The 49,541-nt window shown below is 61.7% G+C and carries 42 protein-coding genes and 1 pseudogene (1 of these 43 cut by a window edge); 24 read left to right on the top strand and 19 right to left on the bottom strand.

Annotated elements, in window-relative coordinates; translation table 11 throughout:
* From PQR08_RS10155 to PQR08_RS10170, 4 genes are all read right to left on the bottom strand, one after another.
* Positions 1 to 84 carry the start of a hypothetical protein gene (locus PQR08_RS10155; protein WP_238211834.1) on the bottom strand. 177 nt of this gene lie to the left of the window's left edge, so 84 of the gene's 261 nt are visible here — the first part of the coding sequence; its start codon is at positions 82 to 84; the stop codon falls past the left edge of the window.
* A 408-nt stretch (positions 85 to 492) separates the two neighbouring features.
* Entirely contained in the window at positions 493 to 732 is a 240-nt protein-coding gene (locus PQR08_RS10160) for a hypothetical protein (RefSeq protein ID WP_250487409.1), read from the bottom strand.
* A gap of 145 nt (positions 733 to 877) precedes the next feature.
* Positions 878 to 1,522, bottom strand: coding sequence for a response regulator (locus PQR08_RS10165; protein ID WP_250487410.1), 645 nt, complete (start codon positions 1,520 to 1,522; stop codon positions 878 to 880).
* Entirely contained in the window at positions 1,512 to 2,819 is a 1,308-nt protein-coding gene (locus tag PQR08_RS10170; RefSeq protein ID WP_250487411.1) for an MEDS domain-containing protein, read from the bottom strand. The genes PQR08_RS10165 and PQR08_RS10170 overlap by 11 nt, the downstream gene beginning before the upstream one ends.
* Before the next feature lie 232 nt (positions 2,820 to 3,051).
* On the opposite strand from PQR08_RS10170, the gene hpnI reads away from it, so the two are divergent.
* Positions 3,052 to 4,233 carry a bacteriohopanetetrol glucosamine biosynthesis glycosyltransferase HpnI gene (hpnI, locus tag PQR08_RS10175; protein WP_238289597.1) on the top strand — a complete coding sequence of 394 codons (1,182 nt, stop codon included), beginning with the start codon at positions 3,052 to 3,054 and terminating at the stop codon, positions 4,231 to 4,233.
* A 46-nt stretch (positions 4,234 to 4,279) separates the two neighbouring features.
* Positions 4,280 to 5,290 (top strand): lysylphosphatidylglycerol synthase domain-containing protein, encoded by a 1,011-nt coding sequence (locus tag PQR08_RS10180; RefSeq protein ID WP_250487412.1) that lies wholly within the window; start codon positions 4,280 to 4,282, stop codon positions 5,288 to 5,290.
* 61 nt (positions 5,291 to 5,351) lie between these two features.
* Here PQR08_RS10180 and PQR08_RS10185 read toward each other — a convergent pair whose 3' ends face one another.
* Positions 5,352 to 5,693, bottom strand: a complete 342-nt coding sequence (locus tag PQR08_RS10185; protein ID WP_408161271.1) for a hypothetical protein — start codon at positions 5,691 to 5,693, stop codon at positions 5,352 to 5,354.
* Between the two features lie 408 nt (positions 5,694 to 6,101).
* On the opposite strand from PQR08_RS10185, the gene hpnJ reads away from it, so the two are divergent.
* On the top strand, positions 6,102 to 7,523 hold the full coding sequence (hpnJ, locus tag PQR08_RS10190; RefSeq protein ID WP_250487414.1) for a hopanoid biosynthesis associated radical SAM protein HpnJ: 1,422 nt from the start codon (positions 6,102 to 6,104) through the stop codon (positions 7,521 to 7,523).
* A 99-nt stretch (positions 7,524 to 7,622) separates the two neighbouring features.
* Here hpnJ and PQR08_RS10195 read toward each other — a convergent pair whose 3' ends face one another.
* Positions 7,623 to 7,886, bottom strand: coding sequence for a carbonic anhydrase (locus PQR08_RS10195; protein ID WP_250487416.1), 264 nt, complete (start codon positions 7,884 to 7,886; stop codon positions 7,623 to 7,625).
* A 331-nt stretch (positions 7,887 to 8,217) separates the two neighbouring features.
* Here PQR08_RS10195 and PQR08_RS10200 point away from each other — a divergent pair, with 331 nt between their 5' ends.
* Complete coding sequence (locus PQR08_RS10200) at positions 8,218 to 9,207, top strand: DUF535 family protein (RefSeq protein WP_284509237.1); 990 nt, start codon at positions 8,218 to 8,220, stop codon at positions 9,205 to 9,207.
* A 236-nt stretch (positions 9,208 to 9,443) separates the two neighbouring features.
* A pseudogene (locus PQR08_RS10205) lies at positions 9,444 to 11,199 on the top strand (molybdopterin-dependent oxidoreductase).
* 142 nt (positions 11,200 to 11,341) lie between these two features.
* Here the strand turns inward: PQR08_RS10205 and PQR08_RS10210 are convergent.
* From PQR08_RS10210 to PQR08_RS10225, 4 genes are read right to left on the bottom strand one after another with little or no spacing between them, the layout of a single operon-like run.
* Positions 11,342 to 12,073 carry a maleate cis-trans isomerase family protein gene (locus tag PQR08_RS10210; RefSeq protein ID WP_250486531.1) on the bottom strand — a complete coding sequence of 244 codons (732 nt, stop codon included), beginning with the start codon at positions 12,071 to 12,073 and terminating at the stop codon, positions 11,342 to 11,344.
* 12 nt (positions 12,074 to 12,085) lie between these two features.
* On the bottom strand, positions 12,086 to 13,465 hold the full coding sequence (locus PQR08_RS10215) for an isoxanthopterin deaminase (RefSeq protein ID WP_494410624.1): 1,380 nt from the start codon (positions 13,463 to 13,465) through the stop codon (positions 12,086 to 12,088).
* Between the two features lie 30 nt (positions 13,466 to 13,495).
* Entirely contained in the window at positions 13,496 to 14,836 is a 1,341-nt protein-coding gene (locus PQR08_RS10220; RefSeq protein ID WP_238211846.1) for a nucleobase:cation symporter-2 family protein, read from the bottom strand.
* A 36-nt stretch (positions 14,837 to 14,872) separates the two neighbouring features.
* On the bottom strand, positions 14,873 to 15,019 hold the full coding sequence (locus PQR08_RS10225; RefSeq protein WP_250486532.1) for a hypothetical protein: 147 nt from the start codon (positions 15,017 to 15,019) through the stop codon (positions 14,873 to 14,875).
* 150 nt (positions 15,020 to 15,169) lie between these two features.
* Here PQR08_RS10225 and PQR08_RS10230 point away from each other — a divergent pair, with 150 nt between their 5' ends.
* On the top strand, positions 15,170 to 16,063 hold the full coding sequence (locus tag PQR08_RS10230; protein WP_408161272.1) for a LysR substrate-binding domain-containing protein: 894 nt from the start codon (positions 15,170 to 15,172) through the stop codon (positions 16,061 to 16,063).
* On the opposite strand, the gene PQR08_RS10235 is transcribed toward PQR08_RS10230, so the two are convergent.
* The gene (locus tag PQR08_RS10235; RefSeq protein ID WP_250486533.1) at positions 16,041 to 16,946 is read right to left on the bottom strand and encodes a LysR substrate-binding domain-containing protein; all 906 of its coding nucleotides are present in this window, start codon (positions 16,944 to 16,946) and stop codon (positions 16,041 to 16,043) included. The two genes, PQR08_RS10230 and PQR08_RS10235, sit on opposite strands and share 23 nt — an antisense overlap.
* Positions 16,947 to 17,052: 106 nt before the next feature.
* Between PQR08_RS10235 and PQR08_RS10240 the strand changes: the two genes are divergently transcribed.
* Together PQR08_RS10240 and PQR08_RS10245 are read left to right on the top strand one after the other, a co-directional pair.
* Positions 17,053 to 17,508, top strand: a complete 456-nt coding sequence (locus PQR08_RS10240; RefSeq protein ID WP_250486534.1) for a (2Fe-2S)-binding protein — start codon at positions 17,053 to 17,055, stop codon at positions 17,506 to 17,508.
* The gene (locus PQR08_RS10245; RefSeq protein ID WP_250486535.1) at positions 17,509 to 19,719 is read left to right on the top strand and encodes a xanthine dehydrogenase family protein molybdopterin-binding subunit; all 2,211 of its coding nucleotides are present in this window, start codon (positions 17,509 to 17,511) and stop codon (positions 19,717 to 19,719) included. It begins immediately after the preceding gene.
* A gap of 109 nt (positions 19,720 to 19,828) precedes the next feature.
* Here the strand turns inward: PQR08_RS10245 and PQR08_RS10250 are convergent, their stop codons facing one another.
* The 7 genes from PQR08_RS10250 to PQR08_RS10280 all read right to left on the bottom strand — a co-directional run bounded on the left by PQR08_RS10250 (position 19,829) and on the right by PQR08_RS10280 (position 27,489).
* The gene (locus PQR08_RS10250; protein ID WP_250486536.1) at positions 19,829 to 20,926 is read right to left on the bottom strand and encodes a porin; all 1,098 of its coding nucleotides are present in this window, start codon (positions 20,924 to 20,926) and stop codon (positions 19,829 to 19,831) included.
* A gap of 183 nt (positions 20,927 to 21,109) precedes the next feature.
* A complete protein-coding gene (locus PQR08_RS10255) occupies positions 21,110 to 22,240 on the bottom strand; it encodes a CobW family GTP-binding protein (RefSeq protein WP_250486537.1) in 1,131 nt (376 codons plus the stop codon).
* 38 nt (positions 22,241 to 22,278) lie between these two features.
* Entirely contained in the window at positions 22,279 to 22,869 is a 591-nt protein-coding gene (locus tag PQR08_RS10260) for a UbiX family flavin prenyltransferase (protein WP_035498137.1), read from the bottom strand.
* Positions 22,866 to 24,290, bottom strand: coding sequence for a UbiD family decarboxylase (locus PQR08_RS10265; RefSeq protein ID WP_250486538.1), 1,425 nt, complete (start codon positions 24,288 to 24,290; stop codon positions 22,866 to 22,868). Before PQR08_RS10265 ends, PQR08_RS10260 begins: the two co-directional genes overlap by 4 nt.
* A 123-nt stretch (positions 24,291 to 24,413) precedes the next feature.
* Positions 24,414 to 25,340, bottom strand: coding sequence for an amidohydrolase family protein (locus PQR08_RS10270; protein ID WP_035498139.1), 927 nt, complete (start codon positions 25,338 to 25,340; stop codon positions 24,414 to 24,416).
* A 44-nt stretch (positions 25,341 to 25,384) separates the two neighbouring features.
* Positions 25,385 to 26,287, bottom strand: a complete 903-nt coding sequence (locus PQR08_RS10275; RefSeq protein ID WP_187603439.1) for an amidohydrolase family protein — start codon at positions 26,285 to 26,287, stop codon at positions 25,385 to 25,387.
* A 302-nt stretch (positions 26,288 to 26,589) separates the two neighbouring features.
* Positions 26,590 to 27,489 (bottom strand): LysR substrate-binding domain-containing protein, encoded by a 900-nt coding sequence (locus tag PQR08_RS10280; RefSeq protein WP_250486539.1) that lies wholly within the window; start codon positions 27,487 to 27,489, stop codon positions 26,590 to 26,592.
* A gap of 158 nt (positions 27,490 to 27,647) precedes the next feature.
* On the opposite strand from PQR08_RS10280, the gene PQR08_RS10285 reads away from it, so the two are divergent.
* The 6 genes from PQR08_RS10285 (at position 27,648) to PQR08_RS10310 (ending at position 34,454) form a co-directional block, all read left to right on the top strand.
* On the top strand, positions 27,648 to 28,121 hold the full coding sequence (locus tag PQR08_RS10285; RefSeq protein ID WP_250486540.1) for a (2Fe-2S)-binding protein: 474 nt from the start codon (positions 27,648 to 27,650) through the stop codon (positions 28,119 to 28,121).
* Positions 28,118 to 30,154 (top strand): xanthine dehydrogenase family protein molybdopterin-binding subunit, encoded by a 2,037-nt coding sequence (locus PQR08_RS10290; protein ID WP_408161273.1) that lies wholly within the window; start codon positions 28,118 to 28,120, stop codon positions 30,152 to 30,154. The genes PQR08_RS10285 and PQR08_RS10290 overlap by 4 nt, the downstream gene beginning before the upstream one ends.
* Positions 30,070 to 30,393: a molybdopterin cofactor-binding domain-containing protein gene (locus PQR08_RS10295; protein WP_408161275.1), complete on the top strand. Its 324-nt coding sequence runs from the start codon at positions 30,070 to 30,072 to the stop codon at positions 30,391 to 30,393. The genes PQR08_RS10290 and PQR08_RS10295 overlap by 85 nt, the downstream gene beginning before the upstream one ends.
* A gap of 54 nt (positions 30,394 to 30,447) precedes the next feature.
* A complete protein-coding gene (locus PQR08_RS10300; protein WP_250486542.1) occupies positions 30,448 to 31,824 on the top strand; it encodes a nucleobase:cation symporter-2 family protein in 1,377 nt (458 codons plus the stop codon).
* A 194-nt stretch (positions 31,825 to 32,018) separates the two neighbouring features.
* Entirely contained in the window at positions 32,019 to 32,849 is an 831-nt protein-coding gene (locus PQR08_RS10305; protein WP_250486543.1) for a hypothetical protein, read from the top strand.
* A gap of 159 nt (positions 32,850 to 33,008) precedes the next feature.
* Positions 33,009 to 34,454: a DEAD/DEAH box helicase gene (locus tag PQR08_RS10310; protein WP_408161274.1), complete on the top strand. Its 1,446-nt coding sequence runs from the start codon at positions 33,009 to 33,011 to the stop codon at positions 34,452 to 34,454.
* An 813-nt stretch (positions 34,455 to 35,267) separates the two neighbouring features.
* On the opposite strand, the gene PQR08_RS10315 is transcribed toward PQR08_RS10310, so the two are convergent.
* A complete protein-coding gene (locus PQR08_RS10315; protein WP_250486545.1) occupies positions 35,268 to 36,449 on the bottom strand; it encodes a porin in 1,182 nt (393 codons plus the stop codon).
* 574 nt (positions 36,450 to 37,023) lie between these two features.
* Between PQR08_RS10315 and PQR08_RS10320 the strand changes: the two genes are divergently transcribed.
* From PQR08_RS10320 to PQR08_RS10365, 10 genes are all read left to right on the top strand, one after another.
* A complete protein-coding gene (locus tag PQR08_RS10320; RefSeq protein ID WP_250486546.1) occupies positions 37,024 to 38,241 on the top strand; it encodes a GGDEF domain-containing protein in 1,218 nt (405 codons plus the stop codon).
* A gap of 229 nt (positions 38,242 to 38,470) precedes the next feature.
* A complete protein-coding gene (locus PQR08_RS10325; protein WP_238289077.1) occupies positions 38,471 to 39,160 on the top strand; it encodes a TetR/AcrR family transcriptional regulator in 690 nt (229 codons plus the stop codon).
* A 649-nt stretch (positions 39,161 to 39,809) separates the two neighbouring features.
* The gene (locus PQR08_RS10330; protein WP_187603429.1) at positions 39,810 to 41,873 is read left to right on the top strand and encodes a hydantoinase/oxoprolinase family protein; all 2,064 of its coding nucleotides are present in this window, start codon (positions 39,810 to 39,812) and stop codon (positions 41,871 to 41,873) included.
* 9 nt (positions 41,874 to 41,882) lie between these two features.
* The gene (locus tag PQR08_RS10335; RefSeq protein WP_250486548.1) at positions 41,883 to 43,670 is read left to right on the top strand and encodes a hydantoinase B/oxoprolinase family protein; all 1,788 of its coding nucleotides are present in this window, start codon (positions 41,883 to 41,885) and stop codon (positions 43,668 to 43,670) included.
* The gene (locus tag PQR08_RS10340; RefSeq protein ID WP_187603427.1) at positions 43,663 to 45,423 is read left to right on the top strand and encodes a hydantoinase B/oxoprolinase family protein; all 1,761 of its coding nucleotides are present in this window, start codon (positions 43,663 to 43,665) and stop codon (positions 45,421 to 45,423) included. The genes PQR08_RS10335 and PQR08_RS10340 overlap by 8 nt, the downstream gene beginning before the upstream one ends.
* A gap of 146 nt (positions 45,424 to 45,569) precedes the next feature.
* Positions 45,570 to 45,932, top strand: coding sequence for a RidA family protein (locus tag PQR08_RS10345; protein ID WP_238211870.1), 363 nt, complete (start codon positions 45,570 to 45,572; stop codon positions 45,930 to 45,932).
* A complete protein-coding gene (locus PQR08_RS10350) occupies positions 45,929 to 46,774 on the top strand; it encodes an alpha/beta fold hydrolase (RefSeq protein ID WP_250486549.1) in 846 nt (281 codons plus the stop codon). Before PQR08_RS10345 ends, PQR08_RS10350 begins: the two co-directional genes overlap by 4 nt.
* Before the next feature lie 43 nt (positions 46,775 to 46,817).
* The gene (locus tag PQR08_RS10355; RefSeq protein WP_250486550.1) at positions 46,818 to 47,777 is read left to right on the top strand and encodes a PDR/VanB family oxidoreductase; all 960 of its coding nucleotides are present in this window, start codon (positions 46,818 to 46,820) and stop codon (positions 47,775 to 47,777) included.
* A 12-nt stretch (positions 47,778 to 47,789) separates the two neighbouring features.
* Positions 47,790 to 48,845, top strand: coding sequence for a Rieske 2Fe-2S domain-containing protein (locus PQR08_RS10360; RefSeq protein WP_250486551.1), 1,056 nt, complete (start codon positions 47,790 to 47,792; stop codon positions 48,843 to 48,845).
* Between the two features lie 50 nt (positions 48,846 to 48,895).
* Positions 48,896 to 49,429: a DUF1097 domain-containing protein gene (locus PQR08_RS10365; RefSeq protein WP_238289065.1), complete on the top strand. Its 534-nt coding sequence runs from the start codon at positions 48,896 to 48,898 to the stop codon at positions 49,427 to 49,429.
* Positions 49,430 to 49,541: the final 112 nt, after the last annotated feature.

The raw sequence follows: 49,541 nt of genomic DNA on the forward strand, positions 1-49,541 counted from the left end.
ATATTCATCGGCCATGCGCTCGAGCTCCAGAATCATGGCCCGGATGTGCGCCAATTCCTGCTCCTCACGATAGTCGCGTGACATAAGCGTCTCTCGTCCGTGTCTGTGATGGTCAAACCGCGTCTCGGCTATGCCCGCAACGTCCGATTCGGGAACCGTGGCTCCGCGCCCGAGAGCGCCCTCGAGCGGAGCGATCGTACCGTGCCACTTCTAATGGCGGTGGTGCGATTCACGACATCGCCATGTCTCTTGAAAGGGCTCTTGCCACTTTCTCATATCATGCCGCCGACGCTGCTCCCGCCGATAATGCTGGGCGATCAAGACTGTCGCGACCAGCATCACCGCAATGCCGATGACGATCGGTATCCATGACTCGCTCATTGGAATCTCCGAATGCGCAATTGAGATTGTCACGATTGCCCTGGAGCGCGCAGTTAGATTGTCGCTTAACTGGATGACGCTCCCGAAGCATGTGCATGCGCGTACCGTTGTTCACTCTGACCGCGCAACTCTGCACGAGGCAACCGGCCAAACCATGCCGAGCCGTCTCGCCAGCGCATGGCCGGTTGCGGTAACACGTGCCTGACCTGATTTCTGCGCGATCGTATCGATGCATGCGAGGCCACGCTGGGCCAGTGCCCGAAAATCCAGCGAATCGATCTGGACTTGGGCAGGTGATCGAATAAGGCGAATCAGCGTCGCGAGTTCGTGAGGCGTCAGCGTCTGGTCCATGTCGCGGGATCTAGCGTCCAAAGCGCTACCGAGCTGAAATAAGATGAACCAGTATGACGTTCGTGCCCCGCGCGCACAGGCAAGAAAGCAATACACGTTGTGTAGGGGAATCAATACAAAATCAGCGGGCCTTCAATTTAGCCGCTCAAACGAGCAAGCCGTACTCGAGCGCGTAGCGCGCCAATTGTGCATTGCTCCTCAAGCCGATCTTTTGGCAGATTCGCGCTCGATACGTCGTGACGGTATTGGGACTCAGGTGCAGTGTGGTCGCGATATTGGCGAGGCTTTCGCCGCCCGCGATCAACTTCAATACTTCCAGTTCGCGGTCGGACAGCGTTTCGTGTGCCGGTCCCAGTGCCTCGCCGACATGCTGGGCGAAGCGTTCCGCGAGAGAGGCCGTGATGTATTTGCCGCCTGAGTGAACCTTGCGCACGGCGGCGATGAGGGTTTCGGCAGACACACTCTTCGTGAGATAACCCGCCGCTCCATGCTTGATTGCGCGCAACGCATACACCTCTTCGGCGTAGATGCTGAGCATGAGCACCGCCAGCGTGGGTTGTTGCGCCCGCAACGGCCTCACCAGTTCGAGCCCGTTGCGGTCGGGCAGCGCGACATCCACAAGTGCGACGTCGAAAGACTGAGTCCTGGCGAGCAGCAGGGCATCGGAGGCAGTCTGTGCTTCTCCGGCAACCTCGATGTCGTCGCTGGTTCCGAGCATCAGGCGAACGCCGTTGCGAACGACCGCATGATCGTCGACCAACAATACTCTGATAACGGATTCAGCCGTCATACAACGTCTCGAGAGGTAATCGCAGGCTCACCGTGGTGCCCATGCCGGGCGCGCCCGCAATGGTAAGCGCGCCGCCGAAGTGTCGCGCACGCTCGTGCATTCCGGCAATGCCCCAGGAGTGTTGGCCGAGCAGTCGCACGGCATCGATGCCCTTGCCGTCGTCGCAGACCTCGAAGACGGCGAAGGCCTCGTCGCATTGCGCCCGCACGACCATCGATTTTGCCTGCGCATGCCGGACCGCATTCGTCAGCGCTTCCTGGATGATGCGAAAGAGCACAGTGCCGAGTTCAGGACCGACCTCGGATGCGCTCAGCCTCGGATCGATCGTCAGCGAGCACGGCAATCCAGTCTGTTTTTCGATCTGTTCGATATACCATTCGAGCGCCACCCAGATACCGAGGTCGTCCAGCACAGTCGGACGCAATTCGGTGATCACACGGCGGACGGTGTCGAGTGCGTCATCGGCCAACCGTGCGGCATCGACCAGTTGAGGATCGGGCGCGCTGCCTTCGCGTCGCGCGCGATCGACTGCTACCGAGACATATGCCTTGATGCCGGTTAAAACGCTACCCAGTTCGTCATGAATCTCGCGGGCGATCCTCTTGCGCTCGTTCTCCCGGATTCGGTGCTGGTGAGCGCTGAGCTCGCTGAGTGCACGCTGAATGTCTGCTCGACGCGCGATCTCCAGTTCGAGTGCCTTCGTCTTGTGCTGCCACGCCGCGACAGCCAGCTGATAGGGCACGGCGTCATCGGCCGTCGCAACGAAGGCTTCGGGCGGCAAAACGGAGTCATGGGCTGAGCAAATTGCGTGAAACGCGCGCGCCTCTTCGCTGCCTTTGAATACGCGTGTGGGATAGGCGCACAGAAGCGAGAATGCATGTTTGCGTGCGAGATCGTTCCACAGTTGCTCCAGACGCAGCGCCGCCCCGGACTCTCCGCGGGCGCACAGGATGGCGACCATCTCGCCGAATGCGCGGACGGGAACCTTGCCGTTCCCGGAGAGCGTGTCGATCAGCGTGCCCAGGACAGACTCGCAGCGAGTGGCGTTCGGCCATCCTTCGATCAGCAATGTGTCCAGCGTAGCTTCGGCATCGAGCCAGACGACGTCAGCCGGACTCGTGGAGAGCGATGCGAGATCCCTGGATTTGCCGAGCACCCGCTCGATCTCCTCGCGGTGCGCACGGGTGACGATGACGAGAGTCGGTTCGCCAGCCTGGGCAGCCTCATGGATAAAGTTGGCGACGCGTTCACACAGAAACCAGTCGTTCTCGTAAAACTGCACGGCATGATTGCACATCGAATGGTCCTCGCCGCTTTGCACCTGGACGTTCGCCGTCGGTATCGGCGATGCGACCGATCTTACCATTCGTGTACGTGACCGAAAACGTGCCGCTTCGCGTGTAGCTCGGCCTCGTCCATGACAGCTTCGAGTCGAATCCGGATACGCAATAGAAATACCATCCTTAAGCTTGTCATAAGCAACCGTCACGCAGGCTTGGCATCCCGACGGCGCTATGGACCTGAAGCATATGGCTCAACTGCATGTTGTCCACCTGCTCTTTGCCTGTGCCGCCGCGTTATCCGCACTGTGCTCCGGCATCGGTATCGTGTACACCGTGTCGGCGGGCTTCGTTATGCGACGTTTCTTTTCGCGTCCAATAAGTGCGGCCGTTTGCTTCCCGGCGGTTACCATCATCAAGCCGTTGCATGGCGCCGAGTGGCAGCTATTCGAGAACTTGACGAGCTTCGTGGAGCAAGACTATCCGGGAGCGGTTCAATATGTCTTCGGCGTCCATGACGAAGGTGATGCCGCGTTAAAAAGCCTCGACATATTGCGGGCGCGTTTTCCTGAGAAAGATATAACGGTCGTTGTAGACGGCAGGGTGTACGGGCCCAACCGGAAAATTGCCAATCTTACGAACATGCTGGATCGTGCCGAGCACGATCTGCTCTGCTTTGCCGACAGCGACGTACGTGTAAGACCCAGCTTCCTGCGCGATGTCGTCGGTGCGCTACAACAACCCGGCGTCGGTCTGGTCACATGCGCCTATCGTGGAATGTGTGCGCCCGGGTTCTGGCCTCGGGTCAGCGGCGCCATGACCGACTATCATTTCTTGCCCGGCGTAGTGACTGGTCTTTCGATCGAACGCGCGCGACCTTGCTTCGGCCAGACGATTGTCATTACGAGCGCAACACTGCAGCGCATCGGTGGTCTCGCGCAGTTTGGGCATCATCTCGCGGAGGACCACGCGATTGGCGAAGCAGTCCGCAGCAGCGGTTTTGCAGTCGCAATTCCGTCTTTTATCGTGCGTCACGCCTGCGTGGAAACGACGTTCTCCCAACTGTTCGCGCACGAGTTGCGATGGAGCCGCACGATTCGCGCTGCGGACAGGATGGGGCATCTCGGTGCTATCGTGATGCATCCGTTTCCGCTTGCATTGATCGCCATGTTCTTTTCTTTTGGCAATCTGCTGGCCTGCGGGTTGGTCGCGCTGACACTCATCGTTCGCGCACTGTTGGTGTGGCAAACGGATCGCTCGACGGGAGAGCGCTGCGGCAACTTCGCATGGTTACCGCTCTGGGACGTCCTTCAATTCACGATCTACCTGTCGAGTTTCCTCTCGTGTCGCGTGTTATGGCGTGGACAACGCTTCGATGTCGACGAAGACGGTTTGATGTCGTGTGTTCAACCTGACCCAGGGCTGGAATGATCATCGATTCGACATCTAACGTTCGTCCTGGACAGGACGTTCTCAAATGAAATTTTTCGGGTCCTTTGCCGCGTTGCTCGGCCTGGTGATCGCAGGGTGGCTCATCTGGCGCGATGACCCTGTAGCGATCCTGCATTTGCTGGAATCGGGCGGCGCAGGGTTGCTGCTAGCCGCGCTCGTACATAGCATTCCGATGCTACCGAACGCCTGGGATTGGCGCCTGCTGATCCGCGATGCGGAGCGGCCCTCCTTCGGGACCATGCTCAAGCTCGTCTGGATTCGCGAGTCGATCAACGGACTACTGCCCGTAGCGCGAATCGGCGGAGAGATCGTTTCATTTCGCCTGCTCGGCCGTGTCGGTGTGCGTCCGGCAACAGCCGTGGCGAGTCTCGTCGTCGACATGCAACTCACGTTGATCAGCCAGGTCGTCTTTGCACTCGTAGCCATCGGCTATGTGTTGGGGCAGACATCATCGGATGCCGTGCGTCTCGCGGGAAAGTTCGCGTGGGGGCTTGCCGGACTCATGCCAGTGCTCTTGCTATTCGTGCTCGTGCAGCATGCACGGCCGTTTGAACGTGCCGCGCGAACCCTCAACAAGGTCACCAGTGGAAAGGTCTACACGCTGGTCGGGAAGTCAACGCGAATCGATCAGTCCATCAGATTGATCTGGCGGCAGACCGGCATAGTCGTGCGTTATTTGTTCATCTGGCAAACGCTGCAGTGCCTCGGCCTGGCGCTGGAGATTTGGGTAGCATTGCGCGTGCTTGGCTCGAATGCAAGCTTCGCGACAGCGTTCGTGTTAGAGGCGCTGATTCAACTCGTAAGCAGTGTGGCCTTTGTCGTGCCGGGTAACATCGGTGTGCAGGAGGGCGGCTTCGTTCTGATCGGCGGCATGTTGGGTATTGATGCCCCCACGTGTCTCGCACTCGCAGGTGCCCGACGCGTGCGCGATCTTCTGTTCTTTGTGCCAGGACTTGTTTTCTGGCAGGCGGCCGAGCGTTCGTTCGGCGCTCGGCGCTCAATGGCTGCGAAGCAGGGCAACGCGAACGCGAAGTAGTCCCGTAACGGCGAATTTCACGTCGTTCGTCGCGACGCAGTACATTCATTAGCAGCAGCTTTCATGCGCTAGCATCCATGATTACGCCAGCGCTACGAATCACTTGCAGATAGGTGGCCGTATCGCCGACAGCAGCCGTGGCTTGCTCTGCAAGTCGCCACATACGTGAAGACTTTTCGGCATTCGCCATCATCGTTTCAAGTGCATTTGAATCGACGAACCCGCGAGCAGTTGCTACCTCCAGAACAGTAGTCAAAACGCGGCGGGCCGCCGCTCGAGCATCGGCCGACGCCAAAGGGGCGCGATATACAAGAAAGCCGGCCATCAATAGAAATTCGGCTGGGCTGATATGCCGACCGTTGCCAACGGGCACACCGTCCGTGTCGTCTCGAGTTCGCCTCATCCGTCGTCTCCCGATTCAATACACTGAGCGAGTGAAGTCACGCGCGTTAGCGTCGATCTGCTTTTCGCCGTCGTTGCTGCTTTATCGGATCAACTGACGCCTCCTGCCAGTATGAGACAAATCATGTGAGCAGTCGAACTTCTCGACACGCGAAAGCGTTCTCGTTTCGGTCGAGCCGATGCTTGGCATAACTTTATGTTCGAGCGTTTGCAATTTATAAGGCGGGAGTCGTAGTATTCTTTAGCGTCCCGCCACATTCCAATGTTCTCACCGGCGAGCGTGGCGTCCACTAGCCACTGTCCGGCACAGTTTTGTGAAAGCCTGAAGCAATACGAACATCACCAGAACCCGGCGAGTCTGTCTGGGTGACCGATCCCTGCAAGCGGACTGTTATCTTTGAGGGCATCAATGAAAACACTGTTTCTACAGGCACCTTCCTTCGATGGCTTCGATGGCGGAGCAGGCTCACGTTTCCAGACGAGACGCGAGATTCGGTCATTCTGGTATCCGACGTGGCTCGTCCAGCCTGCAGCACTGGTTCCGGATAGCCGCGTTGTGGACGCTCCCGCAGATGGCCTGTCTTTGGATGCGACACTGGATATCGCTCAGGAATACGACCTGGTCATCATTCATACGAGCTCGCCGTCGTTCTCAAGCGATGCGCATTTCGCGGAGCATCTGAAACAACGCAAACGCAGCATCCTGATCGGAATGATCGGGGCAAAGGTAGCCGTCGATCCTCATGGCTCGCTTGCTGCGAGCGATGCGATCGATTTCGTATGTCGGGAAGAATTCGACTTCACGTGCCGCGACATCGCGCAAGGCGTTCCGTTCGAGTCGATTCTCGGTCTGAGTTATCGGTTGCCCGACGGTGGAATCATGCACAACGAGGCCCGACCGATTCTTGAGGACATGGATCAACTGCCGTTCGTCGCTCCCATCTATAAGCGCGACCTCAAGACTGAGAACTACTTCAGCGGATACCTCAAGCATCCCTATGTTTCCCTATACACAGGCCGGGGCTGCAAGTCGCGGTGCACATTTTGCCTCTGGCCGCATACGGTCGGGGGGCATCGCTATCGCACCCGCTCGGTGGATAACGTCCTCGAAGAAGTGAAATGGATCAGAGACAACATGCCCGAAGTGAAGGAGATCATGTTCGATGACGACACCTTCACCGATCTCAGGCCGAGGGCCGAGGAGATCGCTCGCGGCCTTGGCAAGCTAGGGGTGACGTGGTCCTGTAACGCGAAAGCGAACGTGCCGTATTCAACCCTCAAGGTGATGAAGGAGAACGGGCTGCGGCTTTTGCTAGTGGGCTACGAATCGGGTGACGACCAGATTCTGGTCAATGTCAAAAAGGGGCTGCGGACCGATATGGCACGCCGCTTCAGTGATGATTGCCGGAAGCTCGGCATCAAGATCCACGGCACATTCATTCTTGGGCTTCCGGGAGAAACACAAGAGACGATACAAAAAACGATCCAGTATGCGAAAGAGATCAATCCGCACACGATCCAGGTATCGCTCGCCGCGCCGTATCCGGGGACGGTTCTTCATAAGCAAGCTGTCGAGAACGGGTGGCTGGAGAAAAGCAAAGTTATCACGCTTGTCAATTCCGCCGGCACTCAGCAATCGGCTATCGGTTATCCGCACCTGTCGCGCGAAGAGATTTTTCTTGGCGTCGAGGAGTTTTACAAGCGCTTCTATTTCAGACCCACAAAGATCTGGGAAATCGTGCGCGAGATGCTTGTGAGTTGGGAGATGATGAGACGACGCCTGCAGGAAGGGGTGGAGTTCTTCAGATTCCTCCGCGACCATAGGGCGTGAAGCGCGGTACTCCGGCGCGTGTTCTTGGAGCGCGACAGGTTGACGCCGCCGCACTCCTCGCAGGGCCGTCGCTTACGAAGACGCGCGGCGGGAATCGGGTCAAGTCGACCGTACCTGATGCACGTCATGTCGCAGCACTGTGGCTGGGACAACTGTCTCTACAAGGCCGGTTTTGACGTCATAGACGAGACCCGTCACCGTGATCCCGTCCGGCAGATTCGGGTTGGCTTCGAGTGCCGCCACGTCGATCGCGATCGCCTTGTACGGATCGGTGATCGCGAGATCGTCGATCTTGTCGTCGGCGACGCAACTTCGACGCGCGACGGGAGCACCTTTGATTCCACAATCAGTGTGCTGAAGCACGACCAGGTTCCAGCCAGCACCGACTGCTTCTCCGGCCGCTTCCTGCTCCCCTCAAGAAAATTCAACTGGCCTAGGCGACCGTCGAGTTATCCTGTAATCTCCCGTTACGTTTGGAAATATCGCGTAATAATCCGATGCTAGCCGCATTGCATCGAAAGAAATGCTCGCATGGCCCGGTGCGAATACAAACATTCGTGACGAGGTTTGTGACTGGGCTTACGAAGCGAAATGCCGTCTCTTACGAAGCACTTTCTGGCAGCGACTATCGCAATGCCACGGGGGCTTTCGTGCCTGCGCCTTTCGCGAAACAGAAAATATATCGTGGTCGATTATGTCGCTTTTTGAAGCTTGCAATCTGTTAGCCAGAGCTATTCCCAAACGAACTCCTCACGATATCTTCCGACGGGCGCGCGTTCTGATGTACGCAATGCTCAATCCGTCTGCGGCACGCATCTGGTTGAAGGCGTTGACGACGAACCCCCTGCTTGCGGATATTGTTGTCCGCAACCGGCGCTACCTCGAACGCCCCTTTCATTGTTTCGCCCAGGCCGATATATCTGCCTACGCGCGTGCAGAGCTGCTGTGCGGTCATTTTCCGGTCGTGCAGGAGCTGTTCGGTGAAGATCTGACGCGCAGGGTCTACCTGAACTCGGAATATGTGACGTTGGCATCGACGGGCAGGTATTCGCTTGTTGTGAGCGAGCCGGTACGCTGCTGGCGCGAAGGCTTGCTGACCGTCGCCTGGCGCGACGAGCTTGAGCACGTCGATCTTGCGTGGGCGACCATCAGCTTCGAAATGCATACCGGCTCGGGGAAACGCGGAGCGCTGATCGGGGGATTGCAAGGCCCGGCTGGCGGAGACAGAGAGCGGGTGCGCGACGCTACACGTGCATGTCATGGCCTACGACCGAAAGCCGCTGTGATGGAAGCGGTCGGCGAACTCTGCAGGATGGCGAGGGTGGACGCACTTGCTGGCGTGTCGAAGAAGACGCACGTTTCCGCCGCAACCGCAATCCAGTTTACCGCGGACTACGACGGCTTCTGGCGCGAGCTAGGCGGAGTCGAGGCCGATGGACGGTTCTTGCTGCCGCTTCGGCAGTGGCACCGCGACATCAGCGAGGTTCCGTCAAACCGGCGGGCTGCATTTCGCAGGCGTCAGGCGCTGATTGCCGATTTGCTGGCGCAGATCGGTGGGACAGTCCACGAAGGCTTGACGGCAGATGCGAGCACGGTTCATCTGAATCACGTGAAGGACGGCGCCCCTCTGCGGGAACTTGCTGTCGCGATGGCAGATAACTATCGTGACGCGGAACCAGCGTGATTGTCCGGTAGCCACGGAACGTGCGCGATTCTTCCAGTCGAATTTCCGCACAGAGTTTTCGAACGGAGAAGATGGTCAACCGACGGCGCTGTCGCCCACGCTCTCCGTGCCGAGTCGATGAACCGAACTAGTCGCACGAATACAGCGCCGGCCAACTGCTGTTGAAAGCCGTGCTAAGGGGTATGCGGCTTGCTTGCGCGTTAGGCGAATTCATCGAAAGCGCGCGAGGCAAAGACATGGCCGAATCAGACAACGTCGTTCGCAAGAACGCCGCCTACCCGTATTCATCGGGTGGATGGGGATCGATCAAGGCCGTCACGGGCGCGCTCATTCACGAGAAAGTGCCGCTCAAGTTCAGCACGGTGCTGCTCAAGCAAAACAAACCGGAAGGCTTCGCGTGCGTGAGCTGCTCGTGGGCGAAGCCCGCCGATCCGCACACCTTCGAATTCTGCGAAAGCGGCGCGAAGGCAACCGCGTGGGATCTCACCGCGAAGCGCATGACACCGCAGTTCTTCGAGCTTCACACGGTGACGGAACTCTGCGCGTGGCACGATCACGACCTCGAAGACGCCGGGCGTCTCACCGCGCCGTTGCGCTATGACGCCGCCACCGACAAGTACATGAGCGTCAGCTGGGAAGAAGCCTTCGAGGACATCGGCCGCGAGTTGCGCGGGTTCGATCCGAAGCGCGTCGCGTTCTATGCATCCGGTCGCGCATCGCTGGAAACGTCCTACATGTACCAGCTTTTTGCACGCATGTACGGCACCAACAATCTGCCCGACAGTTCGAACATGTGTCACGAGAGCACGAGCGTCGGACTGAAGGAAGCGATCGGCGTGGGCGTCGGAACCGTGAGACTCGAAGACTTCGAGAAAACCGATCTCATGTTCTTCTTCGGCCAGAACGTCGGCACCAATAGTCCACGCATGCTGCATCCGCTACAGGAAGCCAGAAAACGCGGCGTGCCGATCCCAGTTCGGATTCGAGCCGCCTCGCGAGAAGGGCATGAACATCGTCGAGACTTTCGAGGCGATGCTCGACGGCAAGGTCAGCGCGGTCATCAACCTCGGCGGCAATCTCGTGCGTTCGGTGCCGGACCGTATGCGCATCGAGCCGGCATGGCGCAATCTGAAACTCACGGTCAATATCGCGACGAAACTCAATCGCAGTCATCTCGTGCATGGCGAGAAGTCGTACATTCTGCCGTGCCTGAGCCGCATCGAAATCGATACGCAGGCAAGCGGCGCGCAGGCGGTATCGATGGAAGACAGCACCGGCTGCATTCACGGTTCGCGCGGCGTGGCAGAGCCCGCTTCGCAGGATGCGCGCTCGGAGCCGCATATCGTCGCGGAACTGGCGAAGCACACGCTCGGCGCGCGCTCGACGGTGGACTGGGATCGCTGGCGCAACGACTACGCGCTGGTGCGCGACGAGATTGCGAAAACCTATCCCGACACCTTCCACGATTTCAACGAAAGAATGTGGACGCCAGGCGGCTTCCCGCGCAATCTGGCCGTGCGTGAACGCAAGTGGCAGACGAAGAGCGGCAAGGCGGAGTTTTCCGTGCCCGAGACCCTCGGCGAAGATCCCGATATGCCCGAGCGCGAGCCGCAGTCCTTGCGCCTCATGACGCTGCGCAGCGACAGCCAGTTCAACACGACGATCTATAGTCTCGACGACCGCTTTCGCGGCATCAAGGGCGATCGTATGGTGATCTTCATGTGCGAGGCCGACATGACACGCCACGGTCTCCAGAAGAACGACCGCATCACGTTGCGCACGATCGCCGACGATGGCTTCGAGCGACGCGTCGCAGGCCTGCGCATACAGCCCTACGACATACCGCAGGGATGCATCGCCGGTTATTACCCGGAGTGCAATCCGCTGCTGCCGTTATGGCATTACGCCAAGGAAAGCAAGGTGCCGGGCGCGAAGTCGATTCCTGTGCTGATCGTCGAGGTGAATGGAAGGCCGCGCGAAGCGTTGGCTTGAATCACGCATGGCGTCCGACACGGCGCGCGTCGGCGGCCCGCAGACAACGCGCGATAGCGAGCGCGCCAAGCGACATAACAAGCGACGCTCGCCCAACGAAGCCCGGCGCGTTCTTCGATCAACTCGCACCCCTTCATCCACATCACGCACTCAACGCAAAGACGCTTCCCCATTCCGACAGCGGCGACGTATCGACATCGAGCATGCGCAGCGCTTTCCACACGACCGTCGCCACCGTATCGTAAGCAGCAATGCCCGTCTCGCGCTCGAACGGCTGCGCCAGATGCGCCGCGTGCAGATTCGTGCAGAACGTCGTCACTGCATCGGGCCGGGCGAAGGCCGCCTCGCGCATCATGTCGGCGAGAAGCGTGTCGGGCACCTCGGCGAAGCTGAAGTTCTCGCTCAGTCCCAGATGCCGTTCCGCCACGCACTCGACGCCGATGTTCTCGTAGTTGCGGATGATGCGCTCCTGCACATCGTCGGTATAGGGCGAAACGAGAGCGAGCCGGCGCACGCCCGTCTTCGCGAGAATCTCGTTCAGCGCCAGCACCGATGTCGTCGCGGGAATGCCGGTCGCCTCAGTCAACTGATGGCATAGCGCCTCGTCGCGCTCGAAGCCGAGCCAGCCCGCCGATGTGCCGCTCCAGCCGATCACGTCGACGCGCGCATCGGCGAGTTGCTTCGCCGCATCGAGAATGCGGCTCACGTCGAACTGGCCGAGCGCCTGATTCGTCAGGCTGATTTCCGTCACGGTGAAGCGCGCGAAGTGCGCACTCACATGCGGCAGCGCGCTCAGCATCGCGCAGGTGATCGGTTCGAGCGCCGTGTTGGACGAAGGCGTCAGAATGCCGATCCTCAATCGTTTCGTTTGCATGTCGAGCCCTCGCTAGTCGGCCAGCAAAACTTTCACGCCCTCCGCGGCCTCGCGGCGCAAGGCATCGATATCGAGACCGGGAATCACGCCGTCATCGACGACCACGCGCCCATTCACGATGTTGTAGCGCACGCGCGCGGGTTCGCCCGCCGTCACCGGCGCAACGGCGAGATCGTGAAAGCCGTAAAAGCGCGGATCGTCGATGTCGTACAGCACGAGGTCCGCCGCCTTGCCGACTTCGATCGAGCCGACCGCATCGAGACCGAGCACGCCCGCGCCGCCCGCGCTGCCCCAGTGAATGGTCTCCTCCACCGTCGTCGCCGACGCGCCTTGCGCCGCGCGATGCACGAGCCACGCGAAGTGCGCCTCGTTGATCATGCTGCCCGACTCGTTCGACGCGACGCCATCCACCGCGAGCGACATCGGCACGCCCGCCGCGGCCATCGCCGGCGCGGGCGCGATGCCGCTGCCAAGTCGCGCGTTGCTGACAGGGCAGTGCGAGCAGCCGCTGCCCGTTTCGGCGAGCATCGCGATCTCGCTCGCTTCGAGATGCACGAGATGCGCGAACCATACATCGGGGCCGAGCCATTCGTGTTCGGCGACGAACTCGACCGGCAGCATGTCGAACCGCTCGCGGCAGAATTCGACATAGCGCCGCGTCTCCGACAGATGCGTGTGCATGCGCAGACCCATGCCGCGCGCCGCGCGCGCGATTTCGGGCAGAAGCGCGGGAGGCAGCGAGAAGGTCGGTGTCGTCGGCGCGACGACCACGCGGCGCATCGATGCCGCGCGTGGATCGTGATAGCGCGCCTTCAGTCGTTCGATATCGGCAAGCATCTGATCCAGTGTTTCAGGCTTGAGCGCGACCTTCGAGAAACCGGGGTGATCGCCCGCCGCCTGCAACGCGCCGCCGCGACACAGCACGAAGCGCAAGCCGAAAGACGCCGCTTCGTCGAAGAGCAGATCGCCGGTTTCCGTCGTGCCGTCCGCGTGATAGAGATAGTGATGGTCCGCGCACGTCGTCACGCCCGACAAAAGCAGTTCGACCATGCCGAGGCGTGCGGCGACGCGCGCGAGCTCCGGCGTGAAGCGCGCAAGGCGCGGATAGGGCACGGCTGCGAGCCATTCCTGCAGATCCGCGTCGATGCCCGAAGGCACCGCCTTGAGCAGATTCTGGAACAGATGATGGTGCGTGTTCACCCAGCCGGGATAGACGACGCACGCACTCGCATCGATGACGCGCTCGCCGTCGCGTGCCTGGAGATCGGGCGCGATGGCCTCGATGATGCCGTTGCGGATGCGAATATCGACCTGTCCGAGACGCGCGTCATCGCCGCGCAGGCCGCTCATCACCGCGACGGGATTTCTGATCAGCAGCGCTTCGTTTTTCATGTTCATGAAGGGTAGTCCTGTCATTACGTTTCACTCGCGGACCATGCTGTGCGCAGGCACGTCTTCTTCTTCGTGCGCACCGTTGAGCACGGCGTTCAGCACGACCGATACGAGGCACGCGAGCACGACGCCGCTGTGCACGAAGGGCTGCGTCCACTCCGGCATCTGCTTGAAGACTTGCGGGGCCATCACGGGAATGAGCGCGGTCGCGATCGTGAAGCCGACAATCAGTACGTTGTAGCGATTGCGCTCGAAGTCCACTTTCGAGAGCGTCTGCACGCCCGCCGCGACCACGACACCGAACATTGCGACCCCCGCGCCGCCGAGCGCGGCCGCGGGCGTCGCGGCCACGACCGCCCCGATCTTCGGCACCAGCGCGACGACGCACATGAGCACGCCGCTCACCGCCACGACCCATCGGCTGCGCACGCCGGTCAGAATCACGAGGCCCACGTTTTCCATGAACGCGATGAAGGGAAACGCGGCGAACATGCCGGCGATCGCGCTCGCGAGACCGTTCGCGCGCATGCCGCGCACGGCGTCTTCCTCGCTGATGTTCTTGTCGACGATATCGCCGATCGCGACGAAGAGGCCCATCGATTCGACCATCTGCACGACCATGACGACGATCATCGTCAGCACGGGCACCACGGAGAACACGGGCATGCCGAAGTGAAACGGCAGCGGCATCGTGAACCACGGCGCGTCGGCGACGCTGCCGAAGTCGCCCATGCCCAGTGCGCAGGCCAGCACGCTGCCCGCGACGAGGCCGATCAGCACCGACAGATTGCGCAGGAACGCATTGGCGAAGCGGTTGACGGCGAGGATCACCAGCGCCACGAAGAGCGCGACGCACAGAAAGGGCAGCGCGCCGAAGTGCTGCCGCGCGTTCTCGCCGCCGCCCGCCCATTGATACGCGACAGGAAAGAGCTGCAGCCCGATCACCGTGACGATGCAGCCGGTCACGACAGGCGGAAAGAAGCGCCGCAGCCGTCCGACGAGCGGCGCGGCGAACATCGTGAACACGCCCGCGCCGATCACCGCGCCGCACACGCCCGCGAAGCCGACGCCCGGACTCATGCCGATCGCGATGACCGGACCCACGCTGCTGAACGCAACGCCTTGCAGAATCGGCAGGCGCACGCCGAACTTCCAGATGCCGACGGTCTGCAGCACCGTCGAGATGCCCGAGCAGAAGAGCGCCGTGCTGATGAGCACGGTGGTGTCGGCGGGCGACATCTTCAATGCGGATGCGACGATCAACGGCACGGCAATCGCGCCGATATAAGCGACGAGCATGTGCTGCAGGCCGAGCGTGATCATCTGCCGCTTGGGCAAGATGCGATCGACGGGGTGTTGTTCGGGGTTCATCACGTGTCTCCTGATTATCGTTGTCGGCGGGGTTGTTCAGGTCTGCGCGACCGGATACGGAGCCGCGAGCCCGCTCGTGTCGATGATCACGGTCTCGATCTCCTTGAGGGGAATTGGCTTGACCAGTTGCCTGATCGCGGGCAGGCGCGTCGATGGAACGAAAGCTCTCGCGAGCTTGCCCATGCGGCCTTTTGCAAGACGCGTTCTGCGTGCGTCTTCCCCTCGCCGGCATCGAGTGTCACACTGACGTGCACTGCTGCTTGCGATGCAGTCTCACAAGTTGCGCACGCTCTGTACAATATTTTTTGACCACGACTTTGATACGTTGGCGATATGGATATGCGGCTTTTGCGGTACTTCGCGGTGCTCGCCGATGAACTGCATTTCGGCCGCGCGGCCGCGCGGCTGCACATTTCGCAGCCGCCGCTGAGTCAGCAGATCCGCATCCTCGAAGAGGAGATGGGCACCGCGCTTTTCCTGCGCTCGCAACATCGCGTCGAGCTCACCGAGGCAGGGAAAACACTGAAGGAACAGGCGCCGCTGATCTTCGCGCAGTTCGAGCGCGCGATCGATCTCACGCGTTGCGCGGGACGCGGCGAAGTGGGCAGCCTCGAGATCGGCGTCATCAGCTCGGCGATGGTCGAGCCCATTCCACGCGCGCTCGGCGTATTCGCGCGCAAGCATCCGCAAGTGAGATGGACGCTGCACGAGATGACGCCCGCCGCGCAGATTCAGGCGTTGAAAGAGCGCCGGCTCGATGTGTGCTTCTTTCGCGTGGCGCGCGAAGATCCGGAGATCGTCAGCGAAGTCGTGTTGCGCGAACCCGCCGTGGTCGCGCTGTCGCTGACGCATCCGTTCGCGTCGCGCGGGGAGATCGCGTTGCGCGAACTCGAAGCCGAGCGCTTCCTGTCGTTCGGTTTGCTGCAGTCGCAACTCGCGCGGTTCCTGCGCGACTGTTGCGTCGAGGCGGGATTCACGCCGCGCATCGAGCAGGAAGTCGTGGAGCTGCACACGCTTCTATGTCTCGTGCGCGAAGGGCTCGGCGTTGCGCTGCTGCCGGCGTCGGCCGCGCAGTTGTCGGGCGGCGGCGTCGCCTTCGTGCCGCTCGCGGGGCCGCGTCCCGAAGTTTCGCTGCATGCGCGTTATCGCGCGGAAACGCCGTCGCCGGTGCTGGCGCGGTTTCTCGAAACGGTGCGCGACGTCGTCAGCGCGGAACGCGCGCGTTGAGCGTTTGCGCGACGAGCGCGCGTATCGCATCGACGAGCGGGGCCACGCGTGCCGACTTTTCGCGCGGCCATACGGCGTAGAGGTTGTAGTGCGTCGGGATCTCGACTTGCGTGAGTTCGATCAGCCTGCCGTCGCGCTGCGCATCGGCGGCGAGCAGGCCACGCGCGAGTCCGACACCCACGCCCGCGCTCGCGGCCGCGATCAGTCCCGCCGCGTTGTCGAAGACGGCAACCGCATGCGGTTCCACTTCCGGCAGACCGGCAGAGGCGAGCCACGGTATCCATGAGCGCTTCGTGTAGCCGAGCAAGGGCAGGGCGAGCACGTGTTCCGGCGCAAGCGGCGCGGTGAGTCCGCGCGCGTTCAGCAGCGCGGGCGCGCCCATGACCGTCAGGCGATCGCCGCAGATCAGCGCGTTCTCGAAGCCATCCCATTCGCCATAGCCGTAACGCAGTGCGAGATCCACGCGCTCGAATGCGCTGCGATCGTGGCGCGGCGCGGACAGCACGGTCAGCGCCACGCCTGTCAGCGCGTCGAGCAGCGCGGGCAGGCGCGCGACGAGCCAGCTTTGCGCGAGTTCGGGATCGACGTCGAGCGTGATCGACTGCTTGACCTCGCGTTCCTTCACCGACGACAGCGCACGATCGATCTGCTCGAAGCCATCGCCCAGCTGATTCGCGAAGAGCGCGCCCGCATCGGTCAGCACGACGCGCGCGCCTTCGCGCACGAAGAGCGGCTGGCCGACGAACTCCTCGAGCGTGCGGATCTGCTGGCTGATCGCGCTATGCGTGAGCGACAACTGACGCGCCGCGCTCGAAAAGCTGCCGGCGCGCGCGGCCTGGAGAAAGGCCTGCATCGACTGGATGGAAGGGTAGCGCTTCAACATGGGTGTTAGCCGGGCTTACGGATGATCAAAGAAATCGTCGCTGGCGTTCCGCCGCGGCGGCTTCCCATAATGGCCGCGAACACGAACGACATTCAGGAGACAGCGCATGATAGAAATCATCGTCAACGACGCGCGGCACTCGCTCGACAATGTACCGGAAGACATGCCCCTGTTGTGGGTGCTGCGCGATTCGCTGGGTCTGACGGGCACGAAATTCGGCTGCGGCGGCGGCTTTTGCGGCGCGTGCACGGTGCATCTGGAGGGCGAAGCGGTGCGCTCATGCCTGCTGCCGATCGCGGCCGTCGCGGGCCGGCGCATCACGACGATCGAAGGTCTGTCCAAAGACGGCGCGAGTCCGTTGCAGCGTGCGTGGATCGCGGAAGACGTGCCGCAATGCGGCTACTGTCAGTCGGGGCAATTGATGCAGGCGGCCGCGTTTCTGAAGGGCAAGACGTCCGTCAGCGACGACGCCATTGCGGCGGCGATGTCCGGCAACATCTGCCGCTGCGGGACGTATTCGCGCATTCGCCAGGCGATCAAACGCGCGGCGGCGGAGGCCTGAATGCGGATCGAACATCGCGCGGCGCGTCGCCGTTTCATGCAGCAAGGATCCGCGTTGCTGGCAGCGGGGCTCGCGATCGGCTTCCGGTTGCCCGAGGCGTCAGCGAAGAGCGGGGAGCCGCACCCACGCGACGGAGAATTCGAGCCGAACGCCTGGGTGCGCGTGCTGCCCGACGACACCATCAAGCTCGTCGTCCATAAGCACGATTCGGGCACCGGCACGCGCACCGCGCTCGCCGCGATGGTCGCGGAAGAACTGGATGTCGATCCGTTTCGCATCGACGTGATCACGCCCGAGAATCCGTTCTACGCGGATTACATTCATCCCTTGTGGAAGGTGTTTTCGACGGGCGGAAGCACGAGCGTGTCGCTGGAATACGATCGCTTGCGGCATGCGGGCGCGACCGCTCGCGCGATGCTGATTGCGGCGGCCGCGAAACAGTGGAACGTGCCGCCGTCCGCGTGCTCAACGGACGATGGCTTCGTGATCGACAAGGCGAGTGGCGCGCGCGCGAGCTACGGCACGCTGGCCGCCGTCGCCGCGAGCTTGCCTGCGCCGAAAGACGTGCCGCTGAAAGATCCGTCGCAGTTCAGGTATATCGGCAAGCTGCGCAAGAAGCGCGATGCCGCGCAGAAGGTGTGCGGCGCGTTCGCATACAGCATCGACGTGCGCTTGCCCGGCATGCTGGTCGCGGTCGTCACGCGCGCGCCCGTGATCGATGCGCGCGTGCGCAGCGTCGATGCCAAAGCCGCGCTCGCCGTGCCAGGCGTGCGCCAAGTATTGCAGATACCTGGACGCCCGGACGTGCTCGGCGGCAATCAGGCCGGCGTGGCCGTGCTCGCCGACGATTACTGGTCCGCGCACAAGGGGCAGGCGGCGTTGCGCATCGAATGGGAAGACAGTCCGTTCGAAAAGTTCGACAGCCGCGATCTGTCCGCGCGTCAGGCCGCATGGCTCGACGATCCCGCCGCCCGAGTCGTGCCGACCGTGCAGAACGGCGACGCCGCATCCATCCTGAAGCGCGGCTCGCGTGTGATCGAGGCTTCGTACTCGATGCCTTACAAGGCGCAGAATCCGCTCGAACCCGTCAACGTGACGGCATGGGCGAAAGACGGCGGCATCGCGTACTGGGGAGGCCTGCAGGTGCCATCGATGGCACGGGAGGCGGCCGAAGTGATCGGCTGCATTCCGGCGAATCGCGTCGTGTTGCATGAACTGGTTTCGGGTGGCAGCTTCGGGGCGCGCGAATCGAAGTACTGGCTCTTCGAAGTCACGTGGCTCGCGATGCAAACCGGCAAGCCGGTCAAGCTGATGAACAGCCGCGAAGACGAAATGCGCGCGCTCTTTTATCATTCGGCGAGCCATCATCGTGCGCGGGCCGTGCTCGACGCGCGAGGCAATCTCTCGGCGCTGCAACTGCGCGCGGTGATGCCCGCATCGCCCGAACAATGGGAGCCGGGTTATACCGATCGCCCCGATCGCATGGATTACAGCACCACGGAAGCCATCAGCAAATTCGAGTTCGCCTATGGCGCGCCGCATGTGGATATCGGCTGGGTGCGTCACGAAACGGGCGTGCCCACGGGCTGGTATCGCGCGGTGAGTTATATCCCGAACGTGTTCGCGGTCGAGTCGTTCATGGACGAAGCCGCGCATTCAGGGCATCGCGATCCGGTCGACTTTCGGCTTGCGCACATGAAGGATGCGCGGCATGCCGCCGTGCTGCGCGAGGCGGCGACGCGAGCCGGCTGGGGCAAGCCGCTGCCGCGCGGCACCGCGCTCGGCGTCGCGACGAACCGCGCATACGGCAGCTATATCGCGGTGGTTGCGCGCGTGACGCGCCGTGACGATGGCATCGTGATCGACAAGCTCACATGCGTGGCCGATTGCGGGCTCGCGGTGTCGCCGGGCGGCGTCGAAGAGCAGTTGTACGGCGGATTGATGTGGGGACTCGGACACGCGCTCGCGGACCGCATCGATATCCGCGGCGGTCAGGTTCAGCAGACCAATTTCGGTTCGTATCGCGTGATGCGCATGAGCGACATGCCCGACATCGACATACACATCGTGCAGGGCGATCCGGCGAAGCCCGGCGGTGTCGGCGAGTTGTCGAGTCCGTCGGTTGCACCGGCGATCGCCAATGCCGTGTTCAGGCTGACGGGCAAGCGCTTGCGCGAGACGCCATTCGATCTGCGCAAAGTTCGAGTCTGAGGCAACCGTTTTATCGACGCCCGAGGCAGCCTGCTTTTAGCGAGGTAGCGCCTCGGTTCCTTTCCCGATAGCGCTTGAGAGCTTGATCCAGCATCGCGGCTAAGCAACGCTAGAACTTCGCGCGAATCCCGACACCGAATGTCTCGCCGTGCGATTCGCCCGATATCTTGTCATCCAGATACGCGGCGTACACATCGGTTCGTTTGGATAGCGGGTAATCGTAGCCGACCGCCCACGTTCTCCTGGTTTGATCGAAACCGCCGGAATCCTTCGAATATGCATAGGACGCCATGACCTTGCCGTTTGCGATCGGTATCGTGAAGCCTGCCTGACCGGTGCTCACATGGTAGTCCCCTGACGACACGGAATTCTGCGTGTACATGTACTGCCCGTATAGCTTCACGAGCTTGAAATCGTAGGTCAGGCCAAGCTGGCCGATACTTTGGCTGCGCAATCCTGCAACGATGTTGGCCGAGGCCGGATTCGAGAAATCGTTGGCGACATTCTTGTAGTTCACGTACTGGTAGACCGCGGTCGCACTGAGCGCCCCATTCAGATACAGCACTTGCGCGCTGTCTTTATGCTGGCCGGCCGCGCCGGCGCCGTTGCCGAACGAATACATCACCGAACCGCTCAGGCCGGAGAAGTCCGGCGACGTATAGGCAACCGAATTGCTCCATCCCGAGTCGCCGACCGCGCCCTGGTCTGTCCGATAGGCAGGAAAGGTGCTGGTGCCGAGGTATGTGTGATAGATCATCGGCGAGAACACGTACGAGTCGACGAACGGATTGAAGAGGATTGTCGACACAAACAGATTCGACGTAATGCGCCCGGCCGTCAGCGTGCCGTACGGTGAGAACATGCCGACATACGCGTTACGCGCGAAGAAAGTATCGCCCTGGAATCTCCCGCTTTGGCCGTTCTGCGGGCGATAAAACGTTTCCAGCGCGAAGATCGTTTTGAATCCAGCGCCGAGATCCTCGGTCCCCTTCATGCCCCAATAGGACGTGGACATCCCGCCGCCCGAGACATTCCACGCATGCTCGTTCGCGGGAAATTTCTGGTAACCGACCCATTCGTCTATCTGACCATAGAGCTGTATGCTGGATTGCGCGTAGGCCGTTCCCGCCGATAGCGCTGCAAAAAGAAGCGCAGTCAGTTTCGCCGATTTCGGAATGCAGTCCGCCACGATATGTTTCGATTTCATATGGTTTCCAGTCAACACTCTTGGTTAAGTACGGCCGATCACTTTGGCTGAATAGATACTATTGATTCGTTATCCTTATCTGTATTGATAAGGTCCGACCTCAACTGATGTATTCAAGACAAAAGAATTCGGCTTGACGCGTCGTCGGGGTCACACGCTACGAAAACGCCAAGCCGGGAGGCCTCACACAACGACGTCCGCATGTTGCCGCGACAGACACAGGTCGAGCAGCACCTTGAGACGCTGCCGATCCAGATTGCGTCCGATGAACACCAGTTTGCTTTCGCGCGGGCCTGCAGCCCACAGATCGGCCGGATGCAGGTCGAAGAGACGGTGCACCGCCTGAACGACATAGCGCTGATTCTCGTCGGCGATATCGAAGATCCCCTTCATACGGAATACATCGTCGCCTTGAGCCGCGAGTAGCGCGCGCAAACCGGCATCGAGTCGCGAGCGATCGAACGGACGGTCGAACACGAGCGACACGGACGTTACCGAAGGATCATGGCGATGACCATGCGGTGTGCTATCGCCTTCGTCGTGTTCATGATGGTCGTGGGCGTGCTCGCAAGCCTCGTCGCACACGTGGTCAGGGTCGTGAGCGTGGTCGTGCGTATGCTCATGTTCTTCTTCGACGTCCAGACTTGCCGACGTTGGCGTAAATCCGCCTATCCCCAGGATCTGGCTCAGATCGACCTGCGCATAGTTGGAGCGCAGGATTTGCGCACCCTCATTCAACCGGTGCAACCGCTGTTCAAGGGCGAAGACGAACCAGCTCGGCACCAGGTCGGTCTTGTTGATGATGATCCGGTCAGCGGCCACGATCTGATCGACTGCCTGATTGTCGCGCCCTCGCAGGGCCGGGTCGTCGAGATGGCTCTCGATATGAACCGCGTCGACCAGCGTGACGACGCCATCCAGCGTCACCTGGCGCGCCACGTCGTGGTCCATGAAGAACGTCGCCGCCACCGGCGTGGGATCGGCGAGACCGCTCGTCTCCACGAGAATGTGATCGAACTTCTCCGGACGCTCCAGCAACTTCTGCAGGATGCGAACAAGGTCGGTACGCACATCGACGACACAGCAGATGCAGCCGTTCGTCATCTGGAAGATTTCTTCATCGGACGTCATGACGAGATCCGAGTCGACATCGACTTCCCCGAATTCGTTCTCGATCACGGCGATGCGATGTCCATGCCGCTCTGTCAGGATATGGTTCAGCAGTGTCGTCTTGCCTGATCCGAGGAACCCGGTCAGGATCGTGACCGGAACGGGCGCGTTGGAAGAAGCATGTCGAGTGTCGAGTTGGCTCATGATGTCTCCTGCAATGGTGTCGATGTTCGAGAAGGTGCTTATGCCGCTGAATGTTCAGGCCGAAGCCCTTGCCAGCGGCCGACGAGACCGTCGTGATCGATGTCGAAAAGGTCGAGCACGCGCCCGACGGTATGGTTGACGATGTCGTCCACAGTTCGAGGGTGGTTATAGAAGGCAGGCACGGGCGGCAACACGATGGCCCCCGCTTCGGTCGCGGTGGTCATATTGCGCAGGTGGATGAGATTGAGCGGCGTCTCGCGCACCATGAGCACCAGCTTGCGGCGTTCCTTGAGCATCACGTCGGCGGCGCGCGTGATCAGATTGTCGGCGAGGCCCGTGGCTATCGCCGCCAGCGTGCGCATCGAGCACGGTGCTATGGCCATGCCGTCGCAACGAAATGAACCACTTGCGACGGCAGCGCCGATATCCCGCACGTTATGCACGACATTCGCCATAGCCTCGATCTCGCGGCGCTGCAGACCGAGCTCGTGCCCCGCCGTCAACAGTCCGGACGCGGACAGCACGAGGTGCGTTTCCCACTCCGGGCGTTGCGCGAGGTTCTGCAGCAGACGCACGCCATACACCGCGCCGCTGGCACCCGTGATTCCAACGATCATGCGCTTCGTCATACGCTATCCGGCCCTGTGTGCGATCTGGCTGCAGCGATCAGCTGTGCGGCGCGCGCCATGGCTTCGGCGCTGATCTGCGCGCGCACTCCGTCGAAGTTGGGACCGCGCGTTGCGTCGAGCCCCATTCGCGATGTCGTCCCCACACCGGATGCGGACGGGTCGAGCGCGCTGCCCGGCAAGCCGTCGATGATGACGACATCGAGGTGCGGCTGCAAATGGGTGGCCACGGCCCACAGCACCTCTTCGTCACGCGTGATATCGACGTCCGCGTCCACGGCGATGACCGTCTTCAGATAGGGATCCCAACCCAGCAAGCCGAGCATGACCTGACGCGCTTCGCCGGCGCGCATTTGCCTGAGCGCCACGTAAGCATGAAAGTGCGTGCCGGACGAGGGATAGTGGACCGCGATTACGCTCGGAAAGCGCTCCTTGAGCTTCTCGACCATCTCCGATTCGCGCGGAATGCGACCCAGGTTGAGGTGTTCGGCGGAATTGCCGCCGGCCACGTCGATCAGCATCGCATCGCGCCGGCGTAGCACGCTTTGCACGCGAAAGAGGTTGTTCGTCGAGCGGTCGGATGAGTAACCCGTGAACTCGCCGAAAGGGCCTTCGTCCGCGCGTGCCTGCGGATCGATTACGCCTTCGAGCACGATTTCCGCGTACGCCGGTATCGCGATACCGTGTCTCGGCGTGCGCACGACGTCGAGCGGCGCCCCGAACAGGCCACCCGCCACATGACGTTCGTCGACCCCGTAGGGCAACCGTGCGGCACCGGCAAGCATGAACAAGGGATGCGCGCCGATCACCATCGCGACCGGCAGCGAAGTTCCACGCTCCTGAGCTCGCTGGAGCATGCGCCATAGATGCCCGCGCGAATGCAGGCTGGTGGCGATTTCGGTGGTCGAATGGAGCGTCGAACGGTGATAACTTGCATTCCCGACGCCCGTTTCAGGATCCTCGGCAATCAGGATGGCGTTCGTGATGTACGGACCGCGATCGGTCGAGAAATGGGTGATGGCCGGAATGTCGGTCAGATCGATGTTATCGGTCTGGACGTGCTCCAGCACCGGCCCGTTTGCCAGCAGGCGCGGCGGCACCATTCGGCGGCTGCGCTGCTGGAATGCCGCGTGCAGATTCTCGAGAGACGAATCGAGCATCCATGCAATCCGGCTGCGCGACGCGAAGACGTTGGTCACCAACGGACTCCGAAGACCTGTGACCCGATCGAAAATCAGTAAAGGATGTTGCCCTCTGGCGGCAAGCTGCCATATCACTGCGGTCGGGTCCTGATTCGCGCTCGCGCTTTCGCGAATGGTCAGAACGTCGCCCGGATTTGCAATGCTGTAGCCGTCTAGAAAATGACGGAAATCTTGCGGATTTGCGCGCGAGCAGGCGAGGGCAGATGAATTAGACGATGTCATTAGTATTCCTTGTCATCAGCCTTGCAGCGCCCCGGTTGCCGGTGTCGACCGTATCCCGGGGGCCGCTGCGCTCGGCTGCTATCGCGGGCCGGCCGTCGATGCGCCGGCCCGCCATACGTCCGCTTACGCTACGACGTCGTTGAGCTTTGCGTAGCTATCCTTCAGGCGCAGCTCGGCTTCGTCGAGATTGCGCGGCGGCGGTGACGGCTCGATGCCGACCAGACGGGCGATGTTGTTGCCCATATAGTCTTCGAGACCGTCCTCGTCGAGATCCATGCCCTGCGGCGCGGGACCGCACAACATCTCCAGCTCGCGCAGCCACATGCCCGGTTCGTTCGGCGGCGTGTCCGTGCCGAAAACGATCTTGTCGCGCGGCAGTTGCCGGGCGAACTCGACAATGCGCGACTGAAAGCACCATCCCGACTCGCAGTACACGTTGGGTGTGTCCATCGCCATCCAGAACGCTTCGAACGAGTAGTTGCCGCCCGTCTGAATGCCGAAGTGACCGATGATGAAATTCACCATCGGGAACTCGCGGATGATCGGGTAGAACATCGTCGGGATCGTGTAGGGGCCGTCGCCAGTGTGGATCAGAACGACCACGTTGTACTTCGCGCAAACCTTCATCGCGGGGCGCAGCCAGTCCAGCGCGCGATCCGGACGATAACCGTGCATGTTCGCGTGCAGCTTCAGCATCTTGAAGCCGTACTCCTTCACGTGGAATTCGAGTTCGAGCGCGCCTTCTTCCGGACCCCAGCGCGGATTGAACGTGAAGTTGCCGATGAACCGATCGGGGTACTTCTGTGTCAGTTCGGCCACGTAAGCCATGTAGTCGCGGATGCCTTCGCGGCCGCGACGGTTGCCGTCGCGATAGCCGGTATTGCCCGGCGGCGGCTGGATGAAGCCCATGTCGATGCGGCGCGGTTTGCCGTTGATGACATACGGTCCATCCATCATCTTCAGCAGACGCTCGCCTGTGAACGGCTCGCCGGTGTGTCGCCACGCTTCGTCGACGAGATTGGTCGGGTGCAGATGGGTATCGATGATCATGCTGGTACTCCAGTATCTTGTGAATTGGCGTGCCGCAGCCTCGCTCAGGCAGCCAGCAAGGTCTTCGCTTCTTCGACGGAGCGCGGCGCGGGCGTGGGATCGAGGCCGATCATGCGAGCCGTGTTGTTGCCGAGATAGTCTTCGAGCGTGTCTTCATCGAGATTCAGACCCTGCGGCGGTTCGAAGCAAAGCACTTCGAGCAGACGCAGCCACATGCCCGGCTCGTTGGGCGGGGTATCGGAACCGAACAGGATCTTGTGCTTCGGCAGCACCTTCGCGAACTCGACGATGCGCGATTGCAGGCACCAGCCCGATTCGCAATACACGTTCGGCAGGTCCATCGCCATCTGGAAGGGCTCGAAACAATAGACGCCGCCCGTCTGCACACCGAAGTGCGCCATGATGAAGTTGACCGTCGGGAACTCCTTGATCATGGGGACCCATTCAGTCGGAATGCTGTACGGGCCATCGCCCGTATGCAGCTTGACCATCACGCCGAGTTCCGCGCACTTTTGCAGCGCCGGACGCAGCCAGTCGAGCGCGCGGTCGGGCCGGTAGGCGTGCATGTTGGCCTGGAACTGAACCATCTTGAAGCCGAGCTTGCGCACGTAATGCTCGATGGCATTGACGCCGTTCTCTACACCGCAGCGCGGGTTGTAGACGAAGCAGCCGATGAAGCGGTCGGGATATTTCTCGACCATTTCCACCGTATAAGCCATGTACGCGTCGATGGACTCGACGCCGGACTTGTTGCCGTCGGTGTAGGTGTAGATGGTGTTGCCTTGCGGCGGCTGGATGAAGGCTTTATCGATGCGGCGCGGCTTGCCGTTGATCGTGAACGGACCGTCCATCATCTGGATCAGGCGTTCTCCGGTGAAGGGTTCGCCATCATGCCGCCATGCCAGATCGACGAGATTCGTCGGGTAGCAGCTGGTGTCGATAATCATGCGGGATCTCCTCGCAATGCTTAGGTTGAAGGCAGGCAGACCGCGGCATGAGCCGAGCGGACTGCATCTTGCATTCGGGAGCATTGTCGAGGGGCAGAGAAAGGAAACTGGCGCCACTGACAAATACTCCGTCAGTGAGCAATCTCCAGTTGAACGATCGCGGCATTGCGCCGCTGCATGTTCAATCGACCGCTTCTACCCACGAGCGAATCATGCAGCGGTCGAGATTTGCTTGTCAAGAGAAAGGCGACTGCATTTGGGGCATGGAAAACCCGCAACGAATGCCTTTTTTCATCGATGCTTCAGTTGGATGATTCGCTGCGCCACGCGTTAGTGACTTCGCTCAGTAACGCCAGAAAACGCTCGAGCGCGGGCAGCGAGTCATCACGCCGGACTGTGGCGTAGAGATCCGCATTCATCTCGGGTTCGTCCAGTGCGACGAAGGCGACGTTCTCGCGCGGCGTGGTCGAGAGCGACTCGGGCAGGATGCTGATGCCGACTCCGGCACCCACGAGACTGAGTATCGTCTCGGGATCGGCGGACTCGTGCAGCACACGTGGCTGGAAGCCCTCTGTGATGCACGCGGCGAGAATGCCTCGAATCATCGGACTCTGTGTGTTGAGCAAGACGAACCGGTCAACGGAGAGCACTCGCAGACGAACGGAACGGCAATCGGCAAGCGGGTGGCTGTCCGGCAGCGCGACGATCAGCGGTTGCGGATAGACCAGGATCGACCGGAGCTCGCGATGCTCTGTCGGACTGCAGGCAAAGCCAACATCGATTTGGCCGCGCACCAACGCCTCTTGCTGCTTATCGGGCAACAGCTCATGCAGCGTCCACTCGACTTCAGGATTGTGCTTCTGAAACTGATGCATGGTCCTCGGCAACGGGCCATACATCACCGAGTTGATGATCCCGATGCGGATATAGCCCTCGAGTCCATCGGCCACCCTGCGCAAAAGCTTTTCGACCGAGTCGCAGTCGCCGACGATGCTGCGCGCACGCACAAGAAGCGCCTCTCCGGCGCGCGTCAACCGTGCCCCGTGGCGTCCGCGCACGAAAAGCGTGACCCGAAGCGAGTCTTCCAGCGATTTGATCTGCTGGCTCAACGGCGGCTGAGAGATGTGCAGACGCTCGGCCGCGCGACTGAAGTTGCCTTCCTCAGCGACTGAAATGAAATAGCGGAGCTGCCGGATATCCATATGTTTCTCGTATCGAATGGATTCCGAAATCGTATTTCACATATCGATTTTGTGCACATAGGCTTTACCCACACGGCCATAAGACGTCGATGCAGTCGCCGTGCGTTGCGATTCCTTTACGAGAATGTTGCCGCACCGACGGTAACCCAGGAGACGACATGACCATGCTCGAAGTGAATGGCGAGCGCCGCACCGTTGCCATGCCAAGCGACACGCCGCTGTTATGGGTGCTGCGCGATGAACTGAATCTCACCGGCACCAAATACGGCTGCGGAATGGGCCTGTGCGGCGCCTGCACGGTCCACCTGAACGGAAAGGCGGTGCGGGCCTGCCAGACACCGCTGGCGTCCGTCGCCGCGCAGCGCGTCACCACGATCGAAGGCCTGGGCGCGCCGCAGACCCTGCACGCACTTCAGCAGGCGTGGCAGGAAGAAGATGTTCCACAGTGCGGCTACTGTCAGTCCGGCCAGATCATGTCGGCTGCCGCGTTGCTCCGACATACGCGCAATCCCAACGACCAAGAGATCGACGCGGCGATGGCGGGCAACCTGTGCCGCTGCGGGACGTACGTCCGGATTCGCCGCGCGATCCATCGCGCTGCCGCTGTCCTTCGCAAGGAGTCGGCAGCATGAAGCGCGATCAGCCGAACCTGCACGCACCTGACGTTTCCGCGGGCCGCCGACGCTTTCTCCAGACCGGCGCTGCACTTGCGGGCGGCCTGCTGCTCGAGATTCACGCGACGGGGATCGGCATTCGCAGCGCGCGGGCAGCATCGATCACGGACAGCACAGCAGGGAACTTCGCGCCGAACGCCTGGGTTCGAATCACGCCGGACAATCAGGTGCTGCTCGTCGTACACAAGTTCGATAGCGGCACCGGCGTCAAGAACGCGCTCGGCTTGATGCTGGCGGAAGAACTCGACGCGGACTGGGATCGGGTGCGAGTGATTCAACCGGACGATCCGCTGGCGAAGGCCTATCTTCATCCGCTCTGGGGAATGCACGCGACCGGCGGCAGTACGAGCGTGTCGCTGGAATGGGATACCCTGCGGCGCGCCGGCGCGACTGCCCGGGCGATGCTCGTCGCTGAAGCCGCCCGGCGTTGGTCGGTCGACCAGGATGCCTGCAACGCTGCGGCTAGCGTGGTGTTTCATCCCGCGAGCGGACGCAAGGCATCCTATGGCGAACTCGCGGCGGGCGCGGCAGCCGGACCCGTTCCGGCACAGGTGACGCTCAAGCGCCCCGATCAGTTCGTCCTGATCGGAAAGGAGCGCCGCAGCTATCGGGTTGCCGACAAGGTAACAGGGCGCGCTCAATACGCAATCGACGTCAAGCTGCCGGGCATGCTGACCGCGATCGTGATCCATCCGCCTGTCGTCAACGCGAGCGTGAAGTCATTCAACGCGGACGCGGTCAAGGCGTTGCCTGGCGTACGCGATGTCTTTGCCATCGAGATTCCGGATGTTATCGCGCACTTTCGCGAGAACATGCCCGCGATGCCTGTTGCAAACGGCGTGGCGCAGCCCGGTGTGACCATCGTTGCCGATCATTTCTGGGCAGCGCAGCGCGCAAGGAAGGTATTGAAAGTCGAGTGGGGCGAGAGCGACCTCGCGAGCTTCAATTCCGATACCGTCCTCGAGGAGATGAAGAAGCACGTCGACGATCCAGGCATGAAGTCGAAGACGAAAGGCGCCGCCGAAACGACGTTCAGGGACGCGCCGCGCGTCGTGGAGGCGGTCTACAGCATGCCGTACAAGGCGCATGCTCAGATGGAGCCGTTGAGCGTGGTGGCGTGGGTCAAGCCGAATGAAGTCGAATACTGGGGAGGCATTCAGGTGCCTTCGCGGTGCGCGCAAGCGGCGGAATCGATTGCCGGCGTGCCGCGTGACAAGGTCCGCATTCACTTGACCGAGGCCGGCGGCAGTTTCGGAGCGCGCGAGGGACTGCATCAGATTCTGGAAGCCACCTTTATCTCGAAGCGCATGGGCCGCCCGATCAAGCTGCTCTACAGTCGCGAGGACGATGTGCGCGGCCTGTACTATCACGCCGCCAGCGTGCACAAGGCGCGCGCCGCACTCGACGCTTCCGGCAATCTGCTGGGCTTCAGTCTGCGTGCGGTGGTGCCGTCGATCAAGGAACCGGATGACCCAGGCTTTCTGGCAAAGGTTCCGGTAGATCCCAGTTGCACCGAAGGCATGCGCGACGACTTTTATTACGACATCGCCTCTCTCGACCTCGCATGGGTACGACACGAACCCGGTTTCCCGATCTGGTGGTGGCGCGCAGTGAGCTATGTACCCAACATCTTCGCGATCGAGAGTCTTATCGACGAAGCTGCGTACGCGGCCGGACAGGATCCGGTCGACTATCGTCGCAGAGCGCTTTCCAGTCGGCCCAATTTGCAAGCTGTGCTCGATCGGGCGGCTGTCCTCGCCGGCTGGAAAGCGAACAACTTTCGCGATATCGGCGCGGGCCGCGGGCAGGGCGTCGCCGTCTATGAAGGATATAAAAGTTATATCGCGATCGTTGCCGACGTAGAAGTGAAGGAGGACAGGTCAAGGTCAATAAGATCACTTGCGTGGTGGACTGCGGGCTCGCAGTCGATCCGAGTTCGGTGCATCAGCAACTGGCGGGCGGGATTTTCTGGGGCGTGTCGACCGCACTGACGAATGCGATCCATATCGAAAACGGCCAGGTGCGCGAGAGCAACTTTCACGACTACCCCGTGCTGCGCATACACGAAGCACCCGAGTTGGCGATTGAGATATTGCCACCGTCCGGACGCCCGCCGGGAGGTGTCGGAGAACTGTCGAATCCCCCCGTCGTACCAGCCATAGGCAATGCGATTTTCGCTGCAACTGGCAAACGACTGCGCGCAACGCCGTTCGTTATGGCCCAAACCTGATCTTGACCATACTCACAACGCTGGCGCCATGCCCAGTTATGCAGGAGACAATGTATGCATGCACGATCTGAATTGCGACGCCCCGAACCGGCCCCTGTCGATCAAGTGCCGAAGCCGGGATTACTCTTCATGCTCGGCTTCCAGCACGTACTGGTGATGTACGTTGGGGCTATCGCAGTGCCGATGATCATCGCCAGCGCGCTCAAGCTTCCCAAAGAAGCTATCGCTGTACTCATCAACGCTGATCTGTTCACCTGCGGCATTGCGACGATCTTGCAGTCGGGCGGATTCTGGCGCTTCGGCGTGCGGATGCCTGTCATGCAGGGCGTCGCGTTCAGCGCGCTCCCGCCCATTCTGGTGATCGCCACAAGTCCGGGGCTCGGCCTGACAGCGGTGATCGGCGCGGTGATAGCCGGTGGGCTGCTGACCATGTTGATCTCGCCGGTGTTCGGCAAACTCGTGAGATATTTCCCGCCGATCGTGGGCGGCTCGATCGTCATGGTGGTGGGGCTTTCGCTGTTTCCCGTGGGCGTAAGCTGGGTCGGCGGTGGACGAGGCGCGGCGGATTTCGGTGCGCCGCATAACCTTGCGCTGGCGGCGTTCGTGTTCACCATGATCCTCGTGATCAACCGCTGGCTGAAAGGGTTCTGGTCGAATATATCGGTCTTGCTCGCGCTGGCGGCAGGCATGCTGGTCGCGATCCCCTTCGGGATGGTCAATTTCCACGGCGTGGAGCAAGCGCCGATGATCGACATGGTCAAGCCTTTTTATTTTGGCTGGCCCGTCTTCGACCCCCTCGCGATAGCGACCATCGTGATCGTGATGGTCATCATCATGATCGAATCGATGGGTCTTTTTCTGGCGACAGGCGACGTCACCGGCAAGCACCTGACGGCCGCGAACATGACGGATGGTCTACGAGCCAACGGGCTTGCAAGCGTGATCGGCGGCGTATTCAACGGCTTTCCCTACACCATCTACAGCCAGAACATCGGGCTGGTAGTCGTGACGGGCGTGAAAAGCCGCTGGGTCGCGGTGGCCGCAGGGGTGATCCTCTGTGTCCTTGGACTGTTGCCGAAGCTCGCGACGATCGTGGCATCGGTGCCGTTGCCGGCGCTGGGAGGGGCGGGGCTATTCATGTTCGGCGTCGTCACGGCGGCGGGTGTCCGGACTCTGGCCAGGGTGGATTTCGAAAGCAGCCGGCGCAACGTGTATATCGTCGCCGCAACGCTGGCCATTTCGCTGTTACCGACCTTTTCTCCAACCCTGTTCAAGCAACTCCCGGCCTGGATTCAACCGCTCCTGCATAGCAGCATACTGTTGGCCTGTCTTACCTCGGTCGGCTTGAACCTGTTGTTCAACGGCATTCCTCGCGCCGATCCGCATTCACAGATTGAAGACGATGGGTCCATATGTCTCGTCGAGCATTAGGGCGGTTGGTTGTGGCGGGTGACGCGGCGCGTGCGGATGGCGCCGCGCGCCGCGAGAGTGGGTGTGGCTTCAGCCCCCTGACAGCGGTAACCTCGTATCCTGTGCGTCTCAAGTGAAAGAATCTGTAACGACTTGAATCTCTGTGGCGCTCCGCTCCGTATGCAAGACGAGAGTGGCCTCGGGCGTGCGCGGCTATGGGCCGTTCGTCCGAAGCCATGGGCGTACAAGCAGGGAGCAATAATCTGATGGTTAGAACTTCAGACCGTATCGTCATACTTGGCCTGTCGGTGATTGGGATATCGATCATCGGCTTGTTCGCGTTGCTGCAGCATCATGAGCGCCATCCGGATGAACAAGCCTGGTCATCGCGGCAACAGGCATCGGTGGTGACGGGCGCTGTGGGTTCGTCGGCGCTCAGGGCGAGTGCCGGTCCGGCGATCGGCGATTCCGAAGAGCGGGAAGATATCGACGCAAGCAAGTCGGGCACTATCGAAGCGACTTCGAGCGCGGGTGGGCCAGACGCTGGCGACGAGCTGGATTCGAGTCCGAGAGAGGAGACCGCGCAGACTTCGAGCGTCGGAAAAAGAAGGCTTCCGCCGACGACATCTCGAGCCCTACCTAATATCACGCAGCAGCCGAGGCGACCTGCCGAGCGCAAGCATGCAGCGCAGCAGAGCAATGAGCGCGCGGAAAGCGCACACGACAACACTCTGTCCTCCGAGCATCGTGAAGCGCAGATCGATCAAGCGGACAGCCCGAGGCATGACGCATTCCTCTCTGTGCAGCCTGAAACGGCGAACTCAGCACCGTGGGCGTTGCAAGCGGATGAGACGACTCAGCCTGCAATCCAAAGCCTGCCGGGGCCGGTCGACGCTCCGCTGCCCTCGCCAGCGGCACCGGCTCCAAAATCCCGGCAGGACGTGCAAGACGAACTTCGCAAGGCGCGGTTGAACGGTTCGCTTCCTCGATTCGGCAACCCGGACCCCTACGGTCCGGGCGGATCGCTCAGTTCGCCGGACAGGTAGCCGACGGTTGCGAGCCGCTCCACAAAGCAGCCACGAGCCCGCCGAGGCTACCACTAGATTGTTCAACTGCGACCAACGTCGATTTTTTCGACCATCGTTCCGCGCGGTGCAATCAGCCCGGTAACCGCTAAAATTGCGGTTTTAGTCCGGAATACGTGCATGTCTTTTGCTTCGCTCGGCCTGATCGATCCGTTACTGCGCAATTTGCAGGACCTCAATTACCAGACGCCTACGCCGGTGCAGGCCAGGGCGATTCCTGCTGTGCTCAGCGGCAAGGACATCATGGCTGCGGCACAAACCGGCACCGGCAAAACGGCGGGTTTTGCGCTGCCGCTGCTGCAACGGCTGACGCAGCTCGGCCCGGCGGTGTCCAGCAATCGCGCACGGGTTCTGGTCTTGGTGCCCACGCGTGAACTGGCTGAACAGGTGCTGCAAAGCTTTATCGAGTACGGCAAAGGCCTCGACTTACGCTTTTTGGCCGCCTACGGCGGTGTGAGTATCAATCCGCAGATGATGAAGTTGCGCAAAGGCGTGGACGTGCTCGTTGCGACGCCGGGCCGTTTGCTGGATCTCAATCGCCAGAATGCAGTGCAGTTTGATCAGGTACAAACGCTCGTGCTGGATGAAGCCGACCGCATGCTGGATCTGGGCTTTGCGCGCGAACTCAATGCTGTCTTTGCTGCTTTGCCCGCTCGGCGCCAGACCCTGCTGTTTTCCGCCACGTTTACCGATGACATTCGCGCCATGGCGGAAAGCATTCTGCGGGGCCCTGTCAATATCAGCGTCAGCCCGCCCAATGCTACAGCCAGCAGGATCAAGCAATGGGTGGTGCCGGTGGATAAAAGGAACAAGCCTGAGCTCCTTATGCATCTTCTGGCTGAGAACAAATGGAAGCACGCACTGGTATTCGTCAAAACCCGCAACGGCGTCGATTACCTGGCCGCGATGCTGGATGAGGCGGGCTATGCGGTCGACACCATCCACGGCGACAAACCGCAACCCGCGCGCTTGCGTGCGCTGGAGCGTTTCAAGACACGCGAAGTGGATATGCTGGTAGCCACCGATGTGGCTGCGCGTGGGCTGGATATCGACGACCTGCCGCTAGTGATCAACGTCGATCTGCCGATCGTGGCACAAGACTATGTTCACCGTATTGGCCGAACTGGCCGCGCGGGCGCCAGCGGCGTGGCAGTGTCTCTCGTGTGCGCCGATGAAGCGCCGCAACTGGCCGCGATTGAAGCGCTGATCCGGCAAACGCTGCCCCGTGAAGAGGTGCCGGGTTTTGAGGCCGATCACCGCGTGCCGCAAACCAGCGCGACAGGCCAGCTCATCAAGAAACCCAAAAAGCCCAAGAAGCCCAAAGTGCCGCAAGCTGCACCGGGCTCCATGCAGGTGCCCAGCAAAGAACTGCACCCGCAAAGTGCCAAAAACAAGCGCAAGCCTGCGGCTCAGGGCGCTGTGGCCGCAGGGAAAGGCACGAGCTTGCCCAGCAGTAATCCATTCAATGTGCAAAAGCCACGCAGCAAACCCGCAGGCAAGCCGGCTGCGGGTTCCCATAAGCCGGCTGGGAACCCCGCTAGTGGCCGCAGCAAACGGCGACCCTGAACCGTAGTCCAGGTCAAGGCTCACAAGCCTCGTGTCGTAAAAATGTCAAAGCCACGAAGTCGTATTTTTGAAACGTATTTTTTGAGCGCCATCATAGGGCAAGGAGTTTTGAATCAGGCTTGAAGTCAAATGGAGGCATGGCATGGGCAGCGCGCTGGTATGGGCAGCAATCCCTCACAACAGTGACGGGGTCGTGTTCCAGGTTCGCGTGATTCGCGGACTTCAACGTTTTCATATCTCACGCCAGACGCTTGAAGAGACTTTCGACTTGGCACCTCATGCATCGGATGCAGGGCAACTCGAACTCTTTTATCGGCACAAGACTCTCATCCTGAGGCAGGCCATGCGGAAACGTCCAATTGCGGGCGCTGACACCGCTGCACTTCAGACTGCTGATTTCGGCACCGTCGTGGAAGCAGGACGGGACGCGACGGCTCACATGTTGGAAACGCTAGGGTCGTTGGCTCCAAAAAGGCGCGCTGCTGTTCGACAACTCGAGGCTCGGGCCACGTATCGGACGAGAGATTTACTTCAGCCTCAGGGCCAGGAATTCGCAACACGTCCGGCCTCTGACGAGAGCTAGAGTCGACAGCAATAGCCTTATACGTGAGTTCGGCGAGTTGCTCGATGGCATGCCCCATCCACCTAGCAAGGGGCAGGATAGCGAGCGACGAGGCGATGCAGATAAGGCAATGATGATTGGAAGCGAGGACTTCCAATCCAATTGCTATCGGGGCGAAGATAAGGGGCGCATGAACATCACAGTTGGTCTCCTTCATCCCGGTTTCAGGCAACTCAATCGTTCCTAACGCATCAGAAGCGATGCCTCAAGCCGACGGTCGCCTCGATCTGATTGCTCGTGGAAGACGGCTCGGTGACGCCGTTAATCCATGCCACGCCCAGTGGCGAATTGCCGCTTGGACTTACCCGTTGCCACACACCCTGAACGTACACATCGGTGCGCCGCGAGAAGCGGTAGTCGGCCATCGCACTCACCTGATTCCAATGGGGAACTCCCCCGGCGCCTCCATTTCCGCCAGCGCGCGTATAGGTATAGGCACCCGATAATTCGACCGCCGGCGTGAGCGCGTAGCGAATGTTGCCCTCGAAGTTCTGGAAAGTTCCACTCAGCGAGTTTTGGAAGAACTGGGCGAACTTGCTGTGCGAGTACACGAAGCCCGCCACAGCCGGGCCGAAGGTGTAGTTCACGCCGGCGCCAAAAGTCTTCTGACTGCTGGCCAGCACGCCTAAAGGCACAGCGGTCGGCGTGAGCGCGCTTTGCAGGGACGAGCCGGTTGTATCGGTGACTGCGCCATTCGCGTTCAACTGTGCCGGCGTACGCGCGGCACTGTTGAGCTGGAGGTAACCGGCCCCGAAGCTCCACGCTCCCGATACATACGACATTCCGAAGCTATAGGCGCGATTGTTCGTGAAGCCACCAGCCTGATTGGAAAAGCCGTAAAGCGCGCCGAATCTGAAGCCGGCGAAATACGGGCTCAGATACTTCACGGAGTTGTTTATCTGAAACGAATCGTTCAGGTTGTCGTTGTCCAACGGGTGCGCGAAATGCGTGCCGCCGAACTCCGTTCCGGTCAATGAGAGCGGCGCGACAAAATCGACCATGCCGTCGGTTTGGCGGCCCAGCGTGAGCGCGCCGTATTCGCGGCTCGACAAGCCGACATAAGCCTGGCGATTGAAAATGCGATTGCTCGACGAGAACTGCCCGTTGTTCAGGTTGAAGCCGCTCTCCAGGGTGAAGATGGCTTTCAACCCTGCGCCGAGGTCTTCAGCCCCGCGCAAGCCCCAGCGGCTGTACTGAACGGCACCGCTTGTCATCTCCCAGTTGCTGTGTCCGCCTCCCGTCCCGGTGATCTGGTTGTTCGTGTAGGTCAGACCCGCGTCGATGAGCCCGTAAAGCGTGACACTGCTTTGCGCATGCGCGGCGCCGGCGAGTGTGATGATCGTCGTGGCACCGGTTATAAGCATCTTGTTCATTTGCCTGCTCCAGCCAAGTCCGGGAGATGCAGTTCTCCTGGAACGCTTTCTACACAGACCTCGATGTCCGCACGCATGCGGCCGTGCGAATCATCGAAACGAAAAGGCGCGATGTGCTCCACTCACTCTATGCGACTACAGTCAGATTCGCCAACTTGAAATAGGCCTTTTGAAAGATCGGCGTTGGACTACATGCGTTGATATGCAGGTCCATGTCCGTTGGACCTTCAGAACGGCAGATACTGCGTGCTGGACATCCGCGTTGATCCCGACCGCCAAGCCTTCGCGATCCGGCGATACGTTGCCGAAACAAACGCGACATCGAGCGGGTGATCATGCACGCATCGCAATGCACGCCGCACGGCTCCTGTGATCCATTCGCTGACGTCCAAGGGATCCTCGTCGGACGTCGGCAGAGGTCGACCTTGTGCAAAGCGACTGCTTCGACGGTCATGACTAAATGAATCGAAAAAAAGACCATGCAATCAGATATGCGCGCCTCAATTTTCTGATTTTCCCGCCGTAAACGAGTCATGTTAGATCGTCTTCGGCTGGGAGAAAGCTTAACGAGCGCATGCGTGTCGACCTCATCACCCTTTACCTTTTAGCAATCGGAACGCTCCTCGCCAGCAGCGCCTTGACGCTCTGGGAACGCCGGTCGTATCCACGGCGCAGGCGCGAACTTGGCGTGCTCGCAGCAGGCTACGCTACGCTCGCGTTCGGCTGCGCCACCGCCGCGATTCGGCATAACGTTCCGGGCCTTTCGGGCGTCGTGGGCTCCGCGCTGGCGAATCTCATCATCGTCGGCGGGTATCTGCTGAACCTGCAAGGCGTCGCGCTCCTCAACGGACGCCGCTACGGCCGGATCTCCCTCGGCATTGTGTCGATGCTCGCGCTCGCCTGGGCCATCGCGGGCGAGCGCGGCGAAGCGGTGATGTGGGCGTACCTCAGCGCCATCCCCATCTCCGTGGTGTGCGGGCTAACCGCGCGCGAACTCCTCGGCACACGCGATTCGAAATGGAGGCAGTCGCGCAACATCGCCGTGGCCGTCACGGGCGGTCACGCGCTCTTCTACGCGTTCAGGGCGACCATTCTGCCGTGGCTGGCGGCATCGTTCGGACCGCACTTGCTGGCGATCGTCGGCCAGGTGACGATGTACGAAGGCGTGCTCTATTCGGTCATCCTGCCGATGACGCTTCTGCGCCTCGCGCGCGACGAAGCCCACGCCGATCTGCGACGCGAATCGCAGACCGATTACCTCACTGGTTTGGGCAACCGCCGATGGTTCTTCGAAGAAGGCGCACGCGCCATCCGCGAAAGCAACGCCTTTCCGCCGGCGTCCTGTCTCGCACTCGACCTCGACCACTTCAAGGCGATCAATGACCGCTTCGGTCACGAAGCCGGCGATGAAGTGCTGAAGTCGTTCGCCAGGATTCTCAGCAGCGTGCTCGGACGCGACGTGATCCTGGCGCGCATCGGTGGTGAAGAGTTTGCCGCGCTGTTGCCGGGGCACGAAAGCGCCCGCGCGAAAGACCTGGCCGAAGCCGTTGTGCGCCGATTCGCACAGACGGTCACGCGCACGGCGGGCGGAGTTGAGATCGCGGCGACGGTGAGCATCGGCATGGCGCGCTTCGGGACCGAAGAAGACACGCTGGCAAAGGTTCTCGCGGCCGCGGATCGCGCGCTCTACAGCGCAAAATCGCGCGGTGGCAACCGGCTCGAGATCGCGCGAGGCGCAACGACCCGCACGAATCTCGACGATGCTCCGGACCGCCGCCTGACGGTCCTCTGAGCTTGCTTCCCGGAGTTAACCAGCACCAGCGACACGCACGCTGCGCCGCGTCGGCTCGTCTAATAATAGGTAATAGAACCTATTTCCCCGCTCTGACATGCTAATATCCAAGACGTGGCATAGTTGCATCGCATGCAACTGTCCGGGAAAAGTGAACGGACGCCGCGCGATAAGCGCAAATTCCCACCGATACCGCGAAGACGAGAAATTTCGATACTGGAACTTCCTGATGAAAACGATGGCGATCAAAATCACTTCGGCGGACATTCTGGGTAAGGAACGGGACAAGCCCGCCGCGAAGAAAGTGAGATTGCGCGGCAACAAGGCGAGCCGCATTCCTGAAATCCTCGAAGCGTCAATTGAAATTTTCGCATCCGAAGGCTACGCGGGCTACAGCGCGAACCGCGTCGCCCAGGCCGTCGGGTTACGGCTGAGCACCCTCCAGCACTACTTCGGCACGCGGGACCAACTGCTCCATGCGACGATCCGCGAATCGTACAGCCGCTATATCGAGCGCTATTCGAAGCTGAGCAGGAACAAGCTTCGTACGCCCGAAGCGCGTCTCGATGCAATGATCGACGATTTTTTCGACGACGTTCTGGTCGATGCGGCCCAGCCGAAGTCCAGCGTGGCAGCCTTCTGCCTCGACATCTGGACGCTGGCGGAGCGCGACAAAGGCGTAAGCGAACTCGTCGTGGAGGGGAACAAGCAACTCTGCCAGATCTGGATCGACCTCATCGCGGCAATCAATCCGAACCTGTCGGCCGAGGAATGCACCATGCGCGGCACGTTGATCATGGCCCATGTCCAGGGACTCATCGTTTTCTGCCGACGCAGCGGACCGGGCGTGCCCGAGCGTGACGCGCTGCGACGCGCGACAAAGGGCGTCTGGCGAGCGCTGAGCAACGCCTCAAGCTGACCTGCATGTCGTGTTTCGGCGACCCGCCGTCGCCGCGTCGCCACAAAGACGTCTCCATCGCATAGTCGAACCAAAGCCCTCGCGCCCGGGCCCTCGCCGTCTCCCTCCTTACAGCCGCTCCTCACAATGATCGCCCGCCATGCGGCGCTATCGACTCCTTTTGCCGATACGCCGATCTACGCGCGTCCTGTCGCATTCCCCATTTCGATCCAAACATGCACCTTAATCGGTCGGCGTACCTATTGATTAGAAAAGTCAGGGTATGTCCTAGCCTTTGGCAACGCGGACAAACAGCCGATCCATCTTGATTTGCTGGTTAAACTACCTATACTTTATCTGTAGTGTTACCTATAAAGTGATTGACGTAGGAACGACATCGAGACTGCCGGTCGCGTTCGATATGGCGACGGCTCACGATGACTCGCGAGAAAACCCGCGCCCATGAGCTTTTTCCGGCGCATCGAAATCATTTGCATGTGGCTTTGCAAGGTGGCAGATCGGCTCGATCGTTCCTGATTCACATCGGGACGTCGTGCGGCGCTGTCGAACTGTGCGGTCGTCCGATGAACGCAGCACGTTCCGAGGACGAAATCCGGCATGAGCGCGGGCATTAGAGACAGCCCGCGCATGTTGATAAGGGAGAGCGTTCGTGGGTTACGAAATTGGCATCGACGTCGGCGGGACATTTACAGATTTCGTTGTCCGAAATGGAGGTGAAACGTTCAGCGGCAAGACGCTGACTACACCTTCCGATGAGGCAACCGGCATTCTCAATGCAGTGGCCATGATGGCCGAGCATTTTCGCACCGACGTGCAGACGCTGTTCCGCGAGACGAGTTCCTTCGTTCTCGGAACAACGGTCGTCACCAACGCCATCCTGGAGTATGCGGGGGCCAACACCGGGATGATCACGACGAAGGGATTTCGCGACATCATCGAACTGCGCACCGGCTTCAAGGAAGATCATTTCGACATCCGTCTGCCAGCGCCTTTTCCGATCGTGCCGCGCCAGAAGCGCAAGGGCGTGACCGAGCGGATCGATAGCGAAGGCAAGATCGTTTTCCATCTCGACGAAGCTGAAGTGCGCGAGGCGGCGCGCGAACTCAAAAAGCTCGGCGTCGAATCGGTGGCGATCTGCTTTCTGTTTTCGTTTCAGAATGCCGTCCATGAAATTCGCGCTCGCGAGATCGTTCGCGAAGAGTTGCCGGACGCGCACATTTCCATCTCGTCCGAAGTGCTGCCGCAAGTGCGCGAGTTCGAGCGCTTCAGCACCACGCTGCTCAACGCCTATCTGAGCCCGAAACTCAGCAACTATTTGCGCAGACTGGAAGCGCGCCTCGTCGAGAGCGGCTTCGGCGGCAAGCTGTTCATCAAGCTCTCGAACGGCGGCGTGATGGATCTCGCCTACTGCACGGAACGCGGCGTCGAACTGATCCAGTCGGGGCCTTCCGGCGGCGTGACGGCGGCGATCGCGGTGGGCGAGTGGTCGGGGTTCAAGGACATCATCGCGGTCGACATGGGCGGCACGAGCTACGACGTCTGCCTCATCAACGACGGTGCGCCGGACGTCGGTGTCGATTCGTGGGTCAATCGCTATCGCGTCGCCGCGCCGATGATCGACATCCACTCGATCGGGACGGGCGGCGGTTCGATCGCCTGGATCGACGAGGGCGGCGCCTTGCGCGTCGGCCCGCGCAGCGCGAGTTCCAACCCCGGCCCTGCCTGCTATGGGCGCGGCGGCAAGGAGCCGACCGTCACCGATGCCAATCTGATTCTCGGCTACCTGAATCCGGGTGCCATCGGCGGCGGAAAGATCGCGCTCGATATCGAGGCTGCACGGGAAGCTGTCCGCACGCGCATCGCCGAGCCGCTGGGCATCTCGGTGGAAGAGGCGGCAAGCGGCATCTTCCGCATCTCCAACGGTGCGATGACCAATGCGGTGCGCTACGTGTCGGTGTCGCGCGGACGCGATCCGCGTGACTTCGCGCTGATGGCGTTCGGCGGCGCCGGGCCGATCCACATGGGCGTGCAGGCGAAGGATCTCGGCATCAAGACGGTGCTCGTGCCGAAGAACGCCGGGGTGTTCTGCGCGCTCGGCTGCCTCATATCGGACTTCAAGATTTCGAAGGTCAAGAGTTACATCTCGCGTATCGGTCAGGTGGATCTCGATGTGCTCAACGGTATCTTCGAGGATATCGAGCGTGAACCGGAAGCGCTTCTCGCCTCGGCGCACGGTGTGATCGAAGTCGTTGCACAACGCTCGATCGACATGCGCTATGTCGGCCAGACGCACGAGGTGACCGTGCCGATCCGCTCGCGCACGAAGCGCGTGTCGGATCTCACGCTCAAGAAGACGTTGCAGGACTTCCACGATCTGCACGCGAAGCTGTACTCGTTCAAGCGGCCGGAACAGCCGGTCGAAATTCTGAGTGTGCGCTCCGACCTCATCGGCACGCGCGACACGATGAAGTACCGCAGCCAGCCGTTCGGTTCGGAGAAGCCCGATCAGGCGCGCAAGGGCACGCGTTCGGCGAGCTTCGAAGGTCTCGGCTATCTCGACGTGCCGGTGTACGACGGCACGAAAGTGACACCCGGCAACATCATCGCGGGACCGTCGATCATCGAGGAACCCGCGACGACGATCGTCATCTATCCCGGCCAGGAAGCGGTGCTCGACCACTACCAGACCTACGTCATCGAAAGCCTGGACTAAGGGGAAGCCATGACGATGCCACCCAGACAGGACGTTGTTTCCGCCGCGATCTTGCGCAGCAAGTTCGAGGCTGTCGTCGCCGAGATGGAAGCGACGCTTGCCAACACGGCGTACTCGCCGACCATCGGCGTATCGCGCCGCTGCGCGACCGCGTTGTTCACCGAAGAGGGGCAACTGATCGCGGTCAGCAATCCGCTCTACATGTATCCGATGGCGATGACGGCCGCCACCGTGATCGACTATTTCCAGTACGACCTGTCAGCCGAAGACATGTTGCTGACGAACGATCCCTACGGCGGCGGTGCGGGACTGCAAACCTTCACGCTGGTTGCGCCCGTCGCATACGGCGATTCCATCACGTTGTACGTCGCGGTGTGCGGTCACACGGAGGATTTCGCGGGCAACGTGCGCGGCAATCTCGACCCGGGCGCGACCGAGCTATGGGCGGAAGCCGCGCGCTGCACGCCGGTGCGGCTCGTGCGGGAAGGCAAGCTGCGCCGCGACCTGCTGCAAACCCTTTCGCTCAACAGCCGCAATCCGGTGGCGTTCGGACTGGACATCGAAGCGATGATGGCGGCAGCCGAGATCGGCCGGGCGCGCCTCGGCGGCCTGCTCGACAGTTATGGCCGCGAGCCGTTGCTCGCGGCGGTCGACTGGGTGCTGGACTATTCGGAGCGGCGCATGCGCGCGCTGATCGAACAGCTTCCTCCCGGCCGTCATGAAGGCCGGGGCGTGCTGGCACACGACGCCCACGGCAACCGCGACGCAACCGTGCGGGTGGCGCTGAGCGCAATCGACGGCACGGTGACGATCGACTTCTCCGGCACCGATGCGCAGTCGCCGGGTTTCGTCAACGCGAGCCGGTCCGTGAGTTCGACGTTTGCCGTCCTGCCGCTCATCGTGGCCTTTGGCGGCGAAGTGCCGTGCAATGCCGGATCGATGCGATGCGTGAACGTAATCGCGCCGGAGGGAACGCTCGTGAATCCGCGCTACCCGGCGCCGACGGGATGGGGCTTGCAGCATGCCGGCTGCGAGATCGCGGAGGCCGTGAGCGCCGCGATCGATCTCGCGCTGCCGGGACGCGGCGGACGCGTCACGTCGAACGCGATGCTGCTGTTCTCCATCCATCACCTCGCCCGTCACGGCCGCACCGTCGAGCAGGCGGAAATGTTCGACTTCTCCAACTTCGCGCTGGGCGACACCGACGCCACCGCCGAGCACGACGGCTGGGGCTTGCCCGGTATCGCGGCGCGGGTGCCGCTGCCTTCGGTCGAACTGTACGAAGCCGGGCGAGGCGGACGCGTCGAGCAATTCGAATACGCGACCGATTCCGGCGGTCCCGGCACGCAGCGGGGAAGTCCGGGAACGCGCGCGGTCATCTCGCTTCCGCGTCCGCCGGCGGGCGAACTGCGGCTGACCGCCGTCGTTGTTCCGCGTTCGGGGAGCGGGCTCGCGCCGCACGGCGGACAGGCGGGAAGCGGCAATGCAATCGAGATTCGCAGCATCGGCGAAAAGGAGCTGGATGTCCTCGATGTCCTCACCGGCTGGCCGTTGCGGGACGAGGCGACGATCACGGTCGTCATGGGCGGCGGGACCGGCTGGGGCGACCCGTATGCGCGAGCGCCCGAGCAGGTGCTGACCGATGTCGTCGACGGGCTCGTGAGCGTCGAGGCCGCGCACCAGCGCTATGGCGTGGCGATCGACCCCGAATCGCTGACGCTCGATCATCCCGCCACCGAGCTCATCCGCGGCGTACACGCAGCACTCACTGAAACCCGGGAGCGCGAACATGGTTGACAGGATCACCGCCGAGATCGTCCGGCAATATCTGGAGACGGTCTCCGAAGAGATCAGCAAGACGATGGAAAACACATCGGTCTCGCCGGCCTTCTCCGAAGCGCACGACTATTCGACCGGCATTTTCTATGCACGCGGCACGCAGGTCGATCTGCTCGCGCGCGCCAATTCGCAACCGGTCCACATCTACGCTTCGCTGACCTCGGTCGAGGCGATGCTGCGCGAGTTCAAGTACAACCTGAACGAAGGCGACATGATCATCGCGACCGATCCGTATTTCGGAGGGAGTCATCTGCCCGACTGGACGGTCATGAAGCCGATCTTCTACAACAACAAGCCGGTCTTCTTTCCGGCGGTGCGCGCGCACTTCATGGAGATCGGCGGACCGGTGCCGGGCGGCTACAACTCGAAGGCCAGCGAGATCTGGCAGGAAGGCTTCCGCCTCGCGCCGATGAAGATCTGCGAGAAGGGCGAGATGCGGCGTGACGTCGTCGACCTGCTGCGCGCGAACAATCGCCTGCCCGACGCGATGATGGGCGATCTGAACGCGATGATCGGTTCGTGCAAGGTCGGCGAAGACCGGATCCTGCGGCTCATCGAAAAATACGGTCTCGAAACGATCATCGATACGATCGGCTACCTGCTCGACTACAGCGAGAAGCAGGTACGTTCCGTGATCGCGGCATGGCCCGACGGCGTGTATCGCGGCCAGAGCATTCTCGATCATGACTTCGGCGGCGGCGAGGACATCAACGTCGACGTGGCGATCACGGTGGAAGGCGACACCTGCTCGGTCGATCTGACGGGTACGCACGAACAGACGCAGGGCTTCATCAACAGCGCGCCCGGCAACAGCCTGTCGTGGGTCTATACCGAATTCTCGGTAGCGATGGCGGGTATTCCCGTGAACTCGGGATTCTTCCGGCCGATCAAGGTCCATTTGCCGAAAGGCACCGTGGTGAATCCGTATTCGCCGGCGCCGGTCGGCAACTCGACGCTGTGCATCGGCAACGACATCGGCCAGGCGACGATGAAAGCGCTGGAGAAGGTTGTGCCGGAGCGCACCGGCTCGGCGTTCATCGACCTGACCATCGATGTGATCTTCGGCCTCAACAAGCGCTACGACAGCGAGCTTTACATCAGCTTCGACTATTCGGCCGCGCCCGTGTCGAGCGGCGGCGCGTATGGCGCCGACGGATGGGGCGGCTATGCGGCGCCTCACGGGTCGTTGCGGATTCCGTCGTTCGAGCTGATGGAGGTGCTGTTCCCTTTTCTCTATTTGCAGAACGAGTACGGCATCGACACCGCCGCGCCCGGCCGCTGGCGCGGCTCTCCGGCGCACCTGATGCAGCGGCGCGCTACCACGGATGCGGTCGGCAATCACTTCCAGGTCCAGCATTCGCGCTATCCGCTCAAAGGCTTCGCGGGCGGCGGCGACAGTGTCGGCAATCTCGTCGTGCTCGACTACACGGGACCCAACGAAGAGCCGGTGTACATCGCGCGGGAGAGCTATTTCCAGCAGCCCGGCGAGATCGTGTTCGCGCGCAAGCAAGGCGGCGGCGGCTGGGGCGATCCGCTCGAGCGCGACCCGGAGCTGGTCCTGCGCGACGTGCTCGACGAATACGTTTCGCCCAACAGTGCATTCGAGGACTACGGCGTCGTGATCGTCGAGATGGACGCGCCGCGTGTCGATCTCGCCGAGACGCAAGCGTTGCGGGCGCGACTGCGGGCCGCGGTGCCCGCAGCCGGATAGCACGCGCGCCCGGCAGGCGACGACCCACTCCGAAACGGCTGCCGCGCGCGCCCCGCCGCAGCGGCAGCGATGTACGCATTCCAAGGGAAAAAATGTTCAACAACCATATCGTTTCTATCCGGCCCGAATGGGATTGGGAGCACGCCATGCCGCCCGCACCCGCCGTTCGGGGAGGCAACACGGTGTATCTGTCCGGGCAGATCGCGCTCGGATCGGACGGGAAGCTCGTGGGAGAGGGCGACCTGGCCGCGCAGGCGCATCAGTGCTTCGCCAATATCCGGGCCATCCTGCAACGCGCGGGCGGCAAGATGACCGACATCGTCAAGCTGACCACCTATTTCGCCTGCGAACTCACCGAGAACGTCACCGCCGAATACTGGGACGTTCGCCAGCAACATTTCGGTGCGTACAAGCCCGCGAGCACCGGCGTGCAGGTGGATGCGCTGATCTATCCGAACGTCCTGATCGAGATCGAGGCGATCGCGGTGTTGCCGGACCATTTCAAATGAACAGCTCGACGGGTTATTACCGGCGCGGTGGCGTGCGGCTCGCATACGAGCGCGCCGGTGCCGGACCGCTCGCCGTGTTTCTGCACGGCGTCGGCGGGAATCGTTCCAACTGGCGAGGCGAACTCGAGCGGCTGGGCGGTGCGTATTGCTGCGTCGCCTGGGACGCCCGCGGCTATGGCGACAGCGACGACCCCGGCGAGCCACTCGTCTTCGACGATTTCGCACTCGACCTCGAAGCCTTGCTCGACCATCTCGGCGCAGAGCGTGCGCACGTGGTCGGTCTGTCGATGGGCGGCTTCATCGCGCAGAGCTTCTATATGCGTTGTCCGCAGCGCGTCGCGACGCTCACGCTCGCGGCGACGAGCGCCGGCGCGAATCTGCTCACCGCGGCGGAACGCGAGGACTTCCTCGCGAAGCGGCTCAGACCGCTGGAGGCGGGCCATTCGATTGCCGATATCGCGCCGGGTCTCGTCGACGTGCTGGCCGGTAAAAGAGCCGATGCCGCGATTCGCGAGCGGCTGCGCCTGTCGCTCATCGCATTGCGGCCGGAATCGTACAAGCAGGCGCTGCGCGCGCTCGTCACGACCGATTTTCGTCAGGCGCTGCCGTCCATCGAGGTGGGAACGCTCGTCGTCACAGGAGACGATGACCGGGTGTTCGCGCTGTCCGAAAGCGAGTACCTCGCGCAGCACATTGCCGGAAGCAGGCTGACGGTCATCGAGGGCGCGGGCCATCTTTGCAACATCGAAGCGCCCGAGGAGTTCGCCGCTGCGCTATCCGCGTTCCTGTCGAGCGAGCGCAACTCAGGGGCTTCGATCGTCGGCCCGGAGAGCTGGACGTAGCAAAAGCGGAACGGCGCCGCGATCGAATCCGAGGATGTGAGTCATGAACGACAGGATGGAGCTAAGAGTCAGGCGCGTCATCGACGAAGCCGACGGGATTCGTTCGTTCGAGCTGGTGCGGCCCGATGGCGGCCCGTTGGCCTCGTTCGAGGCAGGGGCTCATATCGACGTGTATCTGCCGACCGGAGCAGTACGGCAGTATTCGCTGCTGAACGACGATGCAGATCGCGACCGCTACGTGATCGCCGTGCTGAGAGTCGCCGATGGCCGGGGCGGTTCGGCGTTCATGCACGACGCAGTGGAGGCCGGCAGCCGCATCGCGGTGGGGGAGCCGCGCAACGCATTCGCGCTCGCGGACGTCGATGCGCCGGCGGTGCTGGTCGCGGGCGGCATCGGCGTGACGCCGCTCCTCGCGATGGCGCGGCGTCTGTCACGCGAAGGCCGCCCGTTTGCGATGCATTTCGCCACGCGCTCGCTTGCGCGAACGCCCTTCCGCGACGAACTGAAGCATGCCGCATTCGAGCAGCAAGTAAACCTCTATCTCGACGACGGGCCGCCTTATCAGCGCTTCGACGCGGCGCGGCTCACGCAAGGCATTCCCTCGGGCGCGCACGTGTACCTGTGCGGACCGACGGGCTTCATGAAGGCCGTGTCCGCGTCGGTGGGCGAGCGTCATGACGTAACGCTGCACACCGAATATTTCGCCGCGCCCGCCGCACCGGAACCGAAGGCGGCGAGCTTCGAGCTGGTACTGGCGCGCAGCAAGGTCGAGACAACCGTGCCGGCCGATCGCAGCATCGTCGAAGTGCTTCGGGAGCATGGCGTCGAGCCGCCACTGAATTGCGAACAGGGAATCTGCGGCACCTGCCGGACGACCGTGCTCGGTGGCGACATCGAACATCGCGACTACTGCCTGTCGCCAGGGGAACGGGCATGCGGCGACAGGATGATGATCTGCGTGTCGCGAGGCAAGCCCGGCACAACACTCACGCTGGATCTATAAGGAGTCGAGACAATGTTCCTCCCCGTCAACAATACTCAGGCCAGGCCGGCGATGCCGTCGAACACAGGCTTCAGCGAATCCGACTGGAACGTGCTGTCGGCGTTCTGGCATCCGGTCGCGCTTTCGTCGGCAGTGACGGACAAGCCGGCCGGCGTGCGCCTGCTCGACGTGCCCGTGGTCCTTTACCGAACGCCGGAGGGCGTGAAGGCGGCGCGGGACGTATGCAGTCATCGCGGCGGGAAGCTGAGCCTCGGCTCGATCAAGGACGGCGTGCTCGTGTGCGGCTTCCACGGCTTTCACTATGATTGCGCGGGCGTGTGCGTGCGGATTCCGGCGCTGCCCGCCGGTTCTCCGGTGCCGGGCAAGCTGCGGTTGCAGACGTACTTGTGCACGGAGCGTTATGGCTTCGTCTGGGTATGCCTCGCATCGACGCCACGCGCCGGCCTGCCCGAATGGCCCGCCATCGAAAACGGCAGCGGCACCGTGGCGGTGGTGCCGCCGAGCACGTGGCAGTCGTCGGCGGCGCGGCATGTCGAGAACTTCAACGACATCTGCCATGTGCCGTGGGTGCACGCGGGCACCTTCGGCGGACCCGAAGAGGCCATCGCACCGTACGACGTATCGATATCGGAGACGCGGCTGTCCTTCCAGGCCGACATCACCGAACAGGTGCGCTATGCCGACAGCTCGAACCCCGATGCCGCACCGGTTTACCGGCACGCTGTCTACTCCTACGAACTGACGCTGCCGTTTGCATCGTCGGTCAAGGTCTTCGATCCGAAGACCGGGCACGTCTACCGGATTTACGACATCGCATCGCCGGTCAGCGCGAGCTCGACGCGAATCTTCCAGGTCGTGGTGGATGAAAGCCGGCTCACGCCGGCAGAAGCGCTGATCGACTTCACGATGCGGATCAATGCGGAAGATGCGCCGCAAGTGGAAGCGCAGTCTCCCAATCAGTTGCCGCTCGATTTGCGCGATGAAATCCATATTCCCGCGGATCGCATGTCGATCGAGTATCGGCGGGCGCTGGCAAGGCTCGGGCTCGGCGAGCAGGCTGTCTCGTGAGTTGCGGGACGAAGACGGGTGGTTCTATCCATGACAGTTGGAGAATGACGATGAACGAGGATCAGATGAGTCAGGCGGCTCCGGCCGAAGCGTCAGCCACACGGTCCAATGCGGCACGCGGCGGACAGTTCGCCGTGACCGTCGTATTCGTGTCGCTGGTCGCCGCGCTGGCGGCGCAGGCGAGCGCGATCTTGTCATTGCCCGTCTGGATGATGTTCATCGGCTGGACGGCGTTCGGCTCGGGACGCGGCAACGTGCGTGCCGGGGCGGTGGCGGTTGGCTGCCTGTTGATCGGCTATCTGCTCGGCATGGCGGGGCTTGTCGGAGTCGCTCATCTCGCGCCCGTGCTCGGGGTCTTTGCGCTGCCGGTCGTCGTGTTCCTGCTGGTGGTCGTCGCGATGCTTGCGCAACTCACGCTGCTCAACAGCATCGTGGGCTATTTTCTCGGGATGACCGCTTACTTCGCAAGCGGACTCAGCCCGGATGCCATGGCGTTCGTCAGCCTGGCGACGGCCGGGTTTATCGGCGCTGCCGCGGGCTGGGTGCTCATCGCGGGTCCGCGTCTCGTGAGCCGGTCGCGATAGGTGCCGATACCGGCGAATCGCGGGAGCTTCTGCGCTCTTCGATGAATGTCGGGGGCGGGGGCGCCCCCGCGCGGGCGCCCCGTGGTAGTGGCAGGGGGGATGTTGTTAAAAA

Origin of the sequence: Caballeronia jiangsuensis, assembly GCF_046030135.1 — a bacterium.
Classification (GTDB): domain Bacteria; phylum Pseudomonadota; class Gammaproteobacteria; order Burkholderiales; family Burkholderiaceae; genus Caballeronia; species Caballeronia jiangsuensis.

What these genes read in the sequence shown, in the direction of transcription:
- PQR08_RS10290 (WP_408161273.1), top strand. Translation starts at nt 28,118, where the DNA reads ATGAAGCGCGATCAGCCGAACCTGCACGCACCTGACGTTTCCGCGGGC.
- PQR08_RS10350 (WP_250486549.1), top strand. Translation starts at nt 45,929, where the DNA reads ATGAACAGCTCGACGGGTTATTACCGGCGCGGTGGCGTGCGGCTCGCA.
- PQR08_RS10170 (WP_250487411.1), bottom strand. Translation starts at nt 2,819, where the DNA reads ATGTGCAATCATGCCGTGCAGTTTTACGAGAACGACTGGTTTCTGTGT.
- PQR08_RS10300 (WP_250486542.1), top strand. Translation starts at nt 30,448, where the DNA reads ATGCATGCACGATCTGAATTGCGACGCCCCGAACCGGCCCCTGTCGAT.
- PQR08_RS10270 (WP_035498139.1), bottom strand. Translation starts at nt 25,340, where the DNA reads ATGATCATCGATACCCATCTGCACCCGACCAATCTCGTCGACGAAGCG.
- PQR08_RS10280 (WP_250486539.1), bottom strand. Translation starts at nt 27,489, where the DNA reads ATGGATATCCGGCAGCTCCGCTATTTCATTTCAGTCGCTGAGGAAGGC.
- PQR08_RS10225 (WP_250486532.1), bottom strand. Translation starts at nt 15,019, where the DNA reads ATGGGCAAGCTCGCGAGAGCTTTCGTTCCATCGACGCGCCTGCCCGCG.
- PQR08_RS10305 (WP_250486543.1), top strand. Translation starts at nt 32,019, where the DNA reads ATGGGCCGTTCGTCCGAAGCCATGGGCGTACAAGCAGGGAGCAATAAT.
- PQR08_RS10365 (WP_238289065.1), top strand. Translation starts at nt 48,896, where the DNA reads ATGAACGAGGATCAGATGAGTCAGGCGGCTCCGGCCGAAGCGTCAGCC.
- hpnI (WP_238289597.1), top strand. Translation starts at nt 3,052, where the DNA reads ATGGCTCAACTGCATGTTGTCCACCTGCTCTTTGCCTGTGCCGCCGCG.
- PQR08_RS10255 (WP_250486537.1), bottom strand. Translation starts at nt 22,240, where the DNA reads ATGAGCCAACTCGACACTCGACATGCTTCTTCCAACGCGCCCGTTCCG.
- PQR08_RS10230 (WP_408161272.1), top strand. Translation starts at nt 15,170, where the DNA reads ATGGATATGCGGCTTTTGCGGTACTTCGCGGTGCTCGCCGATGAACTG.
- PQR08_RS10260 (WP_035498137.1), bottom strand. Translation starts at nt 22,869, where the DNA reads ATGACGAAGCGCATGATCGTTGGAATCACGGGTGCCAGCGGCGCGGTG.
- hpnJ (WP_250487414.1), top strand. Translation starts at nt 6,102, where the DNA reads ATGAAAACACTGTTTCTACAGGCACCTTCCTTCGATGGCTTCGATGGC.
- PQR08_RS10310 (WP_408161274.1), top strand. Translation starts at nt 33,009, where the DNA reads ATGTCTTTTGCTTCGCTCGGCCTGATCGATCCGTTACTGCGCAATTTG.
- PQR08_RS10320 (WP_250486546.1), top strand. Translation starts at nt 37,024, where the DNA reads ATGCGTGTCGACCTCATCACCCTTTACCTTTTAGCAATCGGAACGCTC.
- PQR08_RS10235 (WP_250486533.1), bottom strand. Translation starts at nt 16,946, where the DNA reads ATGTTGAAGCGCTACCCTTCCATCCAGTCGATGCAGGCCTTTCTCCAG.
- PQR08_RS10165 (WP_250487410.1), bottom strand. Translation starts at nt 1,522, where the DNA reads ATGACGGCTGAATCCGTTATCAGAGTATTGTTGGTCGACGATCATGCG.
- PQR08_RS10180 (WP_250487412.1), top strand. Translation starts at nt 4,280, where the DNA reads ATGAAATTTTTCGGGTCCTTTGCCGCGTTGCTCGGCCTGGTGATCGCA.
- PQR08_RS10160 (WP_250487409.1), bottom strand. Translation starts at nt 732, where the DNA reads ATGGACCAGACGCTGACGCCTCACGAACTCGCGACGCTGATTCGCCTT.
- PQR08_RS10185 (WP_408161271.1), bottom strand. Translation starts at nt 5,693, where the DNA reads ATGAGGCGAACTCGAGACGACACGGACGGTGTGCCCGTTGGCAACGGT.
- PQR08_RS10325 (WP_238289077.1), top strand. Translation starts at nt 38,471, where the DNA reads ATGAAAACGATGGCGATCAAAATCACTTCGGCGGACATTCTGGGTAAG.
- PQR08_RS10250 (WP_250486536.1), bottom strand. Translation starts at nt 20,926, where the DNA reads ATGAAATCGAAACATATCGTGGCGGACTGCATTCCGAAATCGGCGAAA.
- PQR08_RS10275 (WP_187603439.1), bottom strand. Translation starts at nt 26,287, where the DNA reads ATGATTATCGACACCAGCTGCTACCCGACGAATCTCGTCGATCTGGCA.
- PQR08_RS10335 (WP_250486548.1), top strand. Translation starts at nt 41,883, where the DNA reads ATGACGATGCCACCCAGACAGGACGTTGTTTCCGCCGCGATCTTGCGC.
- PQR08_RS10265 (WP_250486538.1), bottom strand. Translation starts at nt 24,290, where the DNA reads ATGACATCGTCTAATTCATCTGCCCTCGCCTGCTCGCGCGCAAATCCG.
- PQR08_RS10345 (WP_238211870.1), top strand. Translation starts at nt 45,570, where the DNA reads ATGCCGCCCGCACCCGCCGTTCGGGGAGGCAACACGGTGTATCTGTCC.
- PQR08_RS10215 (WP_494410624.1), bottom strand. Translation starts at nt 13,465, where the DNA reads ATGAAAAACGAAGCGCTGCTGATCAGAAATCCCGTCGCGGTGATGAGC.
- PQR08_RS10355 (WP_250486550.1), top strand. Translation starts at nt 46,818, where the DNA reads ATGAACGACAGGATGGAGCTAAGAGTCAGGCGCGTCATCGACGAAGCC.
- PQR08_RS10210 (WP_250486531.1), bottom strand. Translation starts at nt 12,073, where the DNA reads ATGCAAACGAAACGATTGAGGATCGGCATTCTGACGCCTTCGTCCAAC.
- PQR08_RS10340 (WP_187603427.1), top strand. Translation starts at nt 43,663, where the DNA reads ATGGTTGACAGGATCACCGCCGAGATCGTCCGGCAATATCTGGAGACG.
- PQR08_RS10200 (WP_284509237.1), top strand. Translation starts at nt 8,218, where the DNA reads ATGTCGCTTTTTGAAGCTTGCAATCTGTTAGCCAGAGCTATTCCCAAA.
- PQR08_RS10285 (WP_250486540.1), top strand. Translation starts at nt 27,648, where the DNA reads ATGACCATGCTCGAAGTGAATGGCGAGCGCCGCACCGTTGCCATGCCA.
- PQR08_RS10245 (WP_250486535.1), top strand. Translation starts at nt 17,509, where the DNA reads ATGCGGATCGAACATCGCGCGGCGCGTCGCCGTTTCATGCAGCAAGGA.
- PQR08_RS10220 (WP_238211846.1), bottom strand. Translation starts at nt 14,836, where the DNA reads ATGAACCCCGAACAACACCCCGTCGATCGCATCTTGCCCAAGCGGCAG.
- PQR08_RS10360 (WP_250486551.1), top strand. Translation starts at nt 47,790, where the DNA reads ATGTTCCTCCCCGTCAACAATACTCAGGCCAGGCCGGCGATGCCGTCG.
- PQR08_RS10315 (WP_250486545.1), bottom strand. Translation starts at nt 36,449, where the DNA reads ATGAACAAGATGCTTATAACCGGTGCCACGACGATCATCACACTCGCC.
- PQR08_RS10240 (WP_250486534.1), top strand. Translation starts at nt 17,053, where the DNA reads ATGATAGAAATCATCGTCAACGACGCGCGGCACTCGCTCGACAATGTA.